Raw genomic sequence first — 57022 nt, forward strand, 5'->3', positions numbered from 1 at the left:
CGTTGCTGGCCGTCGGGCTCTTTGTGATTGGCTACCAATGGGGCAACCAGTCCCAGCGAGGGCAGGGTCAGACAGTGGCGATTGAAGGCGTCCGCCTGCGCCCGGCCGTCCCTTTACCGAGCTGGCAACTGACCGATGATGGCGGGCAGCCGCGCGGTTCTGACCAGTTTGAAGGCTTCTGGGTGTTGCTCGGCTTCGCCCCCATCGATGATGTCTCTGGGCATCTCACGATGACGCGCATGCTGGAGGTCTTCAATCGCCTTGCGGATCAACCCGCTGTGCGCGAGCAACTGCGACTGGTGCTGGTCAGTCCGCGCATGGATGCCGCCCTGGCGCAGGACTTCCGTCGGCTGTTGACTCAGATCTGGGTCTTGAGCGGCTCGCCAGAGCAACTAGCGCGCCTTGACGCCATGCTTGCTGGATCGACTGCGAAGGAGGGCGCCGCGCTTTATCTGATCGACCCTGAGGCGCGACTGACCGCCATTTTCCCCAACACGCAGCCGCCGGCTGCCATCGCGCGCGATATGCGGCTGCTTGCCAAGACCACTGCACAGGAGCCTTAAGTTGCCTTTACCCACCGATGAACGCCCAGACCGTCCGGACCGCCCGGCGTTGGGCGCGCGCCTGTTCGTCTGGCTGCAATACGCCCTGCCGCAGCATCGGCTCTCGCGCATGATGTTGCGTCTGACCCGTTTGCGCCTTGGGCCCGTTACTCACTGGCTGATCCGGCGGTTTGTGGCCCATTTCGCTGTCGATCTGAGCGAGGCCGCCACAACAAGACCCGAGTCGTACGCGAGCTTCAATGCCTTTTTTACCCGAGCCCTGGCAGCGCACGCGCGCCCCTTGCCTGATGACCCACAGGCGCTACTGAGCCCGGTCGACGGTCGCGTGAGCGAGGCGGGGCGAATTGAAGGCGAGCGCCTGCTCCAGTGCAAGGGCCAGTGGTTTGCCCTGCGCGATTTGCTCGGCGATGACGCGATCGCGGCACAGTTTACCGACGGCTGGTTTGCGACCCTCTATCTGTCCCCGCGCGATTACCACCGCATCCACATGCCCCTGGCCGGACGCGCGACCCAGATGTTGCATGTGCCGGGGCGCCTGTTCAGCGTCAATCCAACCACGGTGACAGGCGTGCCGGGGCTTTTTGCGCGCAACGAGCGGGTGGTCACAGTCTTCGATACCGACATCGGCCCCATGGCCATGGTGCTGGTCGGGGCCATCTTCGTCGGCAGCATAGAAACCGTCTGGGCCGGGGAGATCACCCCACCGCGCGCGCGCGAAGTGACGCGCACGGACTATACCCAAACCGATACTCAGACTCCCATCGCGCTTGCACGCGGTGAAGAAATGGGACGCTTCAATATGGGCTCAACCGTCATCTTGCTGCTCCCCGCCGGTGCCGCCTCGCTTTCGCCTGAATTGACCGCCGGCGTTCAGGTGCGCTGTCGCGCGCCCATTGGCCGGCTGTCTGGTGCCTGATCAAGCTCGAAGACTCAACTCAGAATCTTGCCTGAGTAGTCGGCCAGGCCCGGGTTTCCCTCGACGTTTTTGAGCTTTGGCGTGTTGATTTTGTCGAGTTTGACGGTCTTGATGTCGCGCAGATAGGTCGCGACCGTCTCCCAGATGGGCTCGTCCGGGGCCTGGCTGCCGACCGTCGCCCAGCCGGCGACCACATAGTTCTTCTCGGCATCGATGGGGGTGCCATCGTCGAGTTGCATCTCGCTGATGCGCTTGCCCATGCCGCCGCTCGGGTCGCAGACGTAATTCAGCCCGCCGACGCGCACCATGTCGCCGCCTTGCTGGACGTAGGGGTCGGGGTTGAACAGGTTGTCGCAGACGTCCTCAAGGATGGCTTTGATCTCGGCGCCTTTCATCTCCCGGCGATAGGTCTCGGGGTAGGTGATGCAGGTCTGATCCATCACATTGTCCATGGTGATGGATTGGCCAGGCAGGACCGAGGTGCCCCAGCGAAAGCCGGGCGAGAGGCTGATCTGGGCGTCCTTCACTTTCATCAGCGCATCGCAGATGACCTGATCGAAAGTCCCGTTGAAGTTGCCACGGCGGTAGAGTACGTCCTCGGTGGTGGCGAGCTTCTCGGTTAGCTTCTCGAGATGGGGCGCGCGGACCTCGTCGATATACTTTGCCATGTCCGGGTCGGCTGGCAGTAGGTTGGAGAAGACCGGCAGCAGGCGGTAGCGGAAGTCGCGCAGCTTGCCGTCCTTGACATCCAGATCCATCACGCCGAGGAATTTGCCGTTGGAGCCGGCGTTGGTGACCAGGGTCTTGCCGCTGGCGTTCTCGACGATGGTTGGTGCCGGCATGCCATCGTGCGTGTGGCCGCCGAAGATGACATCGATGCCGGTGACGCGCGAGGCCATCTTGAGATCCACATCCATGCCGTTGTGCGATAGCACCACGACCAGATCGGGCTTTTCGCTCTCGCGCAACTCGTCGATGATCTCCTGCATGCGCGAGTCCTGAATGCCGAAGGTCCAGTCCGGGATGAAGCGTGATGGGTTGGCGATGGGGGTGTAGGGGAAGGCCTGACCGACCACTGCGACTTTGACGCCGCCTGTCTCCTTGATGGTGTAAGGCTTGAACGCCAGTCCGGCATCCTCGTCGAAGCCGCCGAAGTCGGCGAATTTGTAATCGAACAGCGCCTCTTCGCGCACCTTGACGTTTTGGGCGACAAAATCGCCGTTGAAGGCTTTGACGTTTTTGATGACCTCGGTGTCCAGGTAGGTGAACTCCCAGTGCCCGGTCATCACGTCCACGCCCAGCTTGTTGCAGGCGCCAACCATGTCCATGCCGCGCGTCCAGTAGGCGGTGCCTGATCCCTGCCAGGTGTCGCCGCCGTCCAGCAGCAGGCTGTTGCCGTCGCCGCGCTCGCTACGGATGCGATCGACCAGTGTCTTGAGATGCGCGAAGCCGCCGATGGTGCCGAACTGCTCCGCTGCATCGGCATAATTTAAGTAGCTAAAGGCATGTGCTTCGATGCTGCCCGGCGCGATGCCGAAGTGCTCGAGCAGCGTCGTGCCGACCAAGTGCGGCGCCTTGCCGTAGGCGCCGCCAACGCCGATATTGACGTTCGGCTCGCGAAAGTAGACGGGGTTGAGCTGCGCATGGGTATCGGTGATGTGCAATAGCGTAACATTGCCAAACTTCGGTAGCTCGTAGAGGTCGCTTGGTTGCTTGGTTTGGGCAAAAGCCGAGCTTGGCAGCAGGCCGGCGGCACCGGCCAGGCTCATCAGGTGGATAAATTCGCGGCGGGAAATGGTCATGGATGGCAGCTCCTCCGATCGCTTTAATGGTTTTTCGGCGCCGGGGTTGGCCATGGCTCGCGCCCTGAGGGGCCAAGTGGCGAGCGCATTTCGGCTGGCCCGGCGATCTGGTTAAGTTTGGGCTTGGGGTTGCGCACTCTCAATGTTATCGCTAAAAACCCAGTATGTCGCTTTGATTTGTCCGGGCGTCGATCTCGATCCCGGTTCCGCCTGGGCTGGTGGGGTGCCATGAGACGGGGGCAAGGCAGTCACCGGCGGGTGCTCGGGCTCAATGCGATTGCCTGGGTGATGCTCGGGGCGCCGAGACTCGTCAATGCGGCAGGGGCGCCTGGTGAACGGGTAGGGGAGTCCTCTGAAATCTTTGCCGTTGTCGTGGCGCTCGGCCTGCTGGGCTGGTTACTGCTGCGCATGCGCCGGCTGAACACGCGCCTGGCGGATACCAATGTCAGACTCGAGCAGTGCGAGTCCTTCGTGCTGGATTCCGTCGCCGAAGGGGTATTTGGAATCGATCTCAGCGGACGGATCACCTTTGCCAATCGCGCCTTTGAGGAAATGACCGGCTGGCGGGGGGCTGATCTGGTCGGGCAGGAGCGCCACGAGCTCTTGCATCACACCCATGCAGACGGCGAGCCCTATCCGCGTGAGAGCTGTCCGATTCATGCGACGCTGGAGGATGGGAAGGCGCGTATTGTTGATGATGATCTTTTCTGGCGCAGCGATGGGAGCTGGTTTCCGGTGGAGTACAGCGTCACGCCGCTGCTCGACCGCCGCGGGCAGATCATGGGCAGCGTGGTGGTCATCCGCGATGTGACCGAACGTCGCAGCTTGGCCGAGCGCGTCCGTTCGCTGGAGATGCAACAGGCACATGCCGCGCGCATCAACATGCTTGGCGAAATGGTCTCGGGCATCGGCCACGAGCTCAACCAGCCGCTGACGGCCATTGCTACCAATGCGCGCGCGAGCCTGCGGCTGATCGAATCCGGACGGACCCAATGTGCGGACTGCACAACCGTGCTGGATAAAATCGCCGTGCAAGCGGAGCGGGCGGCCGAGGTCATCCGACACATGCGCAGGTTCTCGCGCAAGGAACCGACCGAGAGCGCCCGGGTGGCGGTGGCGGATCTGTTCGAGACTATTTTGGTGCTGATGCGCGAGGATGCACGGCGCGCCGATGCCGTATTGCAAAGTGAGATTCAGCCGGCAGCGCTTGCCGTGCTGGCGCAGCAAACCCAGATCGAGCAGGTGCTGATCAACCTGGCCCGCAATGGAATTGAGGCCATGGCTGAGGGCGGGCGCGAGCGGCGGGTGCTTTTGTTACAGGCACATGCGCGTGGGCGCGAGGAGGTCGAAATCCGGGTGGTGGATACGGGGCTTGGCTTGTCGCGCGGTCTGTCGCAACATTTGTTCGAGCCCTTCGTGACCACCAAACCGCAGGGCATTGGGCTCGGGCTGTCGATCAGCGCGCGCATTGTCGAGACGCACGGCAGTCACCTCCAGTGGGAGACCACGCCGGGAATCGGCACGAGCTTTTTCTTTCGTTTGCCGCGGGCGGACACCGCCGCGCGCGGACTGGCCGGGAAGGAAATGGATGGGTGAAACAGAATCCAACGATGATCGATGACAACCCCAAGGCGTTTATTGTCGACGATGACGCCGACGTTTGTGACGCCATCGCGCTGCTGATGAGCTCAGTCGGTATTGCCAGCGAAAGCTATGGCTCGGCCTGGGCCTTTCTGTCCTGTTTCGATCCGCGCCGCCGCGGATGCTTGATTCTGGATGTGCGCATGCCTGACATGAGCGGGCTTGAGCTGCAGGATCGTCTCGCCGAGCAGCCGATTCATCCGCCGGTGATCATCATCACCGGGCATGGCGATGTGCCTATGGCCGTGCGCGCGGTCAAGCGCGGCGCGGTGGATTTTCTCGAGAAACCCTTCAATGACACCGTGCTGCTCGAGGCGGTCCAGCGCGCTTTCGCGCTTGATGCCGATCAGCGCACTCGCCTGCACCGCCAGACGCAAGCGGAGGAGCGCTTGAACCGGCTGACGCGGCGCGAACGCCAGATTCTGGAGTTGATCGTCGCTGGCAAGCGCAACAAAGTGATTGCCGCCGATCTGGAGATCAGCCAGTCGACGGTTGAGGCCCACCGCGCCAAGATTATGGACAAGCTCGAAGCGCGCTCCCTGTCGGACTTAATGCGGCTGATGCTGCCGCTGGATGGCGACTGATCTGGCGGCTTACCAGCCCTTTCTCCATGTCGTTCGCGCGCGAGCTCAAGTTCTAACTTGCGCTGAAGGGCTGGGTGCCGTTAGGATTTTTCATTGATAAATGGCAACCACCTCCCAAGTTTTGGGTAATTACCAGCGAGTCGGCATCCACCGGGACCTCGCCTTCAGTCCAAAAACCAGATGTACACCAGCTAGAAAATAACCACCCACAAAAGCCCCCGGATACGCATCACTAGAAGCGAACCACCAAGAAACCCATCACTAGAAACGCACTACGAAAAACCGCACCACCCAGAAACGAACCATCAGAAACGAACCACCAAAAACGCACCACTAGAAACGCACCAAAAGGAGACCTTTGATGATGTTCCTATTTTCACCCGAACGACAGAGAACTGGGCTGGCCTTCGGTCTTGCCTCGATGCTCGTGCTCGGGACTGGCTCGGCCATGGCGATGGAGCTCGACGCCCTAACGCTCAATGGCAATGCCGATGCCGGTCGTGCCGTGGCCATGGACCGTTCGACTGGAAACTGCATTGCCTGTCATGTGCTGCCTGGCGGGGAAGCCCCGGGAGCCATCGGTCCGCCCCTGGTCGCCATGCAGACACGCTATCCCAGCAAGCATGCGGTGGCTGAACGGGTATGGGATGCGACGGTCAAGGCACCGGACGCCGCCATGCCACCCTTTGGTCGGCATAATATCCTGACCGAACAGCAATTCGTCGATGTCGTGGAATACGTGTGGGGACTTTGATCCGCACGCTTCAGTGCCTGCACGCAGCGGCATCACCGATGAAAACAACCCCAAAGGTCGGGTCCCAAAGATTGGCTCCCGAGAAGGTTGGATCAGGAGATTACACATCATGAGATATTCATTCGTACCGGCCATTATCGGCCTTGGCATGCTGATCGCCGCCCCGGTGATGGCCTCGACCCCGGAGGAGGATCGCGAGGCCTGGCAGGCCTACTACCAGAAACGCTTCCCCAAGGTGCCGAAAGAGGACTTCATCAACGGCGTCTACGCCATCGACCCCATCGGGCGCGAGAACTGGGAGGCGATTGAAGAATTTCCGCCTTACGAAACCGCCATTTCTAATGGCGAGGAAATGTGGAACACGCCCTTCGCCAACGGCAAGAGTTATAGCGACTGTTTCCCCGACGGTCCGGCCATTGAAGGAAAATACCCCTATTGGGACAAGGAGCGAGGCATGGTCATGACCCTGCCTCTGGCGCTCAATGAATGCCGCGAGGCCAATGGCGAGGAGCCGCTGAAATACAAGAAAGGCCCCATTGCCGATCTGCTGTCTTACGTCGCCTTTGAGTCGCGCGGACAGATAATCAATGTCGAGATTCCGGCGGATGACCCGCGCGCGGTTGAGGCTTACGAGAAAGGCAAGGAGTTTTACTTCACGCGCCGCGGCCAGCTGAATTTTGCCTGCGCCAACTGTCACGTGAACAGTTCCGGAAGCACCCTGCGTACTGAAATTCTCAGCCCTGCCTTTGGCCACACCACGCACTTTCCGGTCTATCGCTCCAAGTGGGGCGAGATGGGGACCCTGCACCGACGCTTTGCCGGGTGCAACAAGCAGGTGCGCGCCAAGCCGTTTCCAGCCCAGGGCGAGGAATACCGCGATCTGGAATACTTCATGACCTACATGAACAATGGTCTGGAGCTTAATGGCCCGGGAGCGCGCAAGTAGCCGTCTGCGTGTCGGATCAACGCGGCAAGGGGTGGCTGATGCGCGCATTGGTCTTCCCCGGCACCCCGACCGACATGGGATCCAAAACATTCACGCCGCACCGGCAGGCATGCCGGTGGTGGCGGACAAAGTAGGACGAGAGGAGTCAGTCATGCTAAAACAACCGATTAGCCGCATACTGGTGGCGGCCCTGTTGGTGCTGGTCCCGCTGACCAGTGCCTGGGCAACGCATCGCAGTGAAGCCGAGCAGTCCATTGCGGATGCCAAGCAAATGCACCAGAAAGCGGAAGCCGCTGGTGTGGCGACCGCGACTGCGGCCGAGATGATCGCCGAAGCTGAGGCTCTGCTGGAGACCCGCGAGTACACTCAGGCTGTGAGGGTGTCGACCTGGGCCCAGCGTCAGGACAGCTTCGCACTCGAGGTCGCGACAGGCGAGGTGACCCTGGATACCAATCTGGAAGCCGTCGCCGAGCGTGAAATTAAGGCAGCGACCGCCGCGGCTGACAAAGCCAATTCCGTGGGTGGCGAGTGGCGCGACACGCGCAAGATGATCAAGAAAGCTGAGACCCTGGCCAAGGCGGGTGAGTTTGAGCAAGCCATCAAAGAGGCCATTGCAGCACGTCGGCAAGGCGAACTGGGCTACGAGCAGGCGATGCGCGAAAAGGGCGCCGATATGCCCGACTACATGCGCGCAGCCCTCAATGACTGAAGCATCCCGTCTTGCGTCTGGCACCTGCTGATCAAAGGAGATTTCTCGACATGAAAACACGTTTTATTGCGCCCCTTACTCGCGCGCACCTCGGTGTCCTGACGGCAGGCCTGCTGCTGCCGCTGGCGCTGATGGCTGCGGACAACCGCATCACGCCTGACATTGAGACCGTTCAGGTCATGCACAACGGGGAGATGGTCACCATTAAGCGCGGGCATGACCGGGATGCGACCCTGCCCGAAGTCTTTCAAAAGACCGATCGCGGCTGTCCGCCGTTTTGCGTGCAGCCAATGGAGGTCGTGCCCGGGGTGGAGACGATCGGGGAGATTGATCTGCTCGGTTATCTGCAGCGCATGACCGAGGGCGATGACAACATCATGGTGATCGACTCACGCACCCCCGATTGGGTGATGCGCGGCACCATTCCGGGTTCCATCAATATTCCGTGGAACAAAATCAATAACGAAGGTTCCGGAATTTTTGAAACACCCACCGAAGCAGACACCTTTGTGCATATCCTGGCCGACCAATTTGGCGCCACTCAGGACCCAGCCTCCAAGGCTTGGTCCTTTGACGATGCCAAGACCCTGGTCTTCTTCTGCAACGGGATCTGGTGTCCGCAATCTTCCATCAACATCAAGACGTTGCACGCCATCGGTTACCCGGTACATAAAATGAAGTGGTACCGCGGTGGCATGCAGGATTGGGTCAGCGTTGGTCTTACCACGGTAGAGCCGGAATAACGGGCTCTTCCTCCTTGATGGTGGCGAGCCGTTATCAGGGCTCGCCACCCGCCTTTAACACCCAGGCGCGGTTCCTGCCCGTCGCGGGTGCGTATTGATGTCTCTGTTTCTCTGTCCGGAGTGCGATTTACTGCAAAAGTCCGGCCCGCTTGCCGCGGGCAGCGCTGTGCATTGCTCGCGCTGTGGGTACCTGCTGCATCGCGCGCGCGCCAATAGCCTCGACCGCAGCCTGGCGCTGACACTGGCCGGGCTGGTGCTGTTCGCCATTGCCAACAGCTTTCCGTTCCTGTCGTTCCAAATGCAGGGGCAGACGACCGAGACCACCCTCAGTACCGGAATCTCAAGCCTGTTCGATCAGGGCAAATGGGAAGTCGCCCTAGTCGTGTTGTTCACCAGCATTCTGGCGCCCGGGCTGCAACTGCTGCTGTTGGCGAGCGTGCTGTTGCCGCTCAAGGGCGGGCGGTTCCCTCCCTGGTTGGCGCAGCTTTTCCGCCTGTTTCGTCATCTGCTGCCCTGGGGCATGATGGACGTTTTCCTGATCGGCATACTGGTCTCGGTGGTCAAGCTCACGGAGATGGCGTCCATCGTGCCGGGCATCTCACTGTTTGCGTTTGTGCTGCTGATTTTCGTGCTGGCCGCGGCCCAATCCTCGCTCGACCCGGATATCGTCTGGAGCCGGGTGGCACTGCGCGCGCCAGTGCGTCTTCGGCTGCGCCCAGGCGAGACGGCCTTGGGATGCGAATCCTGCGATCTGGTGGTGCCCAAGCCCGCGCTGCGCGAAGCGGGCCTGAAGGACGCCTGTCCGCGCTGCGCCAGTGCGCTGCATCGGCGCAAGCCGCGCAGCTTGCAGCGCACCTGGGCGCTGGTGATCGCCGCGCTGCTGTTTTACATTCCAGCCAATGTGTTTCCCATCATGACGGTGACATCGCTTGGTAACGCGCAGTCGGATACTATTCTGTCAGGTGTTGTGTTTTTGTTGCATCACGGTATGTGGCCACTGGCGCTGGTGGTTTTTGTTGCGAGCATTTTCGTGCCGCTGCTCAAGCTGGTGATTCTGGTATTCTTGCTGGTTTCGGTGCAGCTGCGCTTGCGCTGGCGACCGGTGGACCGCACCCGGCTCTACCGCCTGACCGAGGCCATCGGGCGCTGGTCCATGGTCGATGTCTATGTGGTGACCATTCTGGTGGCCCTTGTCCACCTGGGAAATCTGGCGTCCATCCAGGCGGAGACCGGCGCGGTGTTTTTCTGCGCCGTGGTCATCATTACCATGCTCGCGGCCATGGCCTTCGATCCGCGCCTGATCTGGGACGCACTTGGGGAGCAGGAAACGCGAGTCGCCCAGAATCCGACCGCCGAGCTCGCGCATCCATGACCCTTTGCCCACGCGGACACCTTGGCTTCTGGCCCCCTTGGTCGCGCCCCCTTGGCCGCGCTCCTGAAGGGTTATCGAGGACGATCGCACCATGACAGAAACTGCGCGACCGGACTCCGGGGCCCCGCAAAATTCCCCGCCGTCACCTGATCTTTCTGCGGGTGGGGGGAGCGCCGGTGAGGGTTTGGCCGATGCCCGGGTCGTCAAGCGCGAGCGCTGGTCGCTGGTGTGGCTGGTTCCGCTGGTGGCGGTCGCCATTGGTGCCTGGCTGGCGTTTCATGCCATCAGCCAGCGCGGCCCGACCATCACGATCGAGTTTACGACCGCCAGCGGCCTGCAGGCCGGTAAGACTAAGGTCAAGTTCAAGGACGTGGTCATCGGCCAGGTCACGGAAATTGCCGTGTCTGAAGACCTCGAGAAGGTTCTGGTCACCGCCGAGCTGACCCGTGGCTCATCCCATTACCTCACCGACAAGACCCGCTTCTGGGTCGCCAGGCCGCGGGTGACGCCGAGTCAGATCACCGGTCTGGAGACGTTGCTCTCGGGCGCCTATGTCGCCATTGATCCGGTCACCGAGGGCAAGCCGACGCGGAATTTTCGTGGGCTCAAGAACCCGCCGGTCATCACCACCTCGGAGCCGGGTTCGGAGTTCGCGTTGCGCGCATCCACACTCGGCTCGTTGAATCTGGGCTCTCCGGTCTACTACCGTCACATTCAGGTCGGGCAGGTGGTGAATTATCGCCTCGACAAGGACGGTGGCGCCGTCACCATCGATGTTTTTGTTGCCAAGCCCCATGATAGCCTGGTGTACGCGACCACCAGATTCTGGAATGCCAGCGGCTTTGACGTGCGCATGACCGCTGAGGGTGTTTCGATCGACAGCGAGTCAGTGGTTTCCATGCTAATCGGCGGGGTGGCTTTCGATACGCCGGATACCCTGGATGACAAAGGCGCACCCGCGAAGGACGGGCAGTATTTTCCGCTCTACGCTAACCGCAAGGAGGCGCATGAGCGCGCGTATCTGAACAGAAAGCGCTTCGTGCTGCTGTTTGACGGCTCAGTGCGGGGGCTGTCGGTCAACGCACCAGTCATGGTGCGCGGCATTCAGGTCGGGCAGGTACTGGATATCCAACTCGAGTTCGATCCGAAACGGATCGATTTCCAGATTCCGGTGTTGGTCGAGATCGAGCCGGATCGCGTCGATCGGCTCAAGGTGGAGGATGAAGCCATCCTTGCCCACACGCAAGAACCTATCGCGACCGCCTCCGACGCATCCTTGCTGCAGGCGCTGGTGGCCAGCGGCCTGCGCGGGCAGCTCAAGACCGGAAGCCTGTTGACTGGGCAGCTTTATGTCGAGTTCGACCTGCATTCGGACGCCGCGCCCGCCACCATCGGCGAGCATGACGGCTATCCCACGCTGCCAACCTTGCCGACACCCATCGAGGCCGTGACCACCAAGGTCGACCGCATTCTGACCGAAGTCGAGGCCATTCCCTTCCGCGCCATTGGCGACGACCTGTCCGCCACTCTGGCCGGCGCGCGTGCGCTGGTAGACTCAGAAGAAGTCCGAGATGCATTGACGCAGGTCGATCGCTTGCTAGATCATCTCGCGCACTTGAGTGCCATGGTTGACGCTCAGCTTGCGCCCGAGTTGTTGCGCTTGGTGGTTCAGGCACAAGGCTCGTTTAAGAGTCTCAATAGGCAGCTTTCGCCCGATGCGCCGCTGAGCGCAGATCTCCTGGGCGCGCTGCGGGCAATTCAGTCGGCATCGCGGTCTGTCGGGGAACTGGCGGACTACCTTGAACGCCATCCCGAGGCACTGCTACGAGGAAAAGGAGGAGCCAGATGAGGCGACCGCGAATCCGATGGATATCCGCTACGGGGGCCTTGCTGGCCGCTGCGGCAGGGTTGCTTGGGGGCTGCGCCAGCTCGCCGCCATCGTCTTTCTATACCCTGACGGCGATGGCTGAGGGCGCGGGCGGAGAGGTCGACATTCATGGCGGGCGGCTTGCGATTGGCGTGGGGCCGGTGAGCATCCCGAGTTTCCTCGACCGCCCGCAGGTGGTGCGGCGTCAGGGTGCCAATGAGCTTGCGGTGGATGAGTTTCATCGCTGGGGCGGAAGCCTGAATGACGATTTTCCGCGCGTCTTCTCGGAGAACCTGGCGCAACTGCTGCAAACCAGTCGCATCGTGCTCTTTCCGAGTGATCTGCGGCTGAAGCTGGATTTCCGCGTGCTGGCCGAGATCATGGCCTTTGAGGCCGGCCCGTCGAATCAGGCGCTGCTCAAGGTCCGCTGGGCGGTGCTCAATCCTTTCTCTGAGGAAGTCCTGCTGATGCGTGAAGATGCTTATCGTCACAGCATCGCGCCAGATGCCAGCGTGTCTGAGCAGATCGCGGCACTGAGCCTTACGCTGGCCGCTTTCAGTCGCGATGTCGCCAGCGAGCTCCAACGCCTGCCGCGTCCGCGTCCGCCCGCGCCAGCAGAGATTTAACCTGCGCGGACCGGAACCGCGTAGACAAAACTCCCGCGCCCGTCACCCGGCTGAAAACCGAAAGCTTAAGCGTAATAGCCGTGGCGGTTGAAGCGCTTCAGGTCGGCTTCAAGGTCGCCAGCCAGGGCGTAATCCAGATCATGGGGATGGATGCCGATGCGGAGCACCCCGGCGGCGCGCGCGCGACGGCGATTGAGCGCGTTCCACAGCCGCAGCGCAAGCACGCGCGTGGCATTGTCGGCCTCGTAGCCGAGCATGGGCGTCGCGCGCCAAGCGCGCGTGCGTGCCTCGTAGATGCCGCCGAAGACTTCGTAGCGCTCGAACGGGCCCTCGGCAGAAAGCCGCGCGCGCGAGATGGCGCCCATGGCCCAAGCGGGCGGCACATAGAGCGACGGCGGCGCGAAGCCCTGCTGGATGAACCACTCGCGGCTGCGCCTGAGCAGCGCGAGAATGCCCTCGGCATCCAGCGCCAAATGCTCGGCGACCTGGCGTGACAGGAAAAGGGCGTGCAGGCGGTGATAAAGCCCGCCGATGTGCTCGGCCCGATGGTGCCAGCCATGAGCGGCCAGCTCATGGCCTGGTTGTAGCAGCTGTTGCAGGCGGTCGAGGTCCGCCGCCGACCAGTCGCGACCGGGCACCACCAACAGCGTGACCTTGGCGACACCCAGCGCCGAGAGCCTGTCCAGCACCCGCTCGACTGCCGGCAATGTCTCCGGCATCACATCATGTACCGAGACCAGGGCGTCGGTTTCTGGGCTAAGGCGTCGCATCGATTCCGGTCAGGCGGCCGTCGCGCAGGATATCGAGCCAGTGGCTCAGGTTGCGCGCGTTAATATCTCTCGCGGCCGCGCGCGCGATGGCGGCCTTGCTGTGGCGCGCATCCGGTTTCAGGTCGGCGATGCGCCGCAGCGTGTCGGCGAGCACCTCGTCGGTTTCGATCCTGAACAGGCCGCGATTGAGCTGATCCCAGCTCAGAATGCCGCAGTGGGCGGACACGACCACGAGTCGCGCGCGTGCCATGGCCTCGAGTGCGATGGTGCCGAAGGACTCAACAGTCGATGGCAGCACCAGTGCATCGACGCTATCAATCAGCGGCAGAATTTTCTGCCGCGGCACCCAGCCGAGAAGCGTGATATTGCCAAGGCGTTGCGTCTGAGTTTCCAGCCAGGGGCGCATAGGGCCCTCGCCGGCCACCAGAAATTCCATCTCTGGCAAGGCTTCGGCCGCGTCAACCACGGCCTCAAGGTTCTTCTCCGGTGCCAAGCGGCCAGCGAACAGCACTCGCTTGAGTGTGTCGCCCAAAGGCTTGGGCGGCTGTGTGATAAAGCGTCTGGGGATGGACGTCCCCATGAGCCCGACCTGCTCGGCGCCGATGTCTCGGGCCGTCTCGACCATCTCATGAGAGTTGGCCAGCACCAGATGACTGTCGCGAAACAGTTTGCGGTTGCAGCCGTTCAGATACCATTGCGCGAAGGGCATGCGCGCGGACCAGTCCTGATTCATGGCCGCAAGGCGCTCGAAGTGGGTATGAAAGCCGACGATGATGCGCGTGCGGTGGCGTTTGGCGAACAGCAGCCCGAGCATGCCATAAGGGCCGGGTGTGGGAATGACGACCGCGTCCGGATTGATGCGCCGCAGCCGGCGGCGGATCATCAGCGGCGAGGGCAGCATAAATTTCTGCGTTCGATCACCCGGGAGCGGAACCGCAAAGCCGCCGTACCAGCGCCCGTTGCGATAGCGTGGCGAGATGATCTGCACCAGCACCCCGGCATCGCGCAGATGCTCGGAAAGGTCGCGGTAGTAGGCACCGACGCCATTGCGCTCCGGGGCGGCGTCGGACACGATGGCGACCCGCAGGGGAGCGCCGGACCGCGGCTCTTGTTGCGCCAGCGCGGATTGCGTGCGGCGGTTTGGGCTGTCTGGATTCAGCATGGGACACCATCCGCTGCTGGGCTGGCAGGTCGGTCTGGTGCCTCGGTGCGAGCCGCTGCGGCGCCGTCGCGGAACCCGCTCTCTGGTGCGGTTGAAGACGCTTCCGCGCCGCCCGCGCCCGGTGACAGCAAGGCGGCCAGGCGCGGCTCGCCATGCACATCGGCAAAGGCAGTGGCCAGTTCGGCGCCATCCAACCCAAAGTCTTCCAGGGCATAGCTGTGCCCGCTGCGGTAGCGTCGACTGGCTTCTGCCTCCTGCTGCAGGATGGCGTCGAATTCATCCGACAGCGGCAGCCCGAGCTGATGGTAGACAGCCGTCAGCGCGTTGCGCAGATGCTCGCGCAGGGCGTGCATGCCAAGCCAGGCGCAGCGCTCGGGCGGCCTTTGACTGAGTTGGGAGGCCAGATTCAGATACTGAAAGCGAAGTTGCTCCATGAACCGATCCCGCACCCAGGGACTGCGCGGCGGTGTGCCGAAGAACGCAAGACCCGAGCCGATGGAGCTCAACTGGGAGGGCAGTGTGCGTTCTGGTTCGCGCAGGCAGATCAGAAACCGGGCATCCGGAAAGTGATCGCGCAGCCCGCCCGCCAGGGGCGCGAAGGCTGCATTCTTGGACAGTAGACGCTTGTCGGGGCCATGCACGTAGAGGTGCTTCTGCAGGCAGCGGTGGTAAAACGCGAGTATCGCCTGGCGCTCTTTGGCGGAAATAGAGCGGTCGAACTGCCCGATATTCCACAGATGCTGGCTGAACGGGAAGGGCAGCACCAGGATGAAGCAGGAGAGAATCGGCAGCAGGCTGAAATAATCTTCCTCCGGTGCCTGCAGCGTCATCGGATGCACCTCGTCCATGGCAGCAAAGCCGTGCTTCTCGATCCATCCCAGCAAGCGGGCCAGGTGCCCGCCCCAGCGCCGGTCGAGCCGGGCCAGTCCCAGCCAGAACTTGCGCGCGCTAACCGAGAGCGCGAACAGGCTCTCCCAGGTGCTGAAGGTGGTGAACTGCGCGTCCCGCGCCAGTACCCGATGCAGATTGGTGGTGCCGCTGCGGGGCACCCCCAGCACCAACAGAGGCTCGCGGATCTCGACCCGGCGATAGCCGCGAAAAAAGATCTCATCGAGCAGGAAGCCAACCCAGTGGGTGGCAATCACCAGCGCCAAAAAAGGCAGGAACCCGAGCATCACCAGCCGGCGACGCACGCCGGGCCAGGATGATCCCGCATCGATCGCCGGATGGCGAGCGAAGCTATGGATGGCGAGGCCGGCGAAGCGCTTCGATGTGAGGAAGAAGAGTTCCAGCATCGGATGAGAAAAACGGCGCGGATCAGCCGAGGCCCGGGCCGCCTTGCTCCTGTTTTCGGGCCGGCTCGCTGGTGTTGTGCTGCGCCGTATCGGGTGCTGGCGCAGGTGTTGCCGATGCTGACGTCGATGGCGCGGCTCTCGGCGTCTCGGTATCCGGGATTTTGCGCTCCGTGGGTGCTTTCGCTTCCGTTAGCCGGATTCCCGATGATGTTGGCGGCGCTTGCGGGCTGTCCGCTTTTGGATGTGGCCGAGTTTCTGCCGGCGCTTGCATGCTGTCTGCTTTCGAGGATAGCGGAGCCTCTGCAGGTGCTTTCGGGCTGCGCGCCTGCGTGGTCGATGGCGTGTCTGCCTTCGCCTCGGTTTTGGCTGGCGCTAGTTGCGTTGGCGCTGGTTGCGGAGGCTTAGGGGCCGGATCTTGCGGTGCTGATGGCGCTGACTGCGCAGGTTCAGCGCTGGCGGGCGCAACAGGCTTTTCTACAGGCGGGCTGCGCGGAGCATCCCGGTCGTCGGCCGAAGCAGTGCGCGCGGCAGCATCAGAAATGCCAGGTGCTGACTGCGCTGCGGGGCGCGGGTCCTTTGTGTCAGAAGAGGGCGCGTGCGACGAAACTGAGCTGGCCGACGCAGTTTCGCCGCTGGAACCCGTGCCAGTGCCTTTGTCGGAGCCCGAGCCAGAATCCTTACCGGAATCTTTACCGGATTTGTCCTCCGCTGAGGCGCTCGCGCTGTCTGTCTGTTCCGGCCGGGACCGTGCTGGGGGGCGTGCTGGTGCCTGCGCAGTTTCGCTCGCTGGGCTAGCCTCCTCGGTCGGCTTGGCATCGCCATTGGTAGCCGCCTGGGAGCCGGGCTTGCGTCTGTTGCGACCGCCCCGTCTGCGGCGGCTGGAGCGCGAACGGGGCGCATCGCCCTCGCCGCTGCTTTGACGTGCATCGCCATCGCCAGCCTGGTCGTTGTCACCGGAGCTCGCGTTCGGATCAGCTCCGGCGTTTGCGGCACCGGATTGATCTGCCGGTCTGGCGCGGTCACTCGAGTCAGGCGGAGTTCGATCGGCTTTGGGGTGCTCCCTTGCCTCGGTTTCGTCGCCGCGATCTGCGTTGGATGAAGCTGCGGCATCCTGAGCGCTGGCCTGACCGGTCGAGGATTTTCTTCCACGTCCGCGCCCGCCACGGCGACTGGAGCGCGAGCGCTCGCTGCGTTGGGATTGGCCGTCACCGCTTTGCGAATTTTCGCTGGGTCCATTTTCCGTGGGTCCACTTTCATCGCGCCCGCTGTCGGTTCGCGTGCTGGCGGCGCGGTCATCTGACGCGGTCTTGGCCGTTGTCGCCTTGCTCTCGGAGTCGGTGACAGCGTCTGCTTCGCTCCTGCCACGGCTTTGTCGCGAACCGCCAGAGCCGCGCCGGGCTGGGCGGCTGCGGGCAGGCTTGTCCTCGCTGGCCAGGGCGGGTTCCTCGCGCGCTTGCTTGGCGGCGGACACATCCTTGGACTGCGTTGTCTCATCGTGCCCGGCGGAGAAGAAGGTGACCCACAGGCGCTTGAGCAAGTTTTCATTGCGCTCCTGGGTGGCTGCGGCGGCGCCCGTGTGGCGTCGGCTGGGCTCTGCGCTCTCGCTGCGGTGCGGCGCCGGTATCGAGGGCGCGAGCTGCTTGACGGCGGGTTCGTCCGCGGGTCGCGTGGTGGTGGCTTGCGATAGAGTCTCTTCGTTGGAGAGATCTTCGGCCAGCTCATAGCTGACATCGGCATCGGCGCCGGATTTGACGACGTCCTGGCTGCGAATGCGCTCAATGCGGTATTCAGGGGTGTCGATGCTTTTGTTCGGGACCAACAGGACTTCGACCTGGTGGCGCTCTTCGATCGCCAGCACCGCCCGGCGCTTTTCATTGAGCAGAAAGGTCGCGACCGGAATCGGCAGATGCGCGAGGATGCGCGAGGTGCTGTCCTTCATCGCTTCTTCTTCAACGATGCGCAGCACCGAGAGGCCTAGGGATTCGACGCCGCGGATGGTGCCCTGGCCGCGGCAGCGCGGACACACGATTTGGCTCGACTCGCCCAGCGAGGGGCGCAGGCGCTGGCGTGACATCTCCAGCAGGCCAAAGCGCGAGATGCGCGAGATCTGCACGCGGGCGCGGTCCTGCTTGAGCGCGTCGCGCAGGCGGTTCTCGACCTCGCGCTGGTTGCGGGCCGGGGTCATGTCGATGAAGTCGATCACGAAGAGCCCGCCGAGATCGCGCAGGCGCAGCTGGCGGGCGACTTCGTCCGCAGCCTCCAGGTTCGTGTTGAGGGCCGTTTCCTCGATATCGGCGCCCTTGGTGGCGCGCGACGAGTTGATGTCGATGGAGGTGAGGGCTTCGCCATGGTCGATGACCAGCGAGCCGCCCGAGGGCAGGCGCACCTCGCGCTGAAAGGCGGATTCGATCTGGCTTTCGATCTGGTAGCGGGTAAACAGCGGGACTTCGTCCTCATAGAGGCGCAGCTTCTTCAGGTTATGCGGCATGACTGAGCGCACGAAGACCTGGGCCTTTTCGAACATCTTCGGGTCATCGACCACAATCTCGCCGATGTCGGCGCGCAGATGGTCGCGGATGGAGCGGATGATGACGTCGCTTTCCTGGTAGATCAGGAAGGGCGCCTTGCGCTCTTTACTCGAGGTCTCAATGGCGTCCCACAGCTGCTTGAGGTAATCGAGGTCCCACTGCAGTTCCTCGATGTTCTTGCCGACGCCGGCAGTGCGCACGATCAGCCCCGTGTCCTCGGGGATGTCGAGCTGACTCAGCGCCTCGCGCAGCTCGCTGCGATCCGTGCCCTCGATGCGGCGCGAGACGCCGCCGGCGCGCGGATTGTTGGGCATCAACACCAGATAGCGGCCGGCTAGGGAGATGAAGGTGGTCAGAGCCGCGCCTTTGTTGCCGCGCTCTTCCTTGTCGATTTGCACCACCACTTCCTGACCCTCGCGGATCAGCTCGCGGATGTTGTTCTTGGTGCCGGGCTTGGCGCCCTCGTTAGCAAAATAGCTGCGCGCGATTTCCTTCAGCGGCAAAAAGCCATGGCGCTCGCTGCCATATTCGACGAAAGCCGCCTCCAGACTGGGCTCGACGCGGGTGATGGTCCCTTTGTAAATATTGGCTTTTTTCTGCTCGCGGCCGGGTGATTCAATATCAAGGTTGAACAGTTGTTGACCATCGACGATGGCCACACGCAACTCTTCGGGCTGAGTTGCATTGATCAGCATTCTTTTCATTGTGGTTGAAATCTCTCGGGCAGCGCGCACTGGCGGCGGCGGACCCGAGCCATGCCGGGTCTGTCCGTCGCGCGCCAGTCAATGCCCCGGGCGGTAGCGGGGCCGGGTGGCGATGGTGTCCGGGTGAGGTGGCGGCGCGACGGCTTGTGGCCTCGCGCGCGCTGACTTCAAGAAACCGGATGTGCATCGATCCTCTTGCGCGCGGCTGGTTATTTGCTTAGGGTCGCGGGCTCCGCCAGAGTCCGCGAACCGATCATGGTTGTGTGTCCCAGATGGGACACACCAAAATGTTCTTCACCCGCCAGCCATGCCAAGGCAATCTCTCGCAGACTCTAACGAGCCGTGGCATGAGCCGGCGTGATTCCCGTTACACTATGTTCCGGTCGGATCAAAAAACGGGTTCACGTCTGTATCAATCTGGGTCGAAGCCGGCCTGAGTCAGACTCCGGTCGCCGCCTTCAATTCCGACACGAACTGTCGGATAAACCGTGCCAGCCGACTGGACTCGCCAGCACGGCGACCAATACGGCAAATGGACCAACGGGTTGCACAGATTTATTTGCGACCCGTCAAGATAGCAGTGAAACACTCATTGAGCAAACCAAAACCGACCAGCTTCCCCCCGGCAACGTCTTCGGACAGGCCGTCCTCTGGGGAAAATCCGCAGGGTGGCACGCAGCGCGCCTCGGGCGGCGTGCGTTATTTGCAGATTGACGCGGACCGCGAAGGGCAGCGGATCGACAATTTCCTGCTCGCACAGCTCAAAGGCGCGCCGAGAAGCCTGATTTACCGCATTCTGCGCAGCGGCGAGGTGCGGCTCAATGGCGGCCGGGTCAAGCCCTCAGCGCGGCTTGCCTGTGGTGACACCCTGCGCCTGCCGCCCGTGCGTCTCGCCCCCGTCGCGGCGAGCGCCGCGCCATCGGCGGGATTACAGCAGCGGCTCGATGCGTCAATCCTGTATGAAGATGAGGGCCTGATGCTGATCGACAAGCCAGCGGGGCTGGCGGTGCATGGCGGCAGCGGGCTCAACCTGGGCTTGATCGAAGCGCTGCGCACGCTGCGGCCAAAACAGTCTTTGGAACTGGTCCACCGGCTCGATCGCGACACCTCGGGCTGTTTGCTGATCAGCAAAAAACCCGCGATCCTGCGCTGGCTGCATCAGCAACTGCGCGAGGGGCAAGTGCGCAAGCGCTACCTCGCCTTGCTGGTCGGCGGCTTGCCGCGCGAGCGCATTGAAGTGCGCGCCCCGCTGCGCAAGAACCTGCTGCGCGGCGGCGAGCGGGTGGTCCGGGTCGATCCCGTCGCGGGCAAGGCGGCGCGGACGGGTTTTCGGGTGCGGGAAGCCTTCGCTGACTTTACCCTGGTGGATGTGCGCCTGGATACCGGGCGCACCCATCAAATTCGCGTGCATGCCGCGCACATCGGAGCCGCGGTGGCCGGCGATGAGAAGTACGGCGATAGCGCGGGCAATCGTCATCTGAGCAGACTGGGGTTGAATCGCTTATTCTTGCACGCGGCCGAGCTGGGCTTTCGCCCGCATCCCGAGGCTGAGCCGCTGTCGCTCAGTGCCTCGCTGCCGCGCGATTTGGAGCAGGTGCTGACGAGGCTGCGGGTCGAGCCGTCGGAAGACTCCAGCAAGCGCTGACAGCGCCAACAAGAAGCTTCGTGGCAATAGCCTTCACCATCATTTTCCGCAAAGATCCCGACTCTCCATGCAACCCGAGCTGATCATCTTCGACTGGGACGGCACCCTGATGGACTCGGCCGCGCGCATCGTCAACTCTATGACCGCGGCCTTTATCGAACAGGAACTGACCCCGCCGCCACCCGAGCTGATGCGCGCCCAGATCGGGCTTGGGCTTGATGAGGCCATGCGTGCGGTGTGTCCAGACGCGACGCCTGAGACCAGGGCCCGGCTGATGAATGGCTATCGCAGTCGGTTTCTCGGCGATGACCCGACGCCGGCGCCATTGTTTGCGCAGGCCGGAGAAGTGGTCCGCGGGCTGCATGAGCAGGGTTTGCTGCTCGCGGTGGCCACCGGGAAGAGTCGCATTGGGCTCGACCGGGCACTCGTACAATCAGGACTTGGGCCCTATTTCCACGCTACCCGCTGCGCCGATGAGACCCTTTCAAAGCCCAATCCGCAAATGCTGTTCGAGCTGCTCGACGAACTCGGCACCCGCGCGGATGCGGCCTTGATGATTGGCGATACCGAATTCGACCTGCTGATGGCCAAGAGCGCCGGCATGCCCTCGCTTGGCGTCAGCTATGGCGTGCATGACAGTGCGCGGCTGCTTGCCTGCGAGCCCCTGGGCTTGATCGATGCCATCGGCGAATTGCCCGCGTGGCTTGCGGCGCGCGCTGGGCCCGATGCCTGAACTCCGCCCCAGACCCCAACACCCGGACCCCTAACACCTAGCCACCGATATTGGAGATGCACTGAATGAAGCTCTGGCCTTTCCGCCAACTGCCAACCGGCAAACTACCCGATCCCGATGACCCTAACTGGGAGCGGGCGCTGATCAACAGCATGGCGGTCGAGTTCCTGCGCGATCAGCGCCGCGGGCGCCGGTGGGGCATTTTTTTCAAGCTTGCCGCGCTCGCTTATGTGCTCATCCTTCTGCTGGTGGTCAATGCCGACAGCCTCAGCGAGTCGGTCGGCGCGGGCGAAGAGCACACGGCGCTGATCGAGATTGACGGCATCATCGCGCCGGATACCGAAGCCAGCGCCGATAAGATCATCACGGCGCTGCGCAAGGCGTTCAAGGCCGACAAGGCGAAGGGCGTCATCCTGCGCATTAACAGTCCCGGCGGCAGTCCGGTGCAGTCGGGCTACGTGAACGACGAGATTCGGCGGCTGAAAGAAAAATACCCCGACAAGCCCGTCTATGCCGTCGCCGTCGATGCCTGCGCCTCGGGCGCTTACTACATTGCCGTCGCCGCTGATGAAATCTATGTCGACAAGGCTAGCTTGATCGGCTCCATCGGCGTGCGCATTGGCAGCTTCGGCTTAAATCGCGCGATTGACGAGCTTGGCATCGATCGCCGGCTGCTGGTCGCGGGCGAGCACAAGGGCATTCTCGATCCTTTCTCGCCGCTGGATGAATTTGACAAGACCTTCGTCCAGCGCCTGCTCGATGGGCTGCATCAGCAGTTCATCACCGCGGTCAAGGAAGGCCGAGGCGACCGGCTGGTCGAAAACGACGAGCTGTTCACCGGTTTGTTCTGGAGCGGCGCCGAAAGCATCGAGCTTGGCCTGGCCGATGGCCTTGGCAGCAGCAGCAGTGTCGCCCGCGATCTGATCGGCGCAGAGGAGATCGTCACCTACAGCCGCAAGCGGGACCTGCTCGAAAAGGTCACCGACCAGCTCGGTTCGTCCATCGCCTTCACCTGGGCGCGGCTGATTGGGATCGACGGGACCCTGTCTGTGCAATAGTTTTCGCTGCAATAGGAGTCGTTGCAATCGTTCTCGCTGCGATCACTCAGGCAGGTGATCCTCCCAGGATCTCGATGCCTTCGCGCTCCAGCATGGTGACGAGGCGGATCAGCGGCAGGCCGATCAGGCTGTTCGGGTCCTCGCCCTCCAGGCGCGAGAAGAGCGCGATGCCGAGGCCTTCCGACTTGAAAGCACCGGCGCAATCGTAAGGTTGCTCGCGCTCCAGGTAGCTGAGGATCTTCTCCCGTGTCAGATGCCGGAAGGACACCCAGAAGGGATCGCAGCAACTCTGTGTCTGGCCGGTCTTGGCGTTCAGCAGGCAAAGCCCGGTCAGGAAACAGACCTGGCGTCCGGACAGGCGCTCGAGTTGTTCGATGGCCGCCTGATGGTTGCCGGGCTTGCCGAGAATCTGCCCATCGATGCTGGCGACCTGATCGGAGCCGATGATCAATGCCTCAGGGTGGCTTTGGGCGACCGCATGGGCCTTGGCGATGGCCAGACGCTCGACCAGCCCGGCCGGCGCTTCGCCAGGGAGGGGATGCTCGTCGATATCGGGTGACACGGAGCGGTAGCCCTGTGTGGTCTTGTCGAGCCCGAGCTTGTCGAGAAGGGCCCTGCGGTATTTCGAGCTGGACGCGAGTATGATTTCCGGCGACATCATTTAGCGCACCCAATCAATCAGATGCAGCAGGGGATCATCCGACTGGGTTTCGCAAACAATGCGCCCGAGTACCGAGTTGCCGCTGTTGATGACAGAATCCGCGTCGCCGGTGATCAACGGATGCCATGACGGCAGTGGTTGACCTTCGGCCAAACGGCGGTAGGCGCAGCTTTGCGGCAGCCAGCCCGGGCTTTCCAGTGTCTCGAGTGTGAGTGTCACGCAGTCCGGCACGCGGGTGGAGCGATTGGGATAATCCTGGCACCGGCCGCTTTGATGATCGAGCAGAAAGCAGGCGACATTGCTGTAATGGATCTCCCCGGTGTCTTCGTCCTCGAACTTATTCAGGCAACATTTCGCACAGCCATCGCACAGCGACTCCCATTGTGCCCGGGCCATGGCCTTCAGCGGGATGGCCTCCCAAAATGGCAGATCGGATTCGGTCAAGATGGTTCATTCCCTGGTAGCTTGCAAGATGTCGCCATTATAGCCTTTCACCGATGCGCTATCTTTTGTCGCAACTGCGCGCTTGCTGTTAGAGCCGAGGGGAGTCGTTGGCGCGGGGTGGCAGTGCAGGGGGCTGACGGTGTCTGAACCCAAATACAGCGTGATCGAAACCCCGCTCGGCGAGCTCGGCGTTTGCTGGCAGGAGGGGGAGGAGAGATACCTAGTCGCGGGTGTTCGCCTGCCGGTTGATCAGGGCGCTTTGCCGGGCGAGGGCGTGCCGGCGCCTGCCTGGCTCGAGCGCGAATTCCGGGCCTATTTTTGCGATCCGGCGCATGCCTTCGGCATCGCGCTACGGCTTGCGGGAACGGCTTTTCAGCAACGGGTGTGGCGTGCGCTGCAGGGTATTCCACCCGGCTCGGTGCGGCGCTACGGTGAGTTGGCGACGGAGCTTGGCAGCAGCGCGCGGGCGGTTGGCAATGCCTGCCGCGCTAATCCTTGTCCGATCATCGTGCCCTGTCATCGGGTGGTGGCAAGTCGGGGGCTTGGTGGCTTTGCCGGGAAGACCCTGGGTGCTTCCATGAACGTGAAAGCCTGGTTGTTGCGGTATGAGGGTGTGGATCTGACGGAGCTTGGCGCATGAAAGATACAACCGCTGTGGTGGTGGAGTCCTTTGCCGATGCGCTGTGGATGGAACGGGGGCTGAGCGCCAATACCCTGTCTGCCTACCAGTCCGATCTGCGCGCCTATTGCGAGTGGCTGGAGGCAGCGCGCGATCGCGAGCCGGCCGCAGCCGATCGCATCGACCTGATCGACTATCTCGGCGCCCTGGCTGCCAAGGGGCTCAAGCCGCGCTCCTCGGCGCGGGTGCTGTCCTGTTTGCGCCAGTTCTATGGCCATCTGCTGCGCCAGGGGCTGATCGACAAGGACCCAAGCACCCGCATCGATGCGCCCAAGCTCGGGCGCCCCCTGCCGCGCAGCCTGAGCGAGGGCGATGTCGAAGCGCTGCTGCAGGCACCGGATACGGATATTGCGCGCGGGCATCGGGATCGCACCATGCTCGAGGTGCTCTACGCCACCGGCCTGCGGGTAACGGAGTTGGTCAGCCTGGAATGGAATTCCGTTAGCATCAACCAGGGCGTGGTGCGGGTGCTCGGCAAGGGCAGCAAGGAGCGGCTGGTGCCCCTGGGAGAGGAGGCGCTGGCCTGGCTGGCGGACTTTTCCCGCGGACCGCGCGCGGAGTTGCTCGGCGCGCGCCAGTGTACTCATGTCTTCCCGACCAGCCGTGGCTGCTGCATGACGCGCCAAGCCTTTTGGCAGCTGATCAAGCGCTATGCACTCGAGGCTGGCATCGTGGTCGAGCTCTCCCCGCACAGCCTGCGCCATGCCTTTGCCACCCATCTGCTCAATCACGGCGCCGACCTGCGCGTGGTGCAGATGCTGCTCGGCCACAGCGACCTGTCGACCACCCAAATCTACACCCATGTGGCCAACGCGCGGCTGCAAGAACTGCACGCCAAGCATCATCCGCGTGCCTGAGGGCATGCCCGCGCAAACATTCTCGCCACGGCGCGAATCTATGATAGCCTTTTGGCCTTTAGGTGCTGACTGAACTTGTTTGGAGGCTTGATGCCGTCTTTCGACGTGGTGGCCGAGGCCGATTTGCAGGAAGTCCGTAACGCGGTCGATCAGGCCAATCGGGAGATCGGAACCCGTTTCGATTTCAAAGGGGTGGATGCGCGCTTCGAGCTGTCCGCTGATGCTGTCGATCTGCACGCTGAGCAGGAATTTCAGCTTGGGCAGATGATGGACATTCTGCGCCAGAAGCTTGTCAAACGCTCGGTCGACCTCGCCGCACTTGAGGTCGAGGAACCCGTCACCACACTGAATGCAGCCCGCCAGCATGTTGGTGTCAAGCAGGGCATCGACTCAGACACCGCCAAGCGCATGGTCAAGGCGCTCAAGGCCAGCAAGATAAAGGTCCAGGCGCAGATTCAGGGCGATCAACTGCGGGTCACTGGCAAGAAACGCGACGACCTCCAGGACGCCATTGCTGAGTTGCGCAACACGGGCTGGAATTTGCCGATAACCTTTACAAATTTCCGCGATTAAAGATTTTTCCAGCGAGGATTTCTCCAACATGATCACACTCAACAAGCCCCACAACCGTGCTGCGCGGTCGCTCACAATGGCCGCGGCGGTTGCCCTGGGGATGGTTCTGACCGGCGGCGCGGCCTTGGCCGATGAGGCCGCGAATATCCGCGCGGCGCTGGCCAAGGTATTGCCTGATCACAAGCCGACCTCGGTCAAGCCTTCGGTGGTCGACGGGCTTTATCAGGTGGATATCGGGCCGCAGGTGATGTTTGTCACCGCCGACGGCCGTTACCTGATCGATGGCGCCATTGTTGATCTCGAGAGTCGGGAAAATATCGCCGACGCGGCGCAGGCAGATGCGCGTCAGCGCACCATGGCAGGGGTGAAGGACGATGAGTCGATCGTTTTTGCCGCCGATGATCCCAAGCACACAATTACCGTCTTCACCGACATTGACTGTGGCTACTGTCGTAAGCTCCATCACCAGATCGACGGCTATAATAAGGAAGGAATCAGCGTTCGCTATCTGTTCTTTCCGCGCAGCGGCGTTGGCAGCCCGTCCTATGACAAGGCCGTCTCGGTCTGGTGTGCCAAGGATCAGAAATCGGCAATGACCGCTGCCAAGAATGGCGAGTCGGTGGAAAATGCAACCTGTGAAAACCCGGTCAAGGATCAGATGGAGCTTGGCGAGTTACTCGGCATCCGTGGAACTCCGGCAATCGTGCTCGAGAACGGCGACCTGGTGCCTGGCTATGTCGAGCCCAAACGCCTGGCGAAAATGCTTGATGACAGCGCCGAGAACGCCGCGGCCAACTGAGAGTGCCTGTCGCTCATGCCGCAACGGCGGATTTTGGCCCAGGACCGGCAAGTCGGCGTGAGAGCGCAATAGGCGGATGCCCAGATAGACTGATGTCCAGAAAGAGACGCGAGCCGCTGACGTGCGGTGGCTCGATAACAAGCAAAGGCCTTTTATTCCCGCCTGGGTTTCTTCGTCGGGAGGCTTGAGGTGAGAGAGGTGGTTCGCAGTGGCTGAACAAACACCGGCATTGGAATTTGCCTGTCGCACGCACGTGGGAATGGTCCGCAAGGGCAATGAAGACTCGGTGGCCGTGCATCCAGAGCAATACCTCGCGATCGTGGCCGACGGGGTTGGCGGAGCCAGCGCCGGAGAGGTGGCCAGTCGCATGGCCGTCGATCTGATTTCCGAGCGTTTCGTCAATCGCGCGCCGAGCCGCTCCGAGCCACGCATCGCCCAGCTGCTGACGGAAGCCGCTGTTGACGAGGCCAACGGCGCCATTATTCGCCGCGCCAAGGAAAAGCCAGAGTGCTCCGGCATGGGCACGACCGTGGTGATGGGGTTTTTCGGCCAGGGTTGGATGGTGCATGGGCACGTTGGCGACTCGCGCATGTACCGGTTGCGCGACGGGAACCTGGAGCAACTCACGCGGGATCATTCCTTTATTCAGGAAGTGGTCGATCAAGGCTTCTTCCCCACCCTGGCGGATGCGCGTGAATATGGCATCACTGACAATGTGCTGACCCGTGCACTTGGATCGGCTGCGCATATCAAAGCAACGACGGATAGCGTCGAGCTCGCTAAGGGGGATTTGTTTCTCCTTTGCTCCGATGGCCTCACGGGGATGGTGCCCTACGAGGAGCTGTGCAATGTACTGAACGCCGCGGATTCGCTCGAGACGGCGGCCGATACCTTGATCAAGCTCGCCTGCAAGCGCGGTGGTGTGGACAACATCACAGTCGCCCTGGTGCGCGTCAATCAGGTCGAGCAATCGGCGGAGAACCCAGCCAGCACAGAGCACTCGGCTAGCAAGGAGAGCTCAGCCGATCGTGCGTCCTCTTCGGATGCGCCGACAAAGCTGATGGACAGGCCGCGCACGCAACGCGCCTGAGCGACCCTAGCACGCAATGCGCCTGAGCGACCTGGAGCCCATCCACGCTGCCTGCGATCTGCGCCGCCGTCCAATCGGTCGCTATCAGGGTTCTCAGTCCTTGCCCGACTTGCCCTGCTCAACACTGTGCAGCGCTTGAGCGCGATCCGCGCTCAGGTCCGCCTGCAAGAATGCCTTGTCCATGGGCATCTCCAGCGCCCAGCCGGTTGTTGGGTCGAGTGTGACTTTGCCTTCACTGAGGGTGAAATCAAGCAGGTGACCGCCGGACTCGCGATCGTTGGAGAGAAAATGCAGGTGAAACCCGGGTACGTTCAGCCCCTTGACGTAGCTCGGGCACCAGAAGCCGATCAGGGTGCCTGAGATATTCTCGCGGGTGAAGTAGGTCTGCTCGGCGGCGACTTCCTTCAGCGGCCGATAGGGCGGTTTCTGACCCGGAACGCTGCGGTAATGTACCTTGGCGAAATTACCCTCGACCCGCACGGCATAGGTCAGGTTCCGACTCGGCAGGCGCTCTTCCAGCCAAGTCTTGAAGGCGGCGTAGTCTTGATCAGAGGGCGGCTCCAGGTGTTCATCCGCGTCGAACCATGTCAGGCTGATGAAGGGTGTGGCAGTGTCGCCCGGCATTGTGCGCACTTGGCCGTCTGAGGCGGCCTGATAGACGTCGCCGTCAATCAGTATCAGTTCTCCGTCCAGACCGGCAAAGGTGCCCAAGCCAAAGTCGCCGTGCGTGAGCACTTCATCCAGGGTGGCCAGCGGCTGGTAGACGCCGGCGAGCAGGGCATCGATGGTGGAAATCTGAAACAGCGTATCGCGATCGGACTGCGCCAGAACCACCTGCGGCGTCACGGCTTGCATGGTCAGGGCGATCAGCGTGGGAAGAAACAGGCGCATGGTCAGGGTCTCCTTAGGGATTCAGGTCAGCAGGTCGCGCAGCAACAAGGGCTTGCCCGTATCCAGGTAAGCGCTCTGGGCAAGGAACACCTGCGCGGTGTTGAGCGCGTCTGAAAGTGCGTTGTGGGCGGCCAACTGCGGCAGATTGTAATGCTCGGCGAGCGCATGCAGGCGCACATCGGCCGGCCGGTAGGCTTGCTGGCGACGCTCCAGGCTACGTCGAGCCAGGGCCAGGGTGTCCACCACGCGCAGCAGCGGCTCCTGGCCAAATAGTTGGCGGCAAGCGGCGGCGAGAAAGCCAAGTTCGATGCGCGCATGATGCGCTACCAACACCCGTCCGCCAAGGGCGCGCAAACAATCGGCCAGCACATCCTTCAGCGGCTCGCCCTCGGCGGCCTGGTCGTCTGTGATCTGATGAATCACCGCGCTGTCGGCAGAGATGGGCTGTGCGGCGCGCACCAGGCGGTGCCGCGCGCCCTCAAGGCGGATGCGGTTGCCGTCGATCGGAACCCAGCCGAAGCTCAAAATCTGATCCTTTACCGGAAAGAGCCCGGTGGTTTCCAGATCGAGCGCCAGATAATCTGTGTCGCGGTAGTCCAGATTCGCGCGCGGCAGCGGGTGGGAGTAACAGTCGCGCAGCGGGCCGAACGGCAGATTGTAGATGGTCCAACGGCGGCGGGCTTCGAGCAGGACGTCGTTTTTCATGCGGGTCTGGCGGCAGATGGGGGATGGGTGATGAGGAAATGGGTGATCAGGAAAAACGCCCGGCCTGATAGCGCTGGCCAAGGGTTTCCTGCAGCGAGGCGATGAGCGCGAAGGCGTCTTTCATGTGGCCGCGCTCAAGCGGCGAAAGACTGTCTGGCGAGAGGAAATTATCGGCATCCTCGCCCGCGCGCAGCTGATTGGCCTGATGGCGCACGCGCAGGGTGCCGATGAACTCGAGCGCATCGACCAGATTGGCCGCGCCATCGCGACTCAGCGCGGCGCTGCCGGCAACCATCTGCAGCCGTTCGAGGCTGTTGACATCGGGAATTCCTGCCGATAAAGCGTGTACGCGCGCCATGTCGATAATGGGCACTGTACCGCGCAGCTTGAGATCGAAGGTGTGATCATGCTCGCCCCCGCGAATTAGCACAAAGTTGCGAAAGAATCCCAAAGGCGGGCGGTGTTTGATCGCATTGGCCGCCATGTGCGCGATAAAAATGCGGTTTTCGCTAGTCTTGCGCAGGATTTCGCGCTGCAGGCTCTCAAACAGATGCTCCGGATCGTGCAGCGCGCGCAGGTCGAAAAAGACACTCGCATTCAGCAACGCCTGAGGCTGCGGGCGTTCAATCCAATCCTCGAAGTAGTTCCGCCAGGTACTCAGGGGCTGGCGCCATTGCGGATTGGACGCCATCACATCGCCAGGGCAGTGGACAAAGCCGCAGTCGTTGAGGCCGTTGGTCACCTTTGCTGCGAGCTGCTGAAAATAGGCATCCTGCTCCGGTGTTGGCGCCTGGGCGAGCAGTAGGGCATTGTCTTGATCAGAATGCGCGGACTGCTCGCGCCTGGCCTGGGAACCGCCGACCATCCAGCAGTAAGGGAAGGGCGGAGGGCCGAGGTCACGCTCGGCCAGCTCGATCAGACGCAGGTTAATGGCGTCTGTGACCGCGGTGATGGCCTGGCCGACCTGATCGGCGGTGGCGCCGGATGCGACCAGATGAATCTGCAATTCCGGGATTTTGCGCGCCGTGGCGACCAGCGTTTTGAGATCCTCGGCTTTGTGGATATCACCGACCAGATAGACCGAATTGGCGCTTTGGAAGCGCACCAGGTCCGAGGTGGAAATGACGCCGACCACCTGCCCGTCGCGCATCACCGGCAGATGATGCACATTGAGCCGCGACATGGTGAGCAGCGCCTGAAACCCCAGGGTGTCGGCCGCAGTGGTATGCAGGGTCTGGGTCATGATCTCGCTGACCGGGCGCTGCGGCGACAGGCCGGCCGCCAGGCAGCGGTCACGCAGATCGCGCACGGTCAGCAGGCCGCGCAGGCGGTCGTTGTCCATGATGATCAGCGACGAGCAGCGCGCTTCGCTCATGATACGCGCGGCTTGCTCAATGCTGGTCTCGGGCGCGGCGCTGACCAGATTCTCGCCAATCAGATCCCGCACCCGCACCGTCATCAGGCTGGTGCCGGCGATCGGGCCGCGCTCCGTAACGCTGTCGATGGCGCTGCGCAGTCGCTCGGAGACTGATTGGTCGAAATGAGCGGCAAAATCCGGGTATTCCGCCCGCAATTTGCCCAGGACCTCGCAGGGCAGCAGGTAGATCAGGGAGTCCTCTGAGGTTGTCCCCTGAATACCGCGCTGAATGCGGCGGTCATCGCAGGCGCTCGGTGCCGTGTCACCCTCGGCCAGCTTGCCGATCAGCTCGCCGCTGCGGTCGCGCAGTTCAATGGCGCCGCGACGCAGAATATAAAGTGCCGGGGTTTTTTCATCCTCCGGCGGAAACTTTGAGCCGCGACGCAAATAACGCACCGTCAGCCGCTTCGGCAAGGTCGCCAGGACATCCTCCGGCAGGGCGTCGAAGGGCGGGTGACTGGCCAGGAAATCGCGGATTTCAATCAGCTCGATGTCCATGTGGGCTCCGTCTGGGTGCGCGCCGAAGCGAGCGGTAAGGAGGTTGGTCAAGTAGCACTGGCTTGCATGCGATTATGCACTTGTTCAAGCAGAGTTGCCGCTTGTGAAAACTGATATTGGCCGATGTGACGCGTCACGGTCGCGAAGTCCTTAGCCGATAGCACTGCGGCAAGCTGGGTTTGATGCGCGCGAAACACATCCTCAGCATCCGCGTGGAGGGTCTGGGCGAGTTCGATCAGATCCTCAATGATGGGCAGACTGGTGTGCGCCGGCGATGTCTTTCTTGACTCCGTCGGCACGGGCACGAATCCGGCGCGACTCGCCGTTGATCAATCATTCTTGTGAATCGCGATGAGCGTCATATCATCGCGGCGCGCCTGCTCACCCCGATAGGCCGCAAGTGCCTGTTCAAGCGCGAGCATCCAGTCATGCAGCTTGGCTTGGCGGCTGTGCTTGAGTCGTTCGATGAAGCGGCGGCGACCCAGGAGCCGCTGCGGCTCGCCGCCCATTTGATCGGTCACGCCATCGCTTAGCAGCAGACACAGATCGCCGGGTGCGATCTCCAGCCGATGCAGTTCGATCCGGCGCGGTGGCGGCAGACTGGCGTAGCCGAGGTGCGCATGTCCACCGCGATAGACCTTTACCCGGTCATCGGCGCCGAGCTGGATCAACGCAATGCCGGCACTGGCGAAACGTGCCTGGGTGCAGTCCCTGTTGAGACAAAGAACCGCCGCTTCAAGCCCATCGTCGGCAACGCTTTCGTGACCATCCTGACGCATGCGTTTGCGAACCAGATCATCAAGCGCATAGAGTATCTCAACCGGGTCGCGCAATCCCTGCTCGTGCAAAATGCGCTCTAGGGCCGAGGCCACCAGCAGCGTCATCAGGGCGCCAGGAACCCCGTGCCCCGTGCAGTCGGCGAGCACAATGAGCGGCTGATCCGCCAGGGATTCAAACCAATACCAGTCGCCGCCCACGGCTTGCAGTGGCTCCCAATGCACGGCCATTTCAGCCTGGTGCAGGCTGATGCGATCTGACGCGGGCAGAATGGCGTTTTGAATGCGCCGCGCATAATTGATGCTGGCGAGCAGTTGATCATTGGCATCGGCGAGCCGGGCATGGGTGCTGTCGAGTTCGCCGAAGGCCTGCTCGAGCGCGGATTTTTGCTGGTCAAGGTCCTGCATCGCGCTGTGCAGCGCACAGGTCCGTTCCTGAACGCGGGCTTCGAGTTCCGCCGTCAGCGCACGCAGATCCTGTTCGGCCGCATCGCGCTGATTGAGACCCTGCTGAAAGGCGCTGAGCAGAGCGGCCATGCGCTGATTCAACATGCCAAGCTCGTCGCGCTGGTGTCCGCGCAGTCGTGGCGGTGTCCAGTGTCCCGGTGCGCCGGGGTTGACCTCGGTAATGGCATCGGACAGTCGCAGGATCGGGCGGGTGATCATCCAATAGAACACGGCCACCACCAGCGCCGAAACCAGCAGGATTTGCACTGTGGTCACCAGCAGGTTGGTGCGGGCTTGGACCAGAAAGCTGGCGGCCAGAGCATTGGCCGAGAGTTCCAGGCTGAGGGTGCCGATGGGTTCGCCCGGCCCTGTAGATGCCTCGGGGGCGCTCTGGGGATCATGCAGGACTAGGCGGTAATGCAGGATGTCGGTAAAGGAGGGCGCCAGCGCGCGCACCAGGACCGTCGGCGTTGATGCCGATGCGGGCTTGATCTCAGCGAGCACCTGCCCGAAGTTGTCGCGCAGCTCGGCCGCAGAAAGGGCGGGTAGGGCATGGAGTCCATTGATAAGCTGGCGCGCCAGCTCGGGATGCATTTGGAAAGCCGCTTCGGCTGCGGAGCCGCGCACCAGCGCGAGCGTGCGGTCGATTTCGGCCTGGAGGTCGGCGCGCATGCCGCGCCATTGCAGATAGAGCTGAGCGGCGCCGGTCGATAAGCTCAGTAGTGACACCACCAGCAGGGTGATGGTGGCCTGCTTGAAGGTGAGGCCGCGCCAGAAGGTCACCTGGGCGTTCGCCAAGTCGGGGTTTGGCGTGAGCGGTTCAGCGGGCGCCTTCAATCGGATCTGTCCTCTCCGTGTCGGCCTGACCCAGCCCCCAGCGCGCCTTGATGGCTTGCACCTGAGCGGCGGACCGCTCCAGCCAGTGATCGAAGGCTTGCAAGACCTGCGGATATTTCAGGGTGGAGAGGTGGTAGTGATCGCGCGAATGCGGCAGGCTGGGATCGAACACCAGTGCTTCGGGCTGGCCGATGCCCTGTTCGAGCTGATAGGCCGCAACCTGGGTGTTGGCATAGGCAGCATCGACGCGCCCGGCGATGGTCTGGCGCATCAGTGCCTCGAAGTCCAGACTCTCGCGCAACTGGACCTGGCCTTGGCTGATCTCCTGTTGCCAGGCCCAGGGCGTGAAGCCGATCACCGTGGCCAGGGTCTTGATGCTGGCGCGACCCTGGCCTGCGCGTTCGGGGCGCACCAGGGTGCCATCGGTGAAGGCCAGCAAGGGCCGGCTGTAGTGAATCTCGAAGCCCGCACGTTTATCGCGCTGCCAAGCGGGATGGTCGGGCAGCTTGAAGTCGATCTGGCCAGTGAGAAAACTGCTCAGCAAACGCGAGACAGGGAGCGGGCGATAGTCGAAGCGAATGCCCTGATCTTCGGCAAAGGCGTCGAGCAGTTCCGGCAAGACGCCCATGCAGCGGCCATCTTGGCAAGCATGCACGGGGAGATAATCGATCTGCTCGACACCGACGCTGTAGGTCTCGCTTTGCGCGGGCGCCTCCGAGAGCACCAGCAGCGTCAGCGCGCAGAGGCCAAGCACGGTTTTCACGTGATGCTCAGTCACTCGTGATCGGTGCATCCGCTGCATCTGGCGTGTCCGCGACCACCTGATTGCGTCCGGCATCTTTCGCGCGATAGAGGCTGCGATCAGCGCGCGCGATGGCGCGGTTCAGCGGTTCATCCTTGGCGAGTGACGCCACCCCGATGCTGAGTGTCAGTTGGATGGGCCCACGCTGGCTTTGAATTTGAGCCTGTGCCAGGCGCTCGCGCAGACGTTCGGCGACCTGCAGCCCGTCGTCAAGGGTGGTTTCCGGCAGAATACCGAGAAACTCTTCCCCGCCCAAACGTCCCGCTACATCACCCTCGCGCAATTCAGAGCGAAACAGATCTGCAAAATGGCACAGCACGTCGTCGCCGATGCCGTGACCATAGCAATCATTGACCTGCTTGAAATAATCGAGATCGCACAGCATCAGGGTCAGCGGCTGTTGGGTGCGACGGTGGCGGCGGACCTCATGCTCACCGAGTTCCAGAATATGCCGACGGTTGCTAATGCCGGTCAGTTCATCCGTGGTCGCCATCCGGCGTAGTTCGGCTTCGAGCACCTTGCGGTGCTGAATCTCTTCATGCAGTTGGTCATTCAGGGCCTGGAGTTTTGTGGTCTGTTCGGACAGTTGCTGATTGGCGCGGTGCAGATCGAGCTGCAGCCGATCGCTGATGCGCAGCAGCCGGTGCGACTCGCGATAGCTGCGGCGGTAGGCATCGCGCAGCAGGCTGAAGCCTTCGGGCAGGCCCTCGGGAATGCGATCCAGGCTTTGCACCATGGCTTCCGCCTGGTCCAGCATTTTCTCCTCGTAGGCAAAGAGCGTGAAGCTCGCGTCGGGGGATTCGATGGGTTGGATCATGGCGAGATATCCTGGCCTTGAGGGAGCGGCACCAGTTCAAATTCTCCATGCTCGAAGTCTTCCGCGAAGTCCTCGCCAAACTCCTGCATGGCGTCATCCTCGGGGTCGAAAAACCAGCGTACGCGCGTCGAGACCCCGCGCGATGCAGCGTGCTCGAGGAGCTGAAACATGTTCATCAGCGCCTTGGCGCTGCTGCTGTTGAAGTAGGTCATCCGCAGTTCAAGCTCGACGCGCGCATCGACAAGACCGTCGAGATATTCCGCCATCGCCTTGAGCGGGGGACCAAAAAAGGCCGCCGCATCCTCAGGATAGGACTCACCGGCCAGGGAGAGGCGATGATGCTCAAAATCAAACAGGAGCGCGGGGGAGCGTTCGGTGGCTTCGCGGTGGATCGGTTGCATGCTGTCTCGGCGCGGACTTAACTGGGCGCGGATTGCGGGTGACCGGATTGGATGACCTGATTGGATGACCGGGTGAGTGGCCTGGCCGAGTAATTGATCAGGCAACTTAAATATAGGCCTTGAGACAGAAAAATGTCTGTTGCTGGCCAACGGGAACGAAGTCGAACTCAATTGGCCGACTCGAACGACGCGCGATCTCAATCAGACCGACATTGCCGCCGATGCTATCGGACTCTGCGGGTTCTCTGAGTTTTTCTTTGTAAAGCGCCTTGAGCTCGGTCTTGTCCATTTTCGCCATGGCGCTGAGGCGCTGATCGAGTGCAATGGCTTCTTGCTCGCGCACCACATTGCCACAGACGACAAAAAAGCCATCCGCCTCGCGACCGACCGAGACCATGCCCGAGCTGAGTGCCGTCGCTTGGCTGGGCGGGTCGATCAAGCGCTCCGATGAATACCGCAGGATATTTTGCACCTGCTCGACAAAGACGGAGAAAACGCGCTTGGTGACGTTCGCGTCGGTGTCTTCGAGGGTCATTTTCTGTTTCAGCGCTTCGCCGAGGGAGTACAGAATCCCCTCGGACAAAAAACCGACGAAGGAGAAAATCAGACCGCGATTGCCGGTCAGTCGCTGAAACTCGAAATAGTCACGGGCGAGATGCATCGGTGGACTCCCACGGGCAGCGCCTGACATTGGGGGCTCTGAGGACCGGTCGCATAACCGCGCCGACACCGGCTCTTTAGAGCCGTCATGTTAAAGGTCGCGCCAGTGCGGCACAATAGCCGAATAGCCGCGACGGCTACGAAGTTTGCCGACGCCTGAAAAGCAACCCGTTGACTCAGAATATCCCGGTTATCTTCGTCACGGCTTTGGATAAATTCCAAGGCGAAACCATCGGCTTCGACCTAGGCGCGGCGGATTATATTACAAAACCGATTAAACCCGTGATTGTCCGGGCGCGCGTGCGAACGCAACTCGCGCTCTACGATCAGACACGCCATCTCGAAACCCTGGTGCGGGAACGCACCCAGGCGCTTGAGCGGACTCGGCTGCAAGTTGTAGAAATACTCGGGCGTGCGGCCGAGCTGAAGGATGAGGAAACCGGTCTGCATGTGGTGCGCATGAGCCGCTACGTCGGTCTGCTTGCACAAGCCCATGGTCTGGAGGAAGACTTCTGTAAGTTGTTGCAGCATGCCGCCATGATGCACGACTTGGGCAAGATCGGCATCCCGGACCACATTTTGCGCAAGCCCGATCGCCTCGACGAGGCCGAATTTGCTGAGATCCGTCGACACGCCGAAATCGGCGCCAGAATCATCGGCCAGAACGCCGACGACAGCCATTCACTGATCGAGCTTGCGAGCATTATCGCGCTAACCCACCACGAAAAATGGGATGGCAGCGGTTATCCACACGGACTTGCCGGGGAAGACATTCCTTTGGTCGGGCGCATCGCCGCTGTTGCCGATGTGTTCGATGCCTTAACCTCTGACCGGCCCTACAAAGCCGCCTGGAGCATCGAGGACGCCGTCGCTCTGCTCAAACGCGAGCGCGGAAGGCATTTTGATCCGCATCTGGTGGATAGCTTTGAGAAAATTCTCCCTCGCATCATCGCCGTACGCGAGGCATCTCTGGACAAATGACCAGCCGCGTCAGGACGCAGGCATAAAGCACGCCTTGCCTGCGAGAAGCACCGGCTGATAAAAAAAAAGCCCCGCAGAGCGGGGCTTTGTCAGTTACAGCGTCAGCCGCTGTTGTTTGAAGGAGCCGGGCATTAGTGGTCGAGCGCGGCACTGATGTGCGAGGCTGGACCCGAACCACGCGGCACTCGGACATCCTCGACCAGGGCCTGGATGTTCTCGGGTGGCGCCAGTGTCAAGCGCGACACAATCAGGGCTACGGTGAAGTTGATGATCGCACCCACTGCACCAAAGGCGTTCGGCGAGATGCCGAAGAACCAGTCTGGCGACATGCCCATCATAAACTCGGTGCCGGGGATGAACAGAATCCCCTTATGCTGGAAGACATAGAGCATGGTGACAGTAATGCCGGATGCCATGCCCCAGATTGCGCCGGTGTTGTTCATGCGCTTGTCAAAGATGCCGAGCATCAGTGCCGGGAAGATTGACGAGGCTGCCAGACCAAAGGCGATGGCCACGGTTCCTGCCGCGAAGCCCGGCGGGTTTAGGCCGAGTAAGCCGGCCACCACGATGGCGCCGGCCATGGAGACGCGGCTGGCGTTGAGTTCGGCCTTCTCGGAGATGTCGGGCTTGAAGATGCCCTTCAGCAGGTCATGGGAGATGGCCGAGGAGATGGCCAGTAGCAGACCGGCCGCAGTCGAGAGCGCAGCGGCCAGACCACCGGCAACCACCAGTGCGACGACCCAGTTCGGCAAGTTGGCGATTTCCGGATTGGCCAGCACCATGATGTCGCGGTCGACCTTGACCATCTCGTTGCCTTTCCAACCAAAGCCCTCGGCTTCGGCGGCGAAGTCTTCGTTCTTGTCGTTGTAGTACTGAATGCGACCGTCGCCGTTCTTGTCCTCGAACTGCAGCAGGCCGGTGGTTTCCCACTTCTTGAACCATTCTGGACGGTCTTCGTACTTCAGGTTGCCGGTTTCCTCGCCGACCGGACCAATCTGAATGGTATCCATCAGGTTCAGACGCGCCATGGCGCCGACTGCAGGTGCTGTGGTGTAGAGAATGGCGATGAAGACCAGCGCCCAACCAGCGGAGTAACGTGCGTCAGCCACCTTGGGCACGGTGAAGAAGCGGATGATGACGTGAGGCAGGCCGGCGGTACCAATCATCAGCGACAGGGTATAGGCAAACATATTTAGCGTGCTGCCCATGACCTGAGTGGTGTATTCCTTAAAGCCAAGATCGGTGACGACCTGGTCGAGTTTGTCGAGCAGGCTCATGCCCGAGGCGACGCCGTCCGGAACGTATTCACTGCCGAGGCCAAGCTGCGGTAGCGGGTTGCCGGTGAGGTTGAGCGAGATGAAGATGGCCGGGATGGTGTAGGCCAGGATCAGCACGCAGTACTGTGCGATCTGGGTGTAGGTGATACCCTTCATGCCACCGAGCACGGCGTAGAAGAACACGATACCCATACCAATATAGAGACCCTGATCGTAGCTGGTCTCCAGGAAGCGCGAGAAGGCGACGCCGATGCCTTTCATCTGACCGATAACGTAAGTGATTGAGGCCAGAATCAGGCAAATCACAGCCACGACACGAGCAGCCTGTGAGTAGTAGCGATCTCCGATGAACTCAGGCACGGTGAACTTGCCGAACTTACGCAGGTAAGGTGCAAGCAACAGGGCCAGCAGCACATAGCCACCAGTCCAGCCCATCAGGAAGACTGAAGCGCCATAGCCGTTGAAGGCGATCAAGCCGGCCATGGAGATGAAGGACGCGGCTGACATCCAGTCCGCGGCGGTGGCCATGCCGTTGGCGACCGGGTGGATACCCTTGCCAGCGACATAGAACTCGGCAGTGGTGGCCGCACGGGCCCAGATGGCAATGCCGATGTAGAGCGCGAAGGTCGCGCCGACGACCGAGTAGGTCCAGAGTGAGAGATTATCCATTGGCGGTTCTCCTTATTGCTCGTCCACGCCGAATTGTTTGTCGAGCTTGTTCATGCGGCTGGCATAGACAAAAATCAGAGCCAGAAACACGTAAATGGAGCCCTGTTGGGCAAACCAGAAACCGAGCGGATAGCCACCGAGATGGATACTATTAAGCGCTGGCGCGAGGAGAATGCCGAAGCCGTATGAAACCACAAACCAGATTACAGCAGGATTGCGAGCAACCGAAGATTTGCCTTCCAATAGGCAGCACGATTTTCAGGTGTCACCTTGATGTCCCTCCCTCATGTGTGAGGCTTGCGTGATGCGGGGGCGAGGCGATCGAAAAACGGGACGGCCATGCATGAGGTCTTGGCAGAGCGCGTGGCCGAACGGAATTCGCGGTCAGCCAGCCGACTGTCCGCCGGCCCATACCCTGGCCGAAAGGACAATCGAACAGCTTCGATCGGGCAGACACCCCCTTGAGTATTATTGACATGTTGTTATCCGCCCGCAGTTTCTGCCCAAACATACAAGCGGTGCCGCATTCTCTGGTCTGGGCCTAGTCCCTGTCAATGGTAAGGAGAATGATATCCGCAGCGCAGTCTTTCGTTGGCGGCAACGAATCATCTGATTTCTGCTGTCTGTTATTCGTCCAGACCGACGCCGCGACGGGTCTGGTTGTCGATCCATAGGGCGTGATTGGCGCCGCCAGCGGGGCCCTGATAGCGGTCTTGGCCGGCGAGGTCGAGGAAAATGCCGGCGTCCAGGTAGGGACGTTTGTCGCTAGGCTGGCGGTCGGGATCACTGTTGGTGGCGTAGCCGCGAGCGCTGCGTTCGCTCGCCTGGTAGTGATCGTCTCCGGCGAGGTCAGCCAGAATGCCGTAGCCGTCGTATTGGTCGCCGCAACCCTGACTGCGGTCCTCGGCTTGGTAGTGGTCGTGGCCGGCGATGTCGATGAGCACGCCCGTAGCGAAGTCGCGGCCGTTTCCCTGGACCTGATTGATGCCGCGATAGGTATCCTGACCCGCTTGGTCGAGCAGGACACCAACGGCGAAGTGGGCCGCGGCGCCCTGGCCGTACCAGCTTGCGCTATAGCTGTCGTTGCCGGCGCGGTCAATCAGCATGCCGAGACCATAAAAGTAGCCGGTGCCTTGGGTGTACATGGAGCCGGTATAGGTATCGTCGCCATGGTCGTCGATCAGCACACCGACTCCCCCAGGGAATAACTCGCGCGTGACGGGCGCCGGGTCACCGTTTTTCAGCGTTTCGTCAAAGCGTAGGTAGAAGCCAAGGCTGGCTCCCTGGGCAAAAGACCAAAAGACTGGCTGGCCGTTCGTCCATTGCGAGTAGTTGGACGCGAATCGGTCGTTGACGCGATAGGTGTCATTGCCGCCTTGGTCGTGCAGCAGGGCGGTTCCGGCGGTGCGGCTGAACCCTTGTCCCTTACCGTCGATGATGTAGGTATCGTTTTCTTCTCCGGCTGCGTGCACAAGTCCTATTCCAAACGCCGCTGCACCCTGGGCAAACTGACTGGCGCGCATCTGATCTTGGCCGCCGAAGTCGAATAAGCCACCAACGCCGCCAAGTGCGGCGCCCTGGCAGTAGGTGGTGCACTGATAGTCGTCATTGCCCGCAAGGTCGATGAGCAGGCCAACGCTCTGATGGGCGGCGCCTTGGCTGAAAGGGCTCTCGCTGAGGTAGCGATCGTCGCCGTCAAAGTCGATCAGCACCGCGATCTGGCCAATTTCAGCGGCACCGCCTGCGTTGTTGGTGTAAAGATCATTGCCGCCGGGATCGATCAGCAGCCATGCGTCTAGGTGGTGGTGATCATCGCCTGGAGTGCCGATGATGACCGTTCGGCCGTCAACATCAAGCTGCAGGGGCCCGGTCATAGCTGGCCATGATGGGATCCGGGTGGATGGAATCCGGGTGCTCTGCTGTTGAGTCAGCTCGACCAGGGTGAGCGCGAGATCGAGAAGCGGTTTTGGCTCGATGGCGGCATAGGCATTGAAGGCGGGGCGTGCCTGAGCAAGATCGTCTTTCGGTATGCTGTCGAGTATCCATGCCGGCATTTTCTTGCGCTGTTGCGCACGTAATCCCGCGCTTAACCCCGCTTGTAATCCAGTGCTTTGGATCATGGTCTCCATGCCTTTTAGGATGGCGACGACCTGACTGACCCATTGCGGTAGGTCGTGACTGAGCGACGCCACCGGTTTGACCAGCTGGGGATTCCGGTTGCCTGGAGGTTCGCCAATCAGGCTTTGCAGAGTCGGTGGTGCGATGCCAGCGCTGAGCTCAATGGCCACGGAGATGGCCTCCAGCGGCGAGCGCAGTGCCCGGTCGAGGGGCGGCGGACGCATCGGGTCGCTGGGACCAGGCAGCGGGAAGTCGCCGATCAGGCGTCCTTCCTCGCGGAATTTTTCCGCGTTCTTCTCCCACATCCGTTGGTCGCGCACCAGCAGGTCAGTTGGGGCGATGCTGGTGTGGCTGAGTGCTTGTGTGATCTTGTCGCGAATCAGCGCGGCTGTCGGCAAGTCCGTCTGGCCCGTCGGCAAGTCCGTCTGGCTGTTGGCAACTTCTGACACCAAGAGCAGCAGCGCAGCGAGATGAAGGGCGTGGAGATTGCTGGCGCACAGGAAAGGCATGGTTGGCAGAGGGTGCGAGTGGAAACAATACCGCGCGAACAGACTTATCGACGGCGGCTCTCCTGGGGCTCTTGAGGCACGGGCGCTCAGGGCTTCCGATCAGTCAGGTATTGTGAGGAATCTGGTCGTTGAAGACGGTCTCAATGGCCGCCATGTGCTGGAGGCGAGGGCGGCTGTGCGTAAGGCGCGTCCTTAGTCCCCATAATCACCTAGAGCGCGATCACCAAGCGCTTGATCGCCAGGAGGAGTAGACGATGGATGCAGGCACTTTACAAGCGTTGGAGCTGATCGGCTGGGTTGTGCTGATGTACTGGCTGCTGACCACCATCAAGAGCACGCGCCACACGCCGGGCGATGCGCAGGATCAGAGCCAGGAGGCGGACGCGAAAGAGAGGTCGCCAGACGACTGAGCCATAGACTGAACCAGCAGACTGAACCAGCAGACTGAACCAGCAGACTGAACCAGCAGACTGAACCAGCAGACTGAGTCAGGCGACTGGGCCAGACCACTGATTTAGTGATACTGCTCGGTGGTGTAATGCCCGGGCTGGGTGCGCTTGTGCCGGTGCAGTCCGCGGGCCTCTAGCCAGGCGCGGACCTCTTTGATCATGGCGGAATTGCCGCAAAGCATCAGGTGGCTGTCCTCGGCGGTAATCTCGGCGTCGGCGGCGCGCTGGAGCTCGCCTTGTTCAAGAAGCTGGGTGATACGGCCCTGGAGTGAGCCCGGGCGTTGCTCGCGGGTGAGGGTGGAGGTAAAGGAGAAGCGCTGGCCGTATTGCTCTTTGAGCTTGGCCAGGGTCTCGGGGTAGGCCAACTCGCCGCTGTGGCGGGCGCCTTGGACCAGGATGATCCGCTCGAAGCGTTCCCATGGCTCGGGCGTTTTGAGGATTGAGAGGTAGACGCCAAGCGCGGTACCGGTGGCGAGCATCCACAGATGCCGGCGTGAGACGACGTTATCCATGGTGAAGACACCGCCGGCCTTGGCTGAGACCCAGACGCGGTCGCCGCTGCGCAGATCGGACAGGCGTGGGGTCAGTGGTCCTTCCGGGACCTCGTTGAAGTAGATCTCGAGCGGTCGCTCATCCGGGGCGTTGACCAGGGAGTAGGGGCGCCCGACACGCTTTTCGTCGATATCGAGTGCGACCTTGATGTATTGGCCAGCCACGAACGAAGGCAGTGGGGCGTCGATATTCAGGCTGTAGAGATTGTCGCTCCAGTGGCGCAGGCCAACGACCCGTCCCTCGATCCAGTCTTCCGTCATGAGTGTGCTCTCTTGTGTTGCTGCGGTTGGCTTCAGCTGCCAGAGGTTTGGTTAGTGCGCGCGCTTTTCAATTCGTTTTAATGGGCCAGCGGCTGGGGCTCAGGGCGGGCATCTTCCGGCGCTGGCAGCTCGGGGACCGGTCGACCAATGAAGTAGCCCTGCCCGAAGTCGATGCCGAGCTCGATCAGGACATCGAGAATGGCCTCGGACTCGACGAATTCGGCGATGACTTTCTTGCCCATCGCGTGCGCCATTTCGGTGGCGGCGGTGACGAAAATGCGATCCTCGGCATTGTGATCGAGGTTGCGAATGAAGCTGCCGTCGATTTTTACATCATCGACCGGGAGCTGTTTCAGGTAGGCATAGGAGGCAAAGCCGCTGCCAAAGTCGTCGAGCGCGAAGCGACAGCCGAGCGCGCGCAGGCTATTCATGCGGGCGATGGCAACCTCCATGTTGTCGATGGCGACGGTTTCGGTGATCTCGAGCGTCAGGCGTTGCGGGTCTATTCCTGAGGAGTGCAACACCTGCATCAGCTCGCCGTCCAGCGTCGGGTCGGCCAGCGACTTGGCCGACAGGTTGACGGCCAGGGAGAGCCGCGGATGCTCGCTCAGCACGCGGACGGCATTGGCGATGACCCAGCGGTCGATGGCGTTGATCAGGCCGGTGCGTTCAGCCACCGGAATAAATTCCGCTGGGTTGGCAATGCGCCCGTCGGGTAGCGGCAGGCGCAGCAGAGCCTCGGCGCGCCAGATGCGCCGTTCGGGCAGGGCCATGATGGGCTGGTAGAAAAGCTGAAAACGGCTGAAGTCCAGTGCGTTGCCGATCTCGTGCGTCCAGAGCACGCGCTCATTGGCTTGGGCGCGTGCCATGTCGGCCTCGGAATACAGATGCCAGTGACCGCGATGCTGGTTGGCTTTGGCCTGATACATGGCCAGATCGGCATTGGCCATGAGTGCCTGGGTGTCGGCGCCATGTTCGGGAAAGAGCACGACGCCGATGCTGGCGGAGACCTGATGGCGATGATTGCCGGCGCGCACGCTGGTTGAGCGGATTTGCTGCTGGAATTCTTTAATCAGGTTGTCGAGCTCGGGCTCCACCACCGGATGCAGGAGCATGGCGAACTCGTCGCCGCCGAAGCGGCCGATGCGCCCGCGCTGCCGGATGCAGGCGGAGAGCCTCTTGGCGATGCGCCGGATCAGACGGTCGCCGACCTGATGGCCGCTGGTGTCGTTGACATCCTTGAAATTATCCAGGTCCACAAACAACAATGCGCCCTGGGTGCCGGTCGCGGATGCCCGCTCAATGGCGCGCGTGAGTTCGTGGTCGAACCGGCGCCGGTTGAGCAAACTGGTCAGGGGGTCGTGATCAGCCAGCCAATGCAGCTCGCGCTGGGCGGCTTCGCGTTCGGTCTGCATGATGGCCATGCGCTGGTTGAGCGTGCCGATGACCTCGACGTTGGTGTCGATTTCATCGCGCCAGCGCAGGCGCCCACCGGTGCGCGGCAGGCGCTCAGCGAGGGCGTCGAAGCGGTTTTCGGCTAGCAGCGGTAGCAGGTTGGACAGGGCGCGAATGCGCTCGACCGGGCCGCGCAGGATGAGCAGCAATAGAACCTCGGCGAGCAGCAGCCCGATCAGGCCGATCAGCAAGCTGTTGCGCGCGATTGCGCGGATGCCGAGTCGCTCGTCCGTGGTGCGGTTAATGACGAAGGCGGTGAGCCCGGCGTCGCTGGTATCGATGTGGAAAATCTCATACCAGTGCGTGCCAAAGTGCACTGCGAGAGGCGTTTCGGAGCTACTGGCGAGCAAGGCCTCGGTGGGCTGGGATTCGAGTAGCGGCAGAATGATGTCGGGCTCGGTGGCTCCCTGAAAACGCAGTGTCGTGGCCTGTGCCGATGAATCCGGGTCCAGCGTGGTGATTGGGGTCGCGATGGCCAGGTTGGCGCCGGTTAGTTGCTGAAAGGTCAGCAGAATGCTTCCCAGGGCGCGTCCGAGGACCAGGGTGCCGGCGGTCTCTCCGTGCCAGAGGATCGGGGAGCTGATGTACTGACGGCAGTGGGAAGCGTCGCATTGCAGCTGCTCGGTGAGCTGCTCGGGAGTCTTGTTGACGGCTGCGATCAAGGCATCTGGCAAGGGTTCGCTGTCGGTTGGCCAGAGTGCGACAGGCGCCTCGCCGAGGGCCAGCCAGTGGACGGAGCGGATGTCCCATTCCAAATCGAGTAGGCTGCCGATGCTTTCGAGTGCTAGGTGCAAGCGCTCGCCGGGGTCGGTCATGCGATCTGCGGGCGCGGCGCCTTGGTCCTCCAACGAGGCCAATGCGGGCACCATGTTGGCAAGCCGCGACATCTGCTGATAGCGCTCGCGCACCAGCGTCCGGAAGTGGTTGCTCTGATGGCTGCGCAGGCGGCTTTGGGTCTGTTGGAACTGATCGAGCAAGCTTGCGCGGGCGTAAAGGGTCAGGAAGGCAACGAGCGGAATCAGCGTCAGGCTGATGCCGAGAACCACCTTCCAGCGCAGCCCAAGGAAGAACTTTCGCGGACTCGACGGAATGCTGCGCGGTGGGCTCAAGCTGCTGTCCACCGTCTAGAAGCGGAAAGCTGCCTGAATTGCAAACACATTCCAGTGTTTCTCAAACTGGGAGAAATCGGGGTTCTCGATCTCGGATAGAATGAAATTTCCGATATGGCGTGAATACTCAGCCCGCAGCATCCACTGCCGGTTGATGTCCCAGCGTACCCCGAGGCTGAGGATTCGCGAGTAGGCCGTGTTGGCCGGGACCATACCGAAGGTGTCCTGCTCAAGCTGGCTGCCGTCGCGATCATCGCGGTCGGCGAAACCCTCCTCGTAGCGCGCCATCAGCTGCCATCGAGGCAGGAAACGGTAGGTTCCCTGAGCATAGTAACCCTCGGCCGTTGCGTCGCGATCCGGGCGCCAAGGGCCGAAATCGCGCCATTGAATCGGTTCGCCCATGTACTCGGCTGTCAGACTCCAACGCTCGGCATTGTATTGCGCCGAGGCGATCCAGTAGAGGATATCGATGGTGCCAGGTTGAAGGGAGAAAGGGTTACTGGAATTTGGATCGTATTTCGCTGAGGCGGTCGCGCCGCTGAGGCCGAGCTTCAGCGCCTCGGTTGCTGAGTCAAACCACAAGCTGCCCAGCCAGGAGTGATTTTCGCTCTCCAGGGTGCCATCGGAGTCACCGATCATGAAGGCGGCTTCGACATTCTCATCAATCACCGGGTTTCCCGTCGATAAAGTGGCCGAGAAGGTGCCAAAGGGTTGGTGCAGGTCGCCGTAGAGCAGAATGCCATCCGTTGACAGCACCAGGTTGCGCACCTTGTCGAAATACACCACTTGAGGGAGAAAGATGCCCGGATGGGTGAAAGGCACATCGCGGGTTTCGTTGTAGAGGCCGAGCCGGTTCTTGATCCGGCCGACCCGCATGCCGGCGCGGTAGCGCGCGTTCGAGACCAAGTTAACGTCGGCGAGTGCGAAATCGATCTCTGGTGATCCGTCGCTCATGTCGCCGGCGCGTCGGGACAGGACTTGCGCCGCGAGCATCAGGCGGGGGTTGACACGAAAAGAGGCATTGATGCCGAGCTCGGTGAAATCGAAGGAAGTCTCCGGGCTATCGCCGTAATAGCGGTTGGCGCTGCTTTGAACAGCTCCCTGGCTGGCAAAGCCATGGATCTGCAGACGCTCGCCAAATCCGAATCCCGTCGCGCCTGCCTTGGGCGCGCTGGTCGGCTCGGCAGCAAGCCCGGTGCTGGCGAGAAGCACAAGAGGGGCGAGAAGCAAAAGAGGGGCAAGAATCGCGCGTGTTCGCAACCTCATTGCTCGACCTCCAGAACCTTGACCAGGTCGGTATCCGGCGGCGAGCTGACATATCCCACAGCGCCGGCGGTTTGGCTGACGCGTTCGATCATTTCCTGCTCGTTGGCCACCTGCCGCGGGGCCTGCCCGGTGCCGGAGAACACTTGCCGGTCCCAGGTGCGTCTGAGCTGATAGGGATAGACCTCCAGCACGCGCTTGGCGAAAGACTCGTGGACGGGATTGTTGTCCGGGAGCACGAAGACGGTGACCGGGCGCTTGTCTGGCCATTGCGGCATGCGCATGGTGATCAGCAGGCGGGCGAAATTCCGGTCGATGGCGTTAAGATCGACATCGGCGTTGACGATGACTTCCTGCCCGCCGGCCGCCCCCGTCGCCAGAGTGCCCGTCATCAGCGCGAGAGAAACCAGAATGCCGCGCGCAAGTCGCGAACCCGCGGTCGCGGGGTGGGCGGCGGTCATCAAACGGCGTTTGGATGGCGGGGGAGAAGTCACGTTTGGCAGAAGAAACCCTTATCCCTCCGGCAGGCTGATGCAAGCCGATGCCGCGCTGCGCCATCTTTTTGGTCTGAACTTTGCCGCGTCATCGATACAGCCAAGGGACCGGTTGAGAAGTTTGATGCTTAAGTGTAGATGCTAATTGTACTAATTGTAGATGCTAATTGTACAAGGTTACACCCACCAGCCGAGCGACTGAACGAGGGTCACTGACCCGGCCGCTGCAGCGCAAGCGGCCTGAGCAGGGCTGAAAACGCTGCTCGAACAAACATCATAGCGCACGCGAATCTTGCTCGAAACGGATGCCTGGGCTATCTTTGGACGCCCGTATTGGCCGGGCAGGCCTACCACCTTCCCGCAAAAAACAATATTTATCAACGGCGACGGTATTGTCGTGCTACCCGAAATCTGACCGATATCTGCAGAACCGCCTCCAAGGTGCTATCTCAGGTATCAAAAACCTAGCGAGGATCCTGTGATGAAAGATTTCCTGATCGTGATCGTGATTGTGCTCATCGGCGCCGGCTGGACTTACTTCGTTGGTCATTCCCATACCGTGCAGCTTCGCTATGACTGTGGCATCGAGGTTCCTTGGCACGAGGCATTCTTCCTTCACACCGACCGCTGTCCCGGCGACTCCGCGCCGCAGTCCTGAACCGATTCCAGGGGCGCTGCTCGAGCGCTGCCCCATCCGCGCTGGCAGCTTTGATCATCAAAGCCTGTCGGTGTCAGCGCAGCTAAACGGAGCCGGTCTGGTGTCTTATGGTCTCTGGGAGTGCCCTTGCGGGGCTTTCACTGCCCTGGTACCTGCCTCAAGGGTATCGTTAACATGCGCACTTTAACCCCGAACCCCTTGCCATGGGCGGCATCCACCGGCGGCTGGCGCAGGCTTGCGGCTGCGCTGAGCTGTGCTGCGGTTGTTACGCTACTCGGCGCCTGCGAGACCCTGCCGTCCGTCGGTCTCGGTCAGGGTGGCGTGGATGCGCCGCTGGCAGAGTCCAAGGGTTTGCAGTCGCAGAGCCAGTCGTTCGGGTTGCAACCGTTCTCCCTGGACTCGACCAATAACGCCGCGGCGGAAAGTGGCGCCGACCAATCGGGTGGGGACTTTCTGGCAGCGTTTTTTGGTGGCGGTTGCCAGGCCGGCGGTAAGAAAGACTGCGCCGAGGAGGAGGCGAAGCAAGCGGATGATTGTCTGCGCCAGGCAATCGAGCTGCCGCATACCACCTCGTATCGTGACGATGAAATGCGCCGACTGCTCGGCTGTGCCGAGCGCCGTTACAGAAAGGCGCTGACACTGTCCGCTTCGGAGCAGGGCAGCATCCGCCGGGTCGCCTACCATGGCGGTTTGCTGCTGGCACTGAGCGAGCGTCGCAATCGGCTTGACGACAATACAGCCGAGCCGCGCGTCGGTCGCGAGAACCGAAAATTGCTTGAAGCGGCCGACGACACGCGCGATGAGGCGCCTGAGAGCGCGCTCGGTTTCTTGTATGGGGCCTCGGCGCGGCTGTTTCGCGCAACCTTGTCTGATGACCCTGTCAGCGTTTGCTCCGATCTGCGCGAGGCCGCGGCGATGCTCAATGCCTCGCCGCCGCCGCCGGATGCACTCGCGGCGGAGCAGCAGCGGCTGAGCGAGGTGGCGGGCTCGGAGCTCAAGCGCTGTGAAACCCTGGCGCAGTTGGCCGCGCGCGGCGATGCGGTCTCTGCGGGGCTAGCAACCAAGGCAAGCGCTTCTTCAACCATAGCAGACTGATTCTTCAACCGCGGTGCATTGACACTGTCGATTGAGTGGAGGGATCCGGCGATGCAGGAAAGCCTTTATCCGGCCATTGAGCCCTATACGACCGAGTTCCTTGAGGTCGGCGACGGCCATGAGCTCTATGTGGAGCAAAGCGGTAATCCAGCGGGCTACCCGGCGCTCTTTTTGCACGGTGGCCCCGGCGCCGGCTGCGGCGCATCCCACCGGCGATTCTTCGACCCTGAGCGCTATCGCATTATTTTGTTCGATCAGCGCGGTAGCGGTCGCTCCCGCCCCCATGCCAGCATTGATGCCAATACCACCTGGGATTTGGTCGCCGACATCGAGCGCCTGCGGGAGCACTTAGGCATCGAGCGCTGGTTGGTGTTTGGCGGCTCCTGGGGCTCGACCTTATCCCTTGCCTATGCCGAGCAACATCCGCAGTCCGTGGCCGCGCTGGTGTTGCGCGGCATTTTTCTGTGCCGGCCGGAGGAAATTCACTGGTTTTATCAGCAGGGCGCGTGTCGGCTGTTCCCGGACTACTGGCAGGACTATCTCGCGCCCATTCCGCCGGAAGAGCAGGTCGATCTGCTGCGCGCCTACGCCGAGCGGCTGTTTGGTCCGGCGAGCGAGCAGCAGACGGCGGCGGCGCGCGCCTGGTCGCTGTGGGAGGGCCGCTGCGCCACCCTGCTAGCGGATCGCGATTTGCGCGACAGCTTCGCCGCCGATGCCTTCGCGCTCGCGTTAGCGCGCATTGAATGCCATTACTTTATGCACAATGCGTTTTTTCAGTCCGATCAGCTCCTGCGCGATATCGACGCCATTCGTGGCATTCCCGGCGTCATTGTCCATGGTCGCTATGACGCCATCTGCCCGCTGGCCTCGGCCTGGGAACTGCACCAGGCCTGGCCCGAGGCGGAGCTAAACATCATCCCCGACGCAGGCCATGCCGCCTTTGAGCCCGGCATTGCCCGCGCGCTGGTGGCGGCGACCGATCGTTTCGCTCAAACGCTTGCGCCCTAGCGGACATGATTGCGCTGCTGCAGCGCGTCACCCAGGCGCGGGTCCATGTGGCGGGCGAACTGGTTGGTGCCATCGACGCGGGTTTGCTGGTGCTGGTGGCGGTGCAACCCGATGATGACGACTCCCGCGCCAAGCGCCTGCTGGAACGGTTACTCGGCTATCGCGTCTTCCCCGATGCCAGTGGGCGCATGAACCGGAGCCTGCTCGACACCGGCGGCGGCCTGTTGCTGGTGCCCCAGTTCACGCTGGCGGCCGATACGCGCAAGGGTACCCGCGCAAGCTTCACCAGCGCGGCTGCGCCCGCGCTCGGCGAGCGGCTGTTCGCCTATTTGCTCGAGCGCGCCTGCCAGGTGCACCAGCCGGTCGCGGGTGGTGTTTTTGGCGCTGATATGCAGGTCAGCCTGACCAACGACGGCCCCGTGACCTTCTGGCTGGAGGTTTGAGCTGCGCCCCCCCCCCCCCAATGGCCGGCGCCCGGCGCCCGTTGCGGTCAGGCGCTTGATGAACCAGACATGAACTGATTACGGCCATGCGTCTTTGCCCGGTAGAGGGCGGCGTCAGCGTTTTTTTTGAGTGCTTCTGCGTCTGCCTTGGTGTTTGCCTTGGGGCTTGTCTTTGCCTCGGCGGCGCTGTGGGTGGCGCCGCCGATGCTTAAGGTGACATGGGGGGCGACATCCGAGTAGGCGTGTTCGAGATTGAGTGCGCGCACGGCCGCAAGCAGGCGTTCGGCGATGTCTTGGGCGCCGGCGGCGTCGGTTTCCGGCAGGATGACGGCGAATTCCTCGCCGCCGTAGCGCGCCACCAGGTCGGCGGGGCGCTGGGGCACCTCGGCCAGGGCTTGGGCGACGCGTCTGAGGCAGTCATCGCCGGCGCCGTGGCCGTAGTTGTCGTTAAAGGGCTTGAAATGGTCGATATCCAGCATCAGCAGGGACAATGACTGGTGGTCGTTGCGGGTGAGTCGAGCGCATTCCTCGGTGAGTTTCTGGTCGAAGCGGCGCCGATTGGGGATGCCGGTGAGCGCGTCTTCCCAGGAGATTTGCTCGAGCATGTCGGTTCGCAGCTTGAGGTTGACCTGATTGCGCACCCGGGCGCGGACAATGGCCGGGTTGAAGGGTTTGGTGATGTAATCGGCGGCGCCCAGGTTCAGGCCGTGCTCCTCGTCCTTGTCGTCGTTCATGCCGGTGACGAAGATCACCGGAATGCCGCGGGTGGTCTCCTGATCCTTCAGCCGGCGGCAGACTTCATGGCCGTCCATGTCCGGCATGATCACATCGAGCAGAATCAGGTCCGGCGGCTGCTTGCTCTCGGCCAGTTCCAGGGCTTTGTGACCGCGCGTGGCGGTGAGGATGCGATAGTCCGCTTTCAGCAGCGCGGCCAGCAGTTGGATGTTGCTGGGTTGATCGTCAACGATCAGAACAGTGGCTTTTTTGTCCGGCATGCGGGGTCTCGCGATCAGTCGGTGTGCTTGAACTGAATACCGGCGCGCGCGGCCAGTTGGCGCAGCAATTCGGCGGCTTCATCATGCTCGAACTGCTCGATGCGCGCTTGGAGTTCCTGGGCGGCGGCCGGATCGACCTGGCGCGCGAGGTGATCGAGAATCACGGCCATGGGTGCATCGTCGATGAGTTCTCCCTGGGACAGGGCGCGCAGCACGGTGGCGATGGTCTCGGCCAGCGGTTCGGCCAAGGGTTCTGTCAGCGGCTCGGCCTCGGGATTGTGCGGCGTCTCCTTGCGCGCGCGCTCGCGGGCAACCGGTTGCGGGAGTTGTTCCAGTTGTTCGCGCACCTTCGATAGCGCTTGGGCAAAGGCGCGGATGTCCTCATCCCGCGGCCGGCCATGGTCGCGCAGACGGGTTTCCAGGGTCGCGGCACGTTCAGCCAGCGTATTGGCGCCGACCATGGCGGCGAGGCCTTTCAGCGTGTGGAGCAGGCGTTTGGTGAGCGGATCATCGGGGTTTGCCAGGGCCTCGGGCAGGGCGGAGAGTTCGCCGTCGAGTTGCGCGCGCAAGCCGTGCAAGGTGCGCAGATACAGGGCCTGGTCGCCCTCGAAGCGCTTGAGTCCGCCGCCCGTGTCGATGGCGGAATCGATGACGGAATCGATGGCCGTGAACGCGGTGGGCTGGGCGGTGGAATGGGCCGGGGGCTGGGCTGGCTGCTGGTGCGCGACCGCGCTGGGCGCGGCGACAGGCCGGTCCGCCGCTTCGACCGGGTTGTCCCCGGCGCGCAGCCACTGGCCAAGGGTGGCAAGCAACGCTTGGCTGTCGATGGGTTTGGCCAGATGGTCATTCATTCCGGCGGCGGCGGCGCGGGTGCGATCATCCTCCATCACGGCGGCGGACAGGGCGATGATCGGGATGGTTTTGTCGTGTTCGCGGATGCGCTGGCTGGCCTCGAAACCGTCCATGACCGGCATTTGCAGATCCATCAGAATCAGATCAATGTCCTCGCCGTGCTGTGCGAACTGATCCACCGCCTCGCGGCCGTTTTCCGCTAGGATGACGCGCACCCCGGTGCGCTCCAGAATGGCGCGGGCGACTTCCTGATTGAGCGGGTTATCCTCCACCAGCAATACGCTGTGATGGCGGAAGTTGGGTGCGGCCCGGGCGGGGACCTCGGCGCGCCGATCCGCTCCGCTGCGGGCCTGGTTGATGGCGTTGAAGAGCGCGCGTGGGGTGATCGGCTTGCTGACAAAGGCGCCATAGAGGCTGGCGTGCGGCTCGAGTTCATCGGCATTGTAGGCGCTGACGATCAGTGCCGGAATCACGCCCTGGCTGAGTTCGCCGCGCTCGCGCAAGGCTTGCAGGCGCTCCAGGGTCTGGATGCCGTCGAGTTCGCCGGGCATTTTCCAATCCATCAGGATGAGGGCAAAAGGTGTCTTGGCCTGTTCGGCGCGCTGCACGGCCGCGATGGCCGCCGCGCCGCTGTCGGCCTCTTCCACCACCGCGCCCTGGGACTCCAGCATGTCGCGCAACAGAGTGCGCGCGGCCGCATGATCGTCAACCACCAGGACTCGGGCGCCCGCTTCGAGCGCAAGGGAGGCCGGATCAGCGCCCAGATCCGCATCAGCGTCGGCGGCCAGCGGCAGTCGGATGTGAAAGAAAAAGGTGCTGCCCTCACCGGCGCTGGATTCCACCCGCAGCTCGCCGTCCATGCGCTCGACCAGGCGCTGGCTGATGACCAGCCCCAGCCCGGTGCCGCCGTATTTACGCGTGGTGGAGGTGTCGGCCTGGGAGAAGGCATGGAACAGCCGCTTGAGCTGCGCGGGCGCGATGCCAATGCCGGTGTCGGACACCGCGAATTCCAGTGCCATGTCGGCGTCGGTGACCTCCTGCTCGCGAATGGCCAGACACACCTGGCCCTGTTCGGTGAACTTGATGGCGTTACCGAGCAGATTGGTCAGCACCTGGGCCAAGCGCAGTGCGTCACCAACCAAGGTGCATGGATGGTCAATGGCTAACTCGAAAATCAGCTCGATCCCGCACGCATCGGCGGCAGCGGCAAAGAGCGTGCGCAGTTGATCCAGTAGATCCTCCAGACGGAAGGGCTGCGGGTCCAGCTCCAGTTTGCCGGCTTCGATTTTGGAGTAGTCCAGAATGTCGTTGATGATGCCAAGCAGCATGCGCGAGGAGTCGCGAATCTTGCCCAGGTAGTCGCGCTGTTTCGGGTCGAGCGGGGTGTGCAGCAGCAGGTCGCTCAGCCCAATGACAGCGTTCATCGGGGTGCGGATTTCATGGCTCATATTGGCCAGAAACTGGCTTTTGGCGTGGTTGGCGCGTTCCGCGGTTTCCTGCGCCTGCTTGATTCCGGTAAGATCATTGTACACGGCAACGACTTCGCCGGAAGAGAGCTTAAAGACGGTGTTTTCGCGCCAGACTTTCAAGTCTTCGTGCTGGTAGACCGAGATCGGCACATGCTCGCTGTCGCCGGTGCGCGCCACTCGGCGCAGCAACGCGAGCAAGCCCATGGCCTCGGCGCCCGGGAAACACTCGCTCAAGCGGCGCCCAATCACAGCCTCGCGGCGGGTCTGATCCATGCGTTCGGCGGCGCTGTTGTATTGGGTAAAAACAAAATCCTCGCCGTCATCGACCGGTTGATACACCGCCACGCCGCTGCCGGTCTGCTCGAAAATACCCTGGAAACGCTCTTTCTCCGCTTCCAGCGCCCGCTTGGCCAGGACGGAATCGGTCACATCGAGATCACTGCCGCGGTAGCTCAGCAAGTCGCCCTGATCATTGACAACGGGAAAGGCATGGGTAGACATCCACAGCACGCGTCCGTCTTGATGGATCACCGGGTTGAGCAGCCCGGTAAAGGTCTCATGGCGCGCGAAGGCGGCAAAGACCGCTGCCTTAAACGCCGCGCGCTCCGCCTCGGGGTGCAGGTCGTAGAAATGGTGGCGATGGATGAGTTCCTCTGGCGCATAGCCCCAGACGAGCCTGGCCACCTCGCTGACATAGGTATAGCAACCCTGGGCGTCGACTTCCCAGGTCACGGTGCGGCTGTGGGCGGCGAGCTGCTTCAGGCGCTGCTCGCGTTCCTTGATGCCTTGCTCGGCCTGCTTGAGCGCCGAAATGTCCTGGACAATCGACCAGATGACCTCGCGGCCCTCGGCATCGGTGGTTTTGAAGCCGTTGAGCAACACCGGGTAGCGGTGTCCGTCCTTGTGGATGTATTCCTTCTCATAGGGGCCGTAGGCGCCGGTGGCGCGCAGGGATTCAAGCGCGCGTTCCTCATCGGCTTTGTACGCGGACGGGGTTACATCCCAATAGGCGAGCCGACGAAATTCCTCGGGGCTGTAGCCGGCCGGCTCATGCACGGCGCGGTTGAACTCAAGCCACTGTCCGGTATGGAAGTCGTTCATGGCGATGCCGACCGGGGACAGCTCAAACAGGGTGCGGAACTTGGCTTCCTCGACCGCCAGGCGGCGCGTTGCGCGCACCCGTTCGCTGATGTCTTCGTTGACTCCGACCACCCGCACCGCCTGGCCCTGGTCATCGCGCATCGCCCGCGCCAGTCCGCGCAAATGGCGGATGGCGCCATCACTCGGGCGGCGGATCTGAAACTGCACCTCGAAGGGTTCGTCTTTCTCAATGAGCGCGCGGAAGGCGCCTTCGACCACGCTCAGACTCTCGGGCAAGACGGTCGCGGCCCAGTCGGCGAATCGCTCGCCGAAATGCTCGGGATCAATGCCATAGAGGCTGAACATGCGCGCGTCCCACAACAGCCGGTCATGGGCGATGTCATAGTCCCAGATGCCGATTTGCGCGGCCTCGGTCGCCAGCTTGAGGCGCTCTTCGCTATCGCGCAGGCGCTGTTTGGCTTGCTTGCGGGCGCTGATGTCGCGAAACACGGCGAGCAGGCATTGTTGATCGTCCAGGTCCAACAGGCTCGCGGTGACACTGACATCAATCAACTGGCCATCCTTGCGCCGATGCTGGGTGCGGAACTCATCGAAGCCCTGATCCAGAATCTTTTGAATGTGGCGCGCGGTTTCCTCGGGCGTTTCCCGCGCCTCGTAGTCGCTGATGCGCAGGCGGGCGAATTCCTCGGCGCTGTAGCCCAACTGTTGATAGGCCTTGGCATTGAATTCAAGCGTGGTGCCATCGGCCAGATCAATCAGCAGGGTGGCATCCGGGTAGTGATCGAACAGCGCACGAAAGCGCCGCTCCTCACGCTTGAGCGTCTGATGCTGAGTGCTGAGTTCCCGGTTGAGCTGATCGAGTTCTGCTTGATGCTCCTTGAGCAGATTGAACCAGTGGTTGTAGTAGAGGCTGACCAGATCGCGCTGGCCGACCAGGCCGGTGAAGCGCTGCTCGGCATCCACAACAACCACCCGCTTGATGTGCTGCGCACGGCAGACGCGCAGCGCCTCGGAGATGGTGGTGTCGCGGCTCAGGGTCTTGACCGGTGCGGTCATGCAGGCCCCGATGGGCTGGTCGAGATCAGCGCTGGAGCTGATCAAGGCCACCAGGTCGCGCTGGGTGAGAATGCCCACGGGCTGCTCATCGCGCAAGACAATGCAGGCGGTGAACTGGCCGAGATGCATGCGTTGCATCACCTCACGCACACGCGGGCCTTCATCGACGGTGAGCGGTTGCAGGCCCTGAATCAACTCGCCCAGGCTCTGGGTCTCGGCCAGCATGCTGGGGTCGAGGCTGGCGGCGAGATCGCTGTAGCTGACAATGCCCAGGAGCGTGCCCGCCGCATCGACCAGACAGATGTGCTCGGCCGGGGTGCGAATGGCATTGAGCCCCTCCAGCACTGTTTCGTCGGGCGCGCGCAGGGCCGGCTCGGGCAGATCCAGCTCCGCGAGTGTCTTCGACAGCGCCACCCCCTGAGTCTGAAATGCCAACAGGCGGCTGGACAGCAGCAAGCGATAGCCGGGTTCGAGCCGGACCACCACGCTGCGAATGTTGTGTTTGCGCATGGTCCGGGCCGCCTCGGCGAGGCTGGCGCTGGCCGGCAGGGTGATAACCCTGGTGGTGGCGATAGTGCGCAGTTTGGGGAAATGCATGGTCGGCTCGGCGCAACGGCGAAGACAATGCATTATAGACGGACATGGACTTGCTGTGGTATTAGACGGGCACTCTCAGCCAGGGGTGCCGGCCAGGGTGCGCGCGGTCATTTGAATCCGCCGCGCGGCGCGCTAAACTGCCAACCTTTCCCGTTCAGAAACCCATTGAGAGGTTCCCCCGTGGTCGCGCCGCAGCCCAACTTTAGCCGCATCGAGCGGCTTCCGCCCTATGTTTTCAACATTGTCAATGAGTTGAAGGCAGCGGCGCGAGCGCGCGGCGAGGATATCATCGACTTCGGCATGGGCAATCCAGATCAGCCGACGCCCGAGCATATCGTCGACAAGCTGGTTGAGGTTGCCCAGCGCCGCGATACCCATCGCTATTCGGTCTCGCGCGGCATCCCGCGCCTGCGCCGCGCCATCTGCCGCTGGTATCAGGACCGCTACGCTGTCACGCTCGACCCCGAGACTCAGTCCATTGTCACCATCGGCAGCAAGGAGGGGCTCGCGCACCTGGCCATGGCCACCATGGCCGCGGGCGATACCGTGCTGGTGCCCAATCCGGCGTATCCGATTCATCCCTACGGCTTCATCATCGCTGGTGCCGATGTGCGCCACGTCAAGCTGACGCCCGAGGTGGACTTTTTTGAGGAGCTGCAGCGCGCCATACTGGATTCCTGGCCGCGCCCGAAGATGCTGGTGCTAAATTTCCCCGGCAATCCGACAACGCAGTGCGTGGAGCTGGACTTTTTCGAGAAGGTCATCGACATTGCTCGCGAGCACGGCATCTGGGTGGTACATGATCTGGCTTATGCCGACATCGTCTTCGACGGCTACAAG

At 62.2% G+C, this 57022-nt stretch carries 50 protein-coding genes and 1 pseudogene (2 of these 51 running past the window's edge); 26 read left to right on the plus strand and 25 right to left on the minus strand.

Annotation, left to right across the window (positions count from 1 at the left end):
* Both Thiosp_RS11605 and asd read left to right on the plus strand, forming a co-directional pair.
* Positions 1-563 carry the 3' portion of an SCO family protein gene (locus tag Thiosp_RS11605; RefSeq protein WP_201066227.1) on the plus strand. It extends 49 nt beyond the left edge of the window, so 563 of the gene's 612 nt are visible here — the last part of the coding sequence; the start codon falls outside the window, past its left edge; its stop codon occupies positions 561-563.
* Position 564: 1 nt separating this feature from the next.
* A complete protein-coding gene (asd, locus tag Thiosp_RS11610; protein WP_242518504.1) occupies positions 565-1479 on the plus strand; it encodes an archaetidylserine decarboxylase in 915 nt (304 codons plus the stop codon).
* Between the two features lie 14 nt (positions 1480-1493).
* Here the strand turns inward: asd and soxB are convergent, their stop codons facing one another.
* A complete protein-coding gene (soxB, locus tag Thiosp_RS11615) occupies positions 1494-3281 on the minus strand; it encodes a thiosulfohydrolase SoxB (RefSeq protein ID WP_201066228.1) in 1788 nt (595 codons plus the stop codon).
* A 228-nt stretch (positions 3282-3509) separates the two neighbouring features.
* Here soxB and Thiosp_RS11620 point away from each other — a divergent pair, with 228 nt between their 5' ends.
* The 9 genes from Thiosp_RS11620 (at position 3510) to Thiosp_RS11660 (ending at position 12523) form a co-directional block, all read left to right on the plus strand.
* On the plus strand, positions 3510-4877 hold the full coding sequence (locus Thiosp_RS11620) for a two-component system sensor histidine kinase NtrB (RefSeq protein WP_201066229.1): 1368 nt from the start codon (positions 3510-3512) through the stop codon (positions 4875-4877).
* A complete protein-coding gene (locus Thiosp_RS11625) occupies positions 4874-5506 on the plus strand; it encodes a response regulator transcription factor (protein ID WP_323697079.1) in 633 nt (210 codons plus the stop codon). Before Thiosp_RS11620 ends, Thiosp_RS11625 begins: the two co-directional genes overlap by 4 nt.
* 361 nt (positions 5507-5867) lie before the next feature.
* Positions 5868-6260, plus strand: a complete 393-nt coding sequence (soxX, locus tag Thiosp_RS11630; protein ID WP_242518506.1) for a sulfur oxidation c-type cytochrome SoxX — start codon at positions 5868-5870, stop codon at positions 6258-6260.
* A 109-nt stretch (positions 6261-6369) separates the two neighbouring features.
* Positions 6370-7206, plus strand: coding sequence for a sulfur oxidation c-type cytochrome SoxA (gene soxA, locus Thiosp_RS11635; RefSeq protein ID WP_201066230.1), 837 nt, complete (start codon positions 6370-6372; stop codon positions 7204-7206).
* A 151-nt stretch (positions 7207-7357) separates the two neighbouring features.
* On the plus strand, positions 7358-7915 hold the full coding sequence (locus tag Thiosp_RS11640) for a hypothetical protein (protein WP_201066231.1): 558 nt from the start codon (positions 7358-7360) through the stop codon (positions 7913-7915).
* Positions 7916-7965: 50 nt separating this feature from the next.
* On the plus strand, positions 7966-8658 hold the full coding sequence (locus Thiosp_RS11645) for a rhodanese-like domain-containing protein (protein ID WP_201066232.1): 693 nt from the start codon (positions 7966-7968) through the stop codon (positions 8656-8658).
* A gap of 97 nt (positions 8659-8755) precedes the next feature.
* Entirely contained in the window at positions 8756-10030 is a 1275-nt protein-coding gene (locus tag Thiosp_RS11650; RefSeq protein ID WP_201066233.1) for a paraquat-inducible protein A, read from the plus strand.
* A gap of 91 nt (positions 10031-10121) precedes the next feature.
* Positions 10122-11879 (plus strand): PqiB family protein, encoded by a 1758-nt coding sequence (locus Thiosp_RS11655; protein ID WP_201066234.1) that lies wholly within the window; start codon positions 10122-10124, stop codon positions 11877-11879.
* Complete coding sequence (locus Thiosp_RS11660; protein WP_201066235.1) at positions 11876-12523, plus strand: PqiC family protein; 648 nt, start codon at positions 11876-11878, stop codon at positions 12521-12523. The genes Thiosp_RS11655 and Thiosp_RS11660 overlap by 4 nt, the downstream gene beginning before the upstream one ends.
* Positions 12524-12588: 65 nt before the next feature.
* On the opposite strand, the gene Thiosp_RS11665 is transcribed toward Thiosp_RS11660, so the two are convergent.
* Genes Thiosp_RS11665 through Thiosp_RS11680 form a run of 4 tightly spaced genes read right to left on the minus strand, consistent with a single transcriptional unit; the run spans position 12589 to position 18982 of the window.
* Positions 12589-13293: a polysaccharide deacetylase family protein gene (locus tag Thiosp_RS11665; RefSeq protein WP_201066236.1), complete on the minus strand. Its 705-nt coding sequence runs from the start codon at positions 13291-13293 to the stop codon at positions 12589-12591.
* Entirely contained in the window at positions 13280-14455 is a 1176-nt protein-coding gene (locus tag Thiosp_RS11670) for a glycosyltransferase (RefSeq protein ID WP_201066237.1), read from the minus strand. Before Thiosp_RS11670 ends, Thiosp_RS11665 begins: the two co-directional genes overlap by 14 nt.
* Positions 14449-15750 carry a sulfotransferase gene (locus tag Thiosp_RS11675; RefSeq protein WP_201066239.1) on the minus strand — a complete coding sequence of 434 codons (1302 nt, stop codon included), beginning with the start codon at positions 15748-15750 and terminating at the stop codon, positions 14449-14451. The genes Thiosp_RS11670 and Thiosp_RS11675 overlap by 7 nt, the downstream gene beginning before the upstream one ends.
* Before the next feature lie 22 nt (positions 15751-15772).
* The gene (locus tag Thiosp_RS11680) at positions 15773-18982 is read right to left on the minus strand and encodes an Rne/Rng family ribonuclease (protein ID WP_201066241.1); all 3210 of its coding nucleotides are present in this window, start codon (positions 18980-18982) and stop codon (positions 15773-15775) included.
* A 592-nt stretch (positions 18983-19574) separates the two neighbouring features.
* Here Thiosp_RS11680 and Thiosp_RS11685 point away from each other — a divergent pair.
* From Thiosp_RS11685 to Thiosp_RS11695, 3 genes are all read left to right on the plus strand, one after another.
* The gene (locus Thiosp_RS11685) at positions 19575-20627 is read left to right on the plus strand and encodes an RluA family pseudouridine synthase (protein ID WP_242518508.1); all 1053 of its coding nucleotides are present in this window, start codon (positions 19575-19577) and stop codon (positions 20625-20627) included.
* A 67-nt stretch (positions 20628-20694) separates the two neighbouring features.
* Positions 20695-21360, plus strand: a complete 666-nt coding sequence (locus tag Thiosp_RS11690; RefSeq protein WP_201066245.1) for an HAD-IA family hydrolase — start codon at positions 20695-20697, stop codon at positions 21358-21360.
* A gap of 65 nt (positions 21361-21425) precedes the next feature.
* Positions 21426-22418, plus strand: coding sequence for a S49 family peptidase (locus Thiosp_RS11695; protein WP_201066247.1), 993 nt, complete (start codon positions 21426-21428; stop codon positions 22416-22418).
* Between the two features lie 46 nt (positions 22419-22464).
* On the opposite strand, the gene Thiosp_RS11700 is transcribed toward Thiosp_RS11695, so the two are convergent.
* Positions 22465-23079, minus strand: a complete 615-nt coding sequence (locus Thiosp_RS11700; RefSeq protein ID WP_242518511.1) for a Maf family protein — start codon at positions 23077-23079, stop codon at positions 22465-22467.
* A complete protein-coding gene (locus Thiosp_RS11705; RefSeq protein ID WP_201066249.1) occupies positions 23080-23523 on the minus strand; it encodes a YcgN family cysteine cluster protein in 444 nt (147 codons plus the stop codon).
* 139 nt (positions 23524-23662) lie between these two features.
* Between Thiosp_RS11705 and Thiosp_RS11710 the strand changes: the two genes are divergently transcribed.
* The 5 genes from Thiosp_RS11710 to Thiosp_RS11730 all read left to right on the plus strand — a co-directional run bounded on the left by Thiosp_RS11710 (position 23663) and on the right by Thiosp_RS11730 (position 27521).
* Positions 23663-24163 (plus strand): methylated-DNA--[protein]-cysteine S-methyltransferase, encoded by a 501-nt coding sequence (locus Thiosp_RS11710; protein WP_323697080.1) that lies wholly within the window; start codon positions 23663-23665, stop codon positions 24161-24163.
* Positions 24160-25059 carry a site-specific tyrosine recombinase XerD gene (xerD, locus tag Thiosp_RS11715; RefSeq protein ID WP_201066251.1) on the plus strand — a complete coding sequence of 300 codons (900 nt, stop codon included), beginning with the start codon at positions 24160-24162 and terminating at the stop codon, positions 25057-25059. The genes Thiosp_RS11710 and xerD overlap by 4 nt, the downstream gene beginning before the upstream one ends.
* Before the next feature lie 90 nt (positions 25060-25149).
* Positions 25150-25632: a YajQ family cyclic di-GMP-binding protein gene (locus Thiosp_RS11720; protein WP_201066253.1), complete on the plus strand. Its 483-nt coding sequence runs from the start codon at positions 25150-25152 to the stop codon at positions 25630-25632.
* A gap of 28 nt (positions 25633-25660) precedes the next feature.
* Positions 25661-26431 (plus strand): thioredoxin fold domain-containing protein, encoded by a 771-nt coding sequence (locus Thiosp_RS11725; protein ID WP_201066255.1) that lies wholly within the window; start codon positions 25661-25663, stop codon positions 26429-26431.
* Positions 26432-26639: 208 nt separating this feature from the next.
* Positions 26640-27521, plus strand: coding sequence for a PP2C family protein-serine/threonine phosphatase (locus Thiosp_RS11730; RefSeq protein ID WP_323697081.1), 882 nt, complete (start codon positions 26640-26642; stop codon positions 27519-27521).
* Between the two features lie 93 nt (positions 27522-27614).
* Here the strand turns inward: Thiosp_RS11730 and budA are convergent, their stop codons facing one another.
* The 9 genes from budA to Thiosp_RS11775 form a co-directional block, all read right to left on the minus strand.
* On the minus strand, positions 27615-28412 hold the full coding sequence (budA, locus tag Thiosp_RS11735; protein WP_201066257.1) for an acetolactate decarboxylase: 798 nt from the start codon (positions 28410-28412) through the stop codon (positions 27615-27617).
* Between the two features lie 21 nt (positions 28413-28433).
* Complete coding sequence (locus Thiosp_RS11740) at positions 28434-29117, minus strand: 3'-5' exonuclease (RefSeq protein ID WP_201066259.1); 684 nt, start codon at positions 29115-29117, stop codon at positions 28434-28436.
* A gap of 46 nt (positions 29118-29163) precedes the next feature.
* Complete coding sequence (locus Thiosp_RS11745) at positions 29164-31032, minus strand: DUF294 nucleotidyltransferase-like domain-containing protein (protein ID WP_201066261.1); 1869 nt, start codon at positions 31030-31032, stop codon at positions 29164-29166.
* Positions 31033-31079: 47 nt separating this feature from the next.
* The gene (locus tag Thiosp_RS11750; RefSeq protein WP_201066263.1) at positions 31080-31331 is read right to left on the minus strand and encodes a hypothetical protein; all 252 of its coding nucleotides are present in this window, start codon (positions 31329-31331) and stop codon (positions 31080-31082) included.
* A gap of 30 nt (positions 31332-31361) precedes the next feature.
* Complete coding sequence (locus Thiosp_RS11755; RefSeq protein WP_242518512.1) at positions 31362-33092, minus strand: SpoIIE family protein phosphatase; 1731 nt, start codon at positions 33090-33092, stop codon at positions 31362-31364.
* The gene (locus Thiosp_RS11760; protein WP_201066266.1) at positions 33076-33870 is read right to left on the minus strand and encodes a transporter substrate-binding domain-containing protein; all 795 of its coding nucleotides are present in this window, start codon (positions 33868-33870) and stop codon (positions 33076-33078) included. The genes Thiosp_RS11755 and Thiosp_RS11760 overlap by 17 nt, the downstream gene beginning before the upstream one ends.
* Positions 33863-34711 carry a GGDEF domain-containing protein gene (locus Thiosp_RS11765; protein ID WP_201066268.1) on the minus strand — a complete coding sequence of 283 codons (849 nt, stop codon included), beginning with the start codon at positions 34709-34711 and terminating at the stop codon, positions 33863-33865. Before Thiosp_RS11765 ends, Thiosp_RS11760 begins: the two co-directional genes overlap by 8 nt.
* Positions 34708-35112: a DUF1987 domain-containing protein gene (locus tag Thiosp_RS11770; protein WP_201066269.1), complete on the minus strand. Its 405-nt coding sequence runs from the start codon at positions 35110-35112 to the stop codon at positions 34708-34710. The genes Thiosp_RS11765 and Thiosp_RS11770 overlap by 4 nt, the downstream gene beginning before the upstream one ends.
* A 106-nt stretch (positions 35113-35218) precedes the next feature.
* Complete coding sequence (locus Thiosp_RS11775) at positions 35219-35773, minus strand: SiaB family protein kinase (RefSeq protein ID WP_009147662.1); 555 nt, start codon at positions 35771-35773, stop codon at positions 35219-35221.
* Positions 35774-35943: 170 nt separating this feature from the next.
* Between Thiosp_RS11775 and Thiosp_RS11780 the strand changes: the two genes are divergently transcribed.
* Entirely contained in the window at positions 35944-36753 is an 810-nt protein-coding gene (locus tag Thiosp_RS11780; RefSeq protein WP_242518513.1) for an HD domain-containing phosphohydrolase, read from the plus strand.
* Positions 36754-36884: 131 nt separating this feature from the next.
* Here the strand turns inward: Thiosp_RS11780 and Thiosp_RS11785 are convergent, their stop codons facing one another.
* The 3 genes and pseudogenes from Thiosp_RS11785 to Thiosp_RS11795 all read right to left on the minus strand — a co-directional run bounded on the left by Thiosp_RS11785 (position 36885) and on the right by Thiosp_RS11795 (position 41326).
* On the minus strand, positions 36885-38699 hold the full coding sequence (locus Thiosp_RS11785) for a sodium:solute symporter family protein (RefSeq protein ID WP_201066271.1): 1815 nt from the start codon (positions 38697-38699) through the stop codon (positions 36885-36887).
* A gap of 12 nt (positions 38700-38711) precedes the next feature.
* Positions 38712-38968 (minus strand): annotated as a pseudogene (locus tag Thiosp_RS11790) (DUF4212 domain-containing protein).
* 357 nt (positions 38969-39325) lie between these two features.
* Positions 39326-41326 (minus strand): hypothetical protein, encoded by a 2001-nt coding sequence (locus tag Thiosp_RS11795; protein ID WP_201066275.1) that lies wholly within the window; start codon positions 41324-41326, stop codon positions 39326-39328.
* Positions 41327-41580: 254 nt separating this feature from the next.
* Here Thiosp_RS11795 and Thiosp_RS11800 point away from each other — a divergent pair, with 254 nt between their 5' ends.
* Complete coding sequence (locus tag Thiosp_RS11800; protein WP_201066277.1) at positions 41581-41736, plus strand: hypothetical protein; 156 nt, start codon at positions 41581-41583, stop codon at positions 41734-41736.
* A gap of 104 nt (positions 41737-41840) precedes the next feature.
* Here the strand turns inward: Thiosp_RS11800 and Thiosp_RS11805 are convergent, their stop codons facing one another.
* The 4 genes from Thiosp_RS11805 to Thiosp_RS11820 form a co-directional block, all read right to left on the minus strand.
* Positions 41841-42587, minus strand: a complete 747-nt coding sequence (locus tag Thiosp_RS11805) for a ferredoxin--NADP reductase (RefSeq protein WP_201066279.1) — start codon at positions 42585-42587, stop codon at positions 41841-41843.
* A 77-nt stretch (positions 42588-42664) separates the two neighbouring features.
* Complete coding sequence (locus tag Thiosp_RS11810) at positions 42665-45151, minus strand: bifunctional diguanylate cyclase/phosphodiesterase (RefSeq protein WP_201066282.1); 2487 nt, start codon at positions 45149-45151, stop codon at positions 42665-42667.
* A gap of 15 nt (positions 45152-45166) precedes the next feature.
* Complete coding sequence (locus Thiosp_RS11815) at positions 45167-46363, minus strand: TonB-dependent receptor (RefSeq protein WP_323697082.1); 1197 nt, start codon at positions 46361-46363, stop codon at positions 45167-45169.
* Positions 46364-46413: 50 nt separating this feature from the next.
* Entirely contained in the window at positions 46414-46875 is a 462-nt protein-coding gene (locus Thiosp_RS11820) for a hypothetical protein (RefSeq protein WP_201066286.1), read from the minus strand.
* A 514-nt stretch (positions 46876-47389) separates the two neighbouring features.
* Between Thiosp_RS11820 and Thiosp_RS11825 the strand changes: the two genes are divergently transcribed.
* From Thiosp_RS11825 to dtd, 4 genes are all read left to right on the plus strand, one after another.
* A complete protein-coding gene (locus Thiosp_RS11825; protein ID WP_201066288.1) occupies positions 47390-47566 on the plus strand; it encodes a hypothetical protein in 177 nt (58 codons plus the stop codon).
* A 174-nt stretch (positions 47567-47740) separates the two neighbouring features.
* Entirely contained in the window at positions 47741-48661 is a 921-nt protein-coding gene (locus Thiosp_RS11830; RefSeq protein ID WP_201066290.1) for a hypothetical protein, read from the plus strand.
* Positions 48662-48712: 51 nt separating this feature from the next.
* Positions 48713-49669 carry a prolyl aminopeptidase gene (gene pip / locus Thiosp_RS11835; RefSeq protein ID WP_201066291.1) on the plus strand — a complete coding sequence of 319 codons (957 nt, stop codon included), beginning with the start codon at positions 48713-48715 and terminating at the stop codon, positions 49667-49669.
* 5 nt (positions 49670-49674) lie between these two features.
* Positions 49675-50112, plus strand: coding sequence for a D-aminoacyl-tRNA deacylase (dtd, locus tag Thiosp_RS11840; protein WP_201066292.1), 438 nt, complete (start codon positions 49675-49677; stop codon positions 50110-50112).
* A 47-nt stretch (positions 50113-50159) separates the two neighbouring features.
* Here dtd and Thiosp_RS11845 read toward each other — a convergent pair whose 3' ends face one another.
* Positions 50160-51107, minus strand: a complete 948-nt coding sequence (locus Thiosp_RS11845; RefSeq protein WP_201066296.1) for a diguanylate cyclase domain-containing protein — start codon at positions 51105-51107, stop codon at positions 50160-50162.
* Between the two features lie 14 nt (positions 51108-51121).
* Complete coding sequence (locus Thiosp_RS11850) at positions 51122-56182, minus strand: PAS domain S-box protein (protein ID WP_242518514.1); 5061 nt, start codon at positions 56180-56182, stop codon at positions 51122-51124.
* A 180-nt stretch (positions 56183-56362) separates the two neighbouring features.
* Here Thiosp_RS11850 and alaC point away from each other — a divergent pair, with 180 nt between their 5' ends.
* Positions 56363-57022: the 5' portion of an alanine transaminase gene (gene alaC, locus Thiosp_RS11855; RefSeq protein WP_201066298.1), read on the plus strand. It continues 558 nt past the right edge of the window; 660 of the gene's 1218 nt are visible here — the first part of the coding sequence; it begins with the start codon at positions 56363-56365; the stop codon falls past the right edge of the window.

The sequence above is a fragment of the Thiorhodovibrio litoralis genome, assembly GCF_033954455.1.
Lineage (GTDB): Bacteria > Pseudomonadota > Gammaproteobacteria > Chromatiales > Chromatiaceae > Thiorhodovibrio > Thiorhodovibrio litoralis.

Excerpts from the sequence above, each read along its gene's own strand:
- Thiosp_RS11620 (WP_201066229.1), top strand. The coding sequence starts at position 3,510 with ATGAGACGGGGGCAAGGCAGTCACCGGCGGGTGCTCGGGCTCAATGCG.
- pip (WP_201066291.1), top strand. The coding sequence starts at position 48,713 with ATGCAGGAAAGCCTTTATCCGGCCATTGAGCCCTATACGACCGAGTTC.
- Thiosp_RS11805 (WP_201066279.1), bottom strand. The coding sequence starts at position 42,587 with ATGACGGAAGACTGGATCGAGGGACGGGTCGTTGGCCTGCGCCACTGG.
- soxB (WP_201066228.1), bottom strand. The coding sequence starts at position 3,281 with ATGACCATTTCCCGCCGCGAATTTATCCACCTGATGAGCCTGGCCGGT.
- Thiosp_RS11670 (WP_201066237.1), bottom strand. The coding sequence starts at position 14,455 with ATGCTGAATCCAGACAGCCCAAACCGCCGCACGCAATCCGCGCTGGCG.
- Thiosp_RS11770 (WP_201066269.1), bottom strand. The coding sequence starts at position 35,112 with ATGCAACCGATCCACCGCGAAGCCACCGAACGCTCCCCCGCGCTCCTG.
- Thiosp_RS11700 (WP_242518511.1), bottom strand. The coding sequence starts at position 23,079 with ATGATGTCGCCGGAAATCATACTCGCGTCCAGCTCGAAATACCGCAGG.
- Thiosp_RS11665 (WP_201066236.1), bottom strand. The coding sequence starts at position 13,293 with ATGCGACGCCTTAGCCCAGAAACCGACGCCCTGGTCTCGGTACATGAT.
- Thiosp_RS11725 (WP_201066255.1), top strand. The coding sequence starts at position 25,661 with ATGATCACACTCAACAAGCCCCACAACCGTGCTGCGCGGTCGCTCACA.
- budA (WP_201066257.1), bottom strand. The coding sequence starts at position 28,412 with ATGCGCCTGTTTCTTCCCACGCTGATCGCCCTGACCATGCAAGCCGTG.
- Thiosp_RS11775 (WP_009147662.1), bottom strand. The coding sequence starts at position 35,773 with ATGCATCTCGCCCGTGACTATTTCGAGTTTCAGCGACTGACCGGCAAT.
- Thiosp_RS11690 (WP_201066245.1), top strand. The coding sequence starts at position 20,695 with ATGCAACCCGAGCTGATCATCTTCGACTGGGACGGCACCCTGATGGAC.
- Thiosp_RS11660 (WP_201066235.1), top strand. The coding sequence starts at position 11,876 with ATGAGGCGACCGCGAATCCGATGGATATCCGCTACGGGGGCCTTGCTG.
- soxX (WP_242518506.1), top strand. The coding sequence starts at position 5,868 with ATGATGTTCCTATTTTCACCCGAACGACAGAGAACTGGGCTGGCCTTC.
- Thiosp_RS11675 (WP_201066239.1), bottom strand. The coding sequence starts at position 15,750 with ATGCTGGAACTCTTCTTCCTCACATCGAAGCGCTTCGCCGGCCTCGCC.
- Thiosp_RS11645 (WP_201066232.1), top strand. The coding sequence starts at position 7,966 with ATGAAAACACGTTTTATTGCGCCCCTTACTCGCGCGCACCTCGGTGTC.
- Thiosp_RS11680 (WP_201066241.1), bottom strand. The coding sequence starts at position 18,982 with ATGAAAAGAATGCTGATCAATGCAACTCAGCCCGAAGAGTTGCGTGTG.
- Thiosp_RS11820 (WP_201066286.1), bottom strand. The coding sequence starts at position 46,875 with ATGACCGCCGCCCACCCCGCGACCGCGGGTTCGCGACTTGCGCGCGGC.
- Thiosp_RS11720 (WP_201066253.1), top strand. The coding sequence starts at position 25,150 with ATGCCGTCTTTCGACGTGGTGGCCGAGGCCGATTTGCAGGAAGTCCGT.
- Thiosp_RS11785 (WP_201066271.1), bottom strand. The coding sequence starts at position 38,699 with ATGGATAATCTCTCACTCTGGACCTACTCGGTCGTCGGCGCGACCTTC.
- Thiosp_RS11830 (WP_201066290.1), top strand. The coding sequence starts at position 47,741 with ATGCGCACTTTAACCCCGAACCCCTTGCCATGGGCGGCATCCACCGGC.
- Thiosp_RS11845 (WP_201066296.1), bottom strand. The coding sequence starts at position 51,107 with ATGCCGGACAAAAAAGCCACTGTTCTGATCGTTGACGATCAACCCAGC.
- Thiosp_RS11740 (WP_201066259.1), bottom strand. The coding sequence starts at position 29,117 with ATGAAAAACGACGTCCTGCTCGAAGCCCGCCGCCGTTGGACCATCTAC.
- xerD (WP_201066251.1), top strand. The coding sequence starts at position 24,160 with ATGAAAGATACAACCGCTGTGGTGGTGGAGTCCTTTGCCGATGCGCTG.
- Thiosp_RS11765 (WP_201066268.1), bottom strand. The coding sequence starts at position 34,711 with ATGATCCAACCCATCGAATCCCCCGACGCGAGCTTCACGCTCTTTGCC.
- soxA (WP_201066230.1), top strand. The coding sequence starts at position 6,370 with ATGAGATATTCATTCGTACCGGCCATTATCGGCCTTGGCATGCTGATC.
- Thiosp_RS11745 (WP_201066261.1), bottom strand. The coding sequence starts at position 31,032 with ATGGACATCGAGCTGATTGAAATCCGCGATTTCCTGGCCAGTCACCCG.
- Thiosp_RS11795 (WP_201066275.1), bottom strand. The coding sequence starts at position 41,326 with ATGCCTTTCCTGTGCGCCAGCAATCTCCACGCCCTTCATCTCGCTGCG.
- Thiosp_RS11825 (WP_201066288.1), top strand. The coding sequence starts at position 47,390 with ATGAAAGATTTCCTGATCGTGATCGTGATTGTGCTCATCGGCGCCGGC.
- Thiosp_RS11640 (WP_201066231.1), top strand. The coding sequence starts at position 7,358 with ATGCTAAAACAACCGATTAGCCGCATACTGGTGGCGGCCCTGTTGGTG.
- Thiosp_RS11850 (WP_242518514.1), bottom strand. The coding sequence starts at position 56,182 with ATGCATTTCCCCAAACTGCGCACTATCGCCACCACCAGGGTTATCACC.
- Thiosp_RS11650 (WP_201066233.1), top strand. The coding sequence starts at position 8,756 with ATGTCTCTGTTTCTCTGTCCGGAGTGCGATTTACTGCAAAAGTCCGGC.
- dtd (WP_201066292.1), top strand. The coding sequence starts at position 49,675 with ATGATTGCGCTGCTGCAGCGCGTCACCCAGGCGCGGGTCCATGTGGCG.
- Thiosp_RS11695 (WP_201066247.1), top strand. The coding sequence starts at position 21,426 with ATGAAGCTCTGGCCTTTCCGCCAACTGCCAACCGGCAAACTACCCGAT.
- Thiosp_RS11800 (WP_201066277.1), top strand. The coding sequence starts at position 41,581 with ATGGATGCAGGCACTTTACAAGCGTTGGAGCTGATCGGCTGGGTTGTG.
- Thiosp_RS11655 (WP_201066234.1), top strand. The coding sequence starts at position 10,122 with ATGACAGAAACTGCGCGACCGGACTCCGGGGCCCCGCAAAATTCCCCG.